The following is a 57,671-nucleotide window of genomic DNA, read 5'->3' as shown; positions in this document are numbered from 1 at the left end:
CCTTTGGTTGTACGAAATTGAAACTTCAGACAGCAATTGGATGTAATAACAATATTAGATATTAAATATCCAATATCTAAAATTTAATATCAAAAATCTAATATAAAATGAAACACTGGATTGAAGCCGCACGAGTTAGAACCTTACCATTATCGGTTTCCGGAATTTTGGTAGGTTGTTTTTATGCTATGTCACAAGGAATTTTCAATTGGAAGATTGTGATTTTGGCACTTTCTACAACTTTAGGATTGCAAGTTCTGTCCAACTTTGCCAACGATTATGGTGATGGCGTAAAAGGAACCGACAACGAAGATAGAATAGGACCAAAACGAGCCATCCAAAGCGGATTGATTACACCAGGAGAAATGCGTTACGCTATTTTCATCACAGCCTTTTTAACTTTGGTATCTGCAATGATGCTAATTTATGTTTCCTTCAAAGGCAAGTATTTCTTATATTCCATAATTTTCTTCGTGTTGGGAATTTTAGCAATCGCATCAGCAATCAGATACACCGTTGGTAAAAATCCTTACGGATATCGCGGTTTGGGCGACGTATTTGTATTCACATTCTTCGGAATTGTAAGCACATTCGGAATCTACTTTATGTTTGCCAAACAAATCGATTGGTTACTACTTTTGCCAGCATCAGCAATTGGTTTTCTTAGCGTTGGTGTTCTAAATCTAAACAACATGCGCGACGAAGAATCCGACAGAAAATCAGGTAAAAATACCATTGTAGTTAAAAATGGTGGCGCATGGGCAAAGAAATACCATTTCTTTCTAATTATTTCAGCAATGGTTTTGGTTTTAGTCTTTACATTAATTTTCGATTTCAGTTATAGAGATACTAATCCAGAACAGCTTAATTTTGATTTATATTTATTCCTAATTGCTTATTTTCCAATAATTGCCCATCTGGTAAGAGTTGCCAAAAATAAAGAACCAAAATTATTAGATCCAGAATTAAAGAAACTAGCACTTAGCACATTTTTATTGTCTATTTTACTGTCGTTATCTTTAATTTACTTTTTGTCGGATATGTTGATTTATTATACTAATTAAGAGGAGTTCAATAGTGTTATTTACTGTTTTTAATTTTAACAATAATAATCAATTTTCTATGTTAATGTTGTAAAAATAGCTTAAAAAAAATATTTAAAAACCATTAAGATATTAAGTAGTATTAAGCTTAATTACCTTAATTTCTTAATGGTTTAAATTCTATAAATACTCATAAAAAAAACAACCCATGAAAATAACATTCTACGGACACGCTTGCATAGGAATCGAAGTAAGCGGAAAACACATTCTTGTCGATCCATTTATTACGGCCAATCCAAAAGCCAGTCACATCGACATAACTACTTTAAAAGCAGATTACATCTTGCTTACACACGCACATCAAGACCATATTCTAGATGTAGAAGCCATTGCAACGCGAACTAACGCAACAATTGTTTCTACTTATGAAGTTGCATCGCATTTCGGTCAAAAAGGATTTCAACACCATCCGATGAACCACGGCGGAAGCTGGCAATTCGATTTCGGAAAAGTAAAAATCGTAAACGCAATTCATTCCAGTTCCTTTCCAGATGGTTCTTATGGCGGCAATCCTGCTGGTTTTGTCATAGAAGGCGAACACAAAAACATCTACATTTCTGGCGATACAGCACTTACTATGGACATGAAACTCATTCCAATGCGCACCAAACTCGACTTAGCCATATTGTCTATCGGAAACAATTTCACGATGGACGTAGAAGATGCCATAATCGCAGCCGAATTTGTAGATTGCGATAAAGTACTTGGAGTTCATTTTGATACCTTCGGATACATAGTAATTGACCACAACGAAGCCAAAAAGAAATTCTTCGACGCTGGAAAAGATTTAATGCTACTAGAAATCGGTCAAAGCATTACGCTTTAATTTTTGGAGCGAATGGCATGTTAATTGTTGTAAACCCTATTCCTGCTTTCCGTTCCAATCTTTTCTTCAATTGCCTTGGGTTTTAACCCAAGGCAATTGAAGAAAAGGATTTCCTCTGCACTCAGGGCTAATTAGTATTTGTATTGAATAGAATTCAGAATCAAAAACAACATCTGATTTATAACAACAAAATCAAAACTTAATGAAACTTAATACCTTAATGGTTCAAAAACTAAAAATAGTTGCTTTCTTTTTCGCGGTAGCTTTCGCATCAGCACAATCCAAAGACGGTTATTGGGACAACATTCGCACCACCAACGAAACCATCAACCTTCGTGCAGGCGAAAAAAAAGTAATTAAAACTGCCGATTTTCCAGAAGGAACCACCGAAATAGTTTACCGAATAACCATTCTCGACGACAATCAAAAAGTATCTTCCAGTTTGGTTTCAGTATTAAAAGCCATTCCAGATCCAACCGGAATTAGTCAAGGAGCAGCAGGAGCAGTTTTTCTAGCGTCAACAATTTCAGGCGATGACAAATGCAAATACGCCATTTTTAACGATGCTAAAGAAGCCGATTTGTTTCTAACAACAGCCAAAAACGAAAAAGCTTGTTTAGTTCAAGATACGCCAATAAATAAAGAAGCACGATTGTTAAAAGCCAAAGGTTCGGCTTGTTTCAATTCTAAAACTCAAAATCTATATTTTGCTTTTCAGAGTGATAATTGGGTTATGAAAGAAAAAATTATCTTAGAAATCGTGCCTTGGGTCGACAACAAAGCCAGTAGAGGTTGGGATTCAGACAATAAAAACGAAATCATAGCCTTAAGCAAAACGCTAAAAGTGTACGCAACTCTAACCAGTAAAGATGCCTTTTCGGCTTCATTTCTTGAAAAAGTAGCTCAAAAATATGCTTACAAAGAATTTGCAAACTTACTTCCAATAGAAAAAAGCGCAGCTGTAGAAGCCGCAACCGAAGACGCTTTGAAGAAAACAGGCGAAACCAAGAAGTACTACAGTCTTTTTAGAGATCGTGCCAATGCGGCCATTAATAAAGGCAATTTCGAAGATGCCATAACAATCATCCAATCGGAACTTATTGCTAAAAATAGAGCAGAAGCAATCGATTATGCCACATTAGGAAATTACTTTGTTCTTTCCAAACAATATGATAAAGCCGAGAAAACACTTAACGATGCTATTGCAAAAGACGCTACAGACATCAATTTGCAGTTGCAATTAGCACATTTGTACATGTTCACCGATAGAATTTCGGAGTCGAAAGACATTCACAAGAAATACAAAGACCAAAACGTCAATTCTAAAACCTCTTGGATTGAACAGACTAAAAAAGACTTTGAACTCTTCAAAAAATGCCGACTTTCAGAAGATGATTTCAAGAAAATCTTGCGAGTTTTGGAATAGGTTTCAGTTAGTCTATCATCTATTTTCTATTTTCTATTTTCTATTTTCTATTTTCTATTTTCTATTTTCTATTTTCTATTTTATGAAAGCCACCTACAAAAAATACATCCTAAACTTCAAACTACCTTCTGGAACTTCTAGAGGCGTAATGAACGAAAAAGAAACTTGGTTCATCATTCTAGAAGATAACGGAAAAAAAGGAATAGGCGAGTGCGGAATCCTTCGCGGACTTTCGGCAGACGACAGACCCGATTATGAAGAAAAATTACAATGGACTTGCCAGAATATTCACCTAGGTAAAGACCAGCTTTGGGAAGCACTTTTAGAATTTCCATCCATTCAATTTGGCGTTGAAATGGCATTCCAATCACTTGCTTCAGAAAAACCATTTTTGTTGTTTCCATCGGAGTTTACGGAAGGTAAAAAAAACATGGATATTAATGGTTTGGTTTGGATGGGTGACGAGTCATTTATGAAGCAACAAATTGAAGAAAAATTAGCGCAAGGTTTCCATTGCATCAAACTAAAAATTGGCGCTATAGATTTTCAAAAAGAACTCGATTTATTGCACTTTATTCGTCAAAATTTTGATGAAAATACTATCGAAATAAGAGTAGATGCCAACGGTGCTTTTAGTAAAGATTTAGCTTTAGATAAATTAAATCAATTATCTGGTTATAAATTACATAGCATAGAACAACCTATTGCTAAAAACCATACTGACACTATGGCAGAGCTGTGTAAAACCACTCCAATTTCTATTGCTTTAGACGAAGAGCTAATTGGTGTTTTTTTGTATGAAGAAAAAGAACAACTTTTACAAAAAATAAAGCCGCAATACATCATTTTGAAACCCAGTTTTGTAGGTGGGTTTCGTGGTACAAAAGAGTGGATTGATCTAGCCAATAAGTACAAAATTGATTGGTGGATAACCTCGGCTTTGGAGAGTAATATCGGATTGAATGCCATAGCGCAATGGACATTTTTGCAACAAAATCCAATGCCACAAGGACTCGGAACTGGAGGATTATATACCAATAATTTCAACTGTCCGTTAGAAGTAAAAAACGGACAATTGTGTTATAATTCTGAGTTGAATTGGAAGGTTGAAATATATTAAAATAGTAACCCTTTTGTAATTCATTTTTCGTAAATTTGAGTAAGTATTAAATTTATTACTAATGCGTTATTCCTACTTTTTCTCCTTCGTTCTTCTTTCTACTACCATATTTTCCTGTTCTAAAAAAGACAGTGAAGAAATACAACCTAAACTAGGTACTATCACCCAAAGTGTATATGCTTCTGGTGTTATAAAATCTGAAGATCAATATACATTATTTTCGACCGTAAGTGGTGTTTTGCAAAAAAAATTAGTCCTTGTAGGTCAAACCATTTCTCAAGGTCAATCTTTATTTCAGATAGAAAGTGATAAAGCTGCATTGAATACTGAAAATGCTCGTTTGGCTTACCAACTAAGTCAAGAAAGTAGTAGGTATATTCAAGATAAAATTTCTGATATGGAAACTAAAGTCCAAATGGCTAAAGATAAATTGACTTTGGACGAATCGGTTTTAAAGAGAAATAAAAATATCAAACAGTATGGCGGTATTTCCGAAGTTGATTATGAAAAAATAGAATTGGCTTATAAAAATTCTAAATCCAATTACGAATCAGCTTTGAAACAACTATCGCAATTGAAGTTACAACTCAAAAACGAACAAAGCCGAAATAACATTAACCTCAAAATTAATGAGAAATCCCAAAGTGATTTTACTGTAAAAAGTGCTTTTTCTGGAGAGTTATTTGATGTTTTGGTTAAAGAAGGTACATTGGTTACTCCGCAAACACCTTTGGCTGTTATAGGAAAAAAGAATTCTTTTTTGCTTGAACTTGACGTTGATGAAAACGACATGATACTTGTAGAACTTGGTCAAAAAATACTGGTGACTTTAGACAGTTATAAGGGAAAAGTATTTGATGCCACAGTCGATAAAATTTATCCGATTATGGATGAGCGCTCTAGAACATTTAAGATTGAAGCACATTTTGATGTTCTGCCTACTAAACTATATCCTAATCTTACTGCTGAGGCAAATATCATCATTCAAATTAAGACGAATGTATTGACAATTCCTAAGAGTTTTTTAATTGACAATCAATTTGTTTTAGTTGATAAAGATCAAAAGCGAAAAGTAAAAATAGGATTGAATGACTATCAAAATATAGAAATTCTGGAAGGATTGAAAGCCGAAGAAACTATTTACAAACCCAAAAAATGAATTTCAAACTAATTTTTAATATTGCAATTCATTTGCTTCGCGCTAGATTAAAACAGTCTATTGTGGCAGCTGTTGGCGTTACTTTTGGTATTGCAATGTTCATTTCATTGGTCAGTTTTATGAACGGATTAAATGATTTACTGGATGGTTTAATGCTCAATAGAACGCCTCATGTGCTTCTTTATAACGAAATTAAACCTTCAGAAAATCAACCTATTTCGTTGTCTGAAACCTATAAAAATGATGTCAATTTTGTCAATTCTGTTAAACCAAAAGACAGAGGAAAAGCAATCTACAACAGCAAAGCCATTATGCATTATTTGAAACAAGACCAACGAATTATTGATGTAGCACCAAAAATTTCAACGCCTGTTTTCTTTAATTCTGGCACCATTGAAATTTCGGGTGTTATTAACGGAATTGATGTTCTGGCAGAAGAAAAATTATTTGCTTTAAGCGACTACATTGTTGAAGGTAAAATAGCTGATTTAGAACAAAATAATAGCATTATCATAGGAAAAGGATTGGCAGATAAAATGCTTTTAGTGAAAGGAGATATTATTAAAATTACTTCTGCAAAAGGAAATCTAGCTTCCTTAAAGATTGTTGGGATATCTCAAATTGGAATTGCCGATATCGATAATACAGTAAGTTATACTTCATTAGACACGGCTCAAAAATTATTGGGCGAAGCAACCAATTATGTTACTGATATTCAAATTAAATTATATGATATTACAACAGCGCCAGCATTGGCAAGGGAATTTCATAGTAAATTTTATTTGGATACTATTGATTATCAAACGGCAAATTCACAATTTGAAACCGGAAGTTCGGTGCGAAGTATAATTTCGTATGCTGTTGGAATTGTTTTATTGATTGTAGCTGGATTTGGAATTTATAATATTCTAAACATGATGATTTTTGAAAAAATGGACAGCATCGCCATTCTAAAAGCCACAGGTTTCTCGGGAAATGATGTAAAATGGATTTTTATTTCGCTGTCATTAATTATTGGTTTGGTAGGAGGTGTTTTTGGGTTGCTATTCGGATTTATTTTTTCTTCAATTATTGATGTAATTCCGTTTAATACGGCTTCATTGCCTACGGTGACTACTTATCCCATAAATTTCAATCCGTTGTTTTATGTAATCGGAATCACATTTGCCTTAGTAACGACCATTATAGCAGGATTGTTTCCGGCATTAAAAGCCAGTAAAATTGATCCAGTAGAAATCATTAGAGGAAAGTAATATGAGCAACAAAGTTTTAGAAACCAAAAAGTTAACTAAATACTTCCACGATCCAGTAAAATTTGAAGTATTGAAACAAATTGACATGAGCATCAATCATGGCGAGTTTGTTTCTATTGTTGGAAAATCTGGTTGTGGAAAATCTACACTGTTGTATTTACTTTCAACAATGGATACAGATTATGAAGGACAATTGTTTATAAATGAAGAACTTATAACTGGAAAAACAGACAAAGAACTAGCCAAACTCAGAAACGAAAAAATCGGATTTGTATTTCAATTTCACTATTTGCTTTCAGAATATAATGTACTTAAAAATGTAATGCTACCCGGAATGAAGCTTGGAAAACTATCTGAAAAAGAAATTGAACACAACGCTATGGAACATCTTCGCACACTTGACATGCACGATCAAGCACTAAAAATGCCCAATCAATTGAGTGGCGGACAAAAACAGCGTGTCGCAATAGCGCGTGCTTTAATAAACAATCCTTTGATTATAATGGGTGATGAACCAACAGGTAATTTAGATAAAAAAAATAGTGATTTGGTTTTTGATATTTTTAAAAAACTTACTTTAGATTTAAAACAGACCTTGTTAATAGTTACCCACGATCCAGATTTTGCAGCAAGAACCAATCGAATAATTACGATGGAAGACGGAAGAATTATTTAATAATAGCATCTAATTTTTTACAACATAGAAACCTAGATTTTTTTAGAAGTAGGACACTTTGCTTTGAATAAAACACATAGAATTAAGAATTAACTCTGTGCAATCTCTGTGCGCTCTGTGTAAAAAAAGTATTAACATCTAATAAAAGTGACACTCTCACTCCACGCACGTCTAACTTCTAATTTCGTACTTCAAACCTCGTACTTCATACTTCATACTTCAAACCTCGTATCTCGTATCTCGTACTTCAAACCTCGTATCTCGTACTTCTAACCTCGTACCTCTATTTCACCACAATATCATACTTAGTAAGCAATCCTTTCAGTCCTTCAATAGAGAAAACTGCTTTTTTTAGTTTGTTTTTGTCGGGATCAATTACATAGTCGTAACTGGTCGAAAAATCGGCTTTGTTGGCAATAGTATCAATAAATACTGCATGTCGCAAGTTGCAATTATCAAACAATACTTCGGTTAAATCACTTCCCATAAAATCAATAGCAATCATACTGCAGTTGATAAATTGCATTTTCTTTAGTTTTAAAGCATAGAATTTGGCATAATCAAGTTGGCAATCTTTAAAGTGAAATTCAAAAATCACTTGATCTGTCATGGCGAAATTTACATTGGTAAAGTTACATTTTGTAAAGAACACACCGCGAAGTGAAACATAATTAACCTTAGTTTCTTGAAAATTACATTCGAAAAAATTACAATCTATGAACGTAACGGTTTGAAACGTACATTGTCTAAAATCGCAGTTGTAAAAGGTGCAATTTTCAAAATCTTTAAACTTTGTATTGGTATCGTCAAAGGTTTGATCTCTAAATTCTTGGTCTAAGATGTAATCGGCGCGCATAAGTATGTTTTGAATTGGTAAAACTACTAAATTAAAATGCATTTTTTCACTAACCATTGTTGATAAATTTTAAATTTTAAACTCCCAATTTTGAATGCTTATTTTGACGAAAGTCATACATTTGAATACCACCAAACTAAACTACTATGAGAATTGAAACAGAACTAAAATTAGGATTTAAAGATGTAATGATTAGACCAAAACGTTCTACGTTAAACAGTAGAGCACAAGTGTCATTAGAACGCGATTTTAAATTCAAACACAGTACAGCAACTTGGACAGGCATTCCCATTATGGCAGCCAATATGGATACTGTTGGAACTTTTGAAATGGCATTAGCTTTAGCGAAAGAAAAATTATTTACAGCCATCCACAAACATTATTCTGTGCAAGAATGGAATGATTTTATCGCAAAGGCACCAAAAGATATTTGCGATTATATTGCAGTAAGTACAGGAACTGGAAAAAATGATTTCAAGAAAATTGCTGCCATATTTGAAAACAATCCACAGCTAAAATTCTTGTGTATTGATGTTGCCAATGGCTATTCTGAACATTTTGTAAGTTTCTTAAAACAAGCACGTAAGCAATATCCAGATAAAGTAATAATTGCAGGTAATGTTGTTACTGGTGAAATGGTAGAGGAACTACTTTTGGAAGGTGCCGATATTGTAAAAGTAGGCATTGGTCCGGGTTCCGTTTGTACCACAAGAGTTAAAACTGGCGTTGGTTATCCGCAACTTTCTGCAATTATAGAATGTGCCGATGCTGCTCACGGATTGGGCGGACACATCATTAGCGATGGTGGATGTTCAACTCCTGGAGATGTTTCTAAAGCTTTTGGCGCTGGTGCTGATTTTGTTATGCTTGGCGGAATGCTTGCAGGACATACTGAAAGTGGTGGCGAATTAATCGAAATTAAAGGAGAAAAGTACAAACAATTCTACGGAATGAGTTCGGAAACCGCAATGAAAAAACATGTTGGTGGCGTTGCAGAATATAGAGCGAGTGAAGGAAAAACAGTTCAAGTGCCTTTCAAAGGTGATGTTATTGATACATTGCTCGATATTCTTGGCGGAATCAGGAGCACTTGCACTTATGTTGGAGCTTCCAAATTGAAAGAATTAACCAAACGAACCACTTTTATAAGAGTTTTAGAGCAAGAAAATAGAATTTTTACCAAATAATAACCTACAATCGTTTTCGTTACTTTAACTAAAAATTAGTATTCGTTTTGTTCGGTTCTTAACTTTATATAGTAATTTTATATGCTATGGAAAAGAACATTAAAAAAGGATTTTTCTTCAAGAATTACGAAGCGCCAAATCTTTCGCCATTTGATAAACTTTTTGAGATTTTCAAAGAGTTAATCACGCATACTTCAGGCGATTTTGACGAAGCTATCGATTGGTTACGCCAGTTGGATGTTGAATATAAACTAACAGACGAAAACTATACCGTAGATGATTTTATTGAAGATTTAAAGAAAAAAGGATACATCCGCGAAGAGTTAAAAGACGATGGAACTTCGGGAACCGGAATTACAGCCAAAACCGAAAGAGCTATTCGTCAAGCAGCTTTAGACCAGATTTTTGGTAATCTTAAAAAATCGGGAAGTGGCAATCATAAAACTAAATATTCTGGAAATGGCGATGAGCAAACTGGAGAATTCCGTGAGTATCATTTTGGTGATGGTTTAGAAAACATCTCGTTAACCGAAAGTTTACGCAACGCACAAATCAACAATGGTGTCGATGAATTTCAGTTGACGGAAAACGATTTGGTTGTGGAGGACGCACAATTCAAAGCCCAAATGAGTACCGTTTTGATGATTGACATTAGCCACAGCATGATATTGTATGGTGAAGACCGAATTACTCCAGCCAAAAAAGTTGCTATGGCTTTGGCCGAATTAATCACGACGCGTTATCCAAAAGATACGATTGATATTTTGGTTTTCGGAAACGACGCTTGGCCCATTGCGATAAAAGATTTACCCTATTTAAAAGTTGGACCTTATCACACTAATACCGTTGCCGGATTGCAATTGGCGATGGACATGTTGCGTAGAAAGCGAAATACCAACAAGCAAATTTTCATGATCACCGACGGAAAACCAAGTTGCGTTCGTGAAAAAGACGGAACATACTACATGAACAGTAATGGATTGGACGAATACATCGTAGAACAATGCTACAATCAAGCGGCACAAGCCAGAAAATTGCATATTCCAATTACAACATTCATGATTGCAAATGATCCGTATTTGCAGAAATTTGTCAATAGATTTACAGAAGCCAATCAAGGAAAAGCATTTTACACTGGACTGAAAGGTTTGGGCGAAATGATTTTTGAAGATTATGAGAGTAATAGGAAGAAGAAGATTAAATGAGAGAATAGACAATAGAGAATAGACAATAGAGAATAGAGAATAGAAAATAGAGAATAGAATAAAGAAGCAAGAAGCAAGAAAAATATAAAATTCATAAAAGACTATGACGATTTAGCGCCTTTGCGAGATTAAAAAAGTTTTAAGAATAAAGAGTAAAGAAAAATAATTTAAAAGAAACAAATACGCTGCGAACTTTGCGTTAAACCTAGCGCTCTTTGCGGTTAAATAAAAAAACATGAAAGTAGAAAACATAAAAACACTAGCAGAATTAAAACAATCAGGTTGGGTATCAAGAAGCATCAAGGATGAATTGCGTGATAATTTACGAACCAAAATAAAATTGGGCAAACCAGTTTTTGAAGGCGTTCACGGATTTGAAAATACCGTAATTCCTGAGTTGGAACGAGCAATTTTATCACGTCATAATATCAATTTACTCGGACTTCGTGGTCAGGCGAAAACACGTTTGGCAAGAAAAATGATTGAATTATTAGACGAGTACATGCCAATAGTGGATGGTTCAGAAATTAACGACGATCCATTACATCCGATTTCAAGATTTGCTAAAGATTTAATTGCAGAAAAAGGTGATGCCACTCCAATAAAATGGATTCACAAAAGCGACCGTTTTTCTGAAAAATTAGCTACTCCAGATGTAACTGTAGCCGATTTAATTGGTGATGTCGATCCGATTAAAGCAGCCAATTTAAAATTATCTTATGCTGATGACCGAGTTATTCACTTCGGAATGATTCCAAGAGCCAACCGTTGCATCTTTGTAATCAACGAATTACCCGATTTACAAGCTAGAATTCAAGTCGCTTTATTCAATATTTTGCAAGAAGGTGACATTCAAATTCGTGGTTTCAAATTAAGAATGCCGCTAGACATGCAATTTGTTTTCACTGCCAATCCAGAAGATTATACCAATCGTGGAAGCATAGTCACACCATTGAAAGACAGAATTGGATCACAAATTCTAACACATTATCCAGAAACAGTTGCTATTGCAAGAACCATTACACATCAGGAAGCCAAATTAGACCAGCAACAATCGGATGCAGTTCATGTGCCGAATTTAGCGAAAGATTTGTTAGAGCAAATAAGTTTTGAAGCGCGAGAAAGTGAATACATAGATAACAAAAGTGGTGTAAGTGCGCGTATGAGCATCACGGCGTATGAGAATTTATTAAGTACTGCCGAACGAAGAGCTTTGTTATCTGGAGAAGATAAAACATCGGTTAGATTGTCTGATTTTATGGGAATTATTCCAGCTATTACAGGTAAAGTCGAATTGGTTTATGAAGGCGAACAAGAAGGCGCAGCATTTGTTGCAGAACAATTGATTAGTGATGCCATTAAAACTTATTTCCCAGCGTTTTTTCCTAAAATAGAAAAGCTAGAACGCGATGCGGAGTCAAGTCCTTATGCTAAAATTTTAGAATGGTTTTTTGCCGAAACTGGTTTCGAATTATTAGACGATGCCACAGATGAGGAATATAAAAAACAATTGGACGAGGTAAAACCATTGGAGGATTTAATTCAGAAATACCAACCTGAAACACCTTTGGAAGACAGATATTTCTTGAAAGAATTTGTACTTTGGGGATTGGTTGAATTCGATAAACTTAGTAAAGATAGAGTAGATGTAGGCTATCAGTTTAAGGATTTGTACAGCAGTTACATCAATAAATTGTAAAATAGTTTAAACTAATAGTTAACCCTCGCAGAGTTCAAAATTCTGCGAGGGTTTTATTTAATTATGGATTCGTAGACCACAAAGAAGCCGATTTCAACATTGCTCTTCTTGGCAACTTAAGACCTAAAACAATAAGTTCTGCAAAATCTTCTGGCTGCAAAACTTTTTCGACATTTCCATCAGTAATTCCTAATTCTAATGACATATCCGATGCGATTGTGCTTGGTGTTAAGGTGCAAACTCGGATGTTGTTTTTTCTAACTTCTTTCATCAAAGCTTCCGATAGACCAATTACAGCAAATTTCGATGCCGAATACGCCGAAGTATTAGCATTACCAGTAATTCCAGCTGTTGAAGAAACGTTTATAATATCGCCTTGATTTTTAGTAATCAGATAAGGTAAAACTTCCTTAGTCACATAATACATTCCCATTACATTGGTTTGGATAATGGCGTTCCATTTTTCGGGACTCATTTCTAAGAAACTTCCAAAAGCTGCAATTCCGGCATTGTTTACCAAAATATCTACCGAACCAAATTGGTGTAAAATACGTTCAATACCAACTTTTACCTCAGCATGATTTCCAACATCAAAGGTTTCATAAATGGCAGTGACACCGTATGATTTCAATTCGGAAACGGTATCAATTAAGTTATGTTCGTTTCTTCCTGTGATGGCTACATCTATTCCTTCTTTTGCGAAAGCAATTGCTGTGGCTTTACCTAAACCTTTTCCACCACCAGTAACAATTGCTTTTTTACCTTTTAAATTTTCCATGAGTTTTCTTTTTATACAAATTTACTATTCTGAAATTGAAACACTATAAATTGAATCTTAAATTTAACGGATTATTATCGTAAATCAATTAAAAGAATTTTAAAATTTAAAAAGAAAGAGGATCTATTTTTACCAAGGACTAATTCCTATTTCATCTTCAATATCGTTACTAAAGAATTTTCCAGTTGGTCCATTTTCATCAGTAACTGTATGCTTAATTATAAAAGCTGCAGCACTTTCTACTGTTCCTGGTCCGCTATGGTGGTTAAAATCGGTAGCGGTATAACCTGGATCAATAACATTTACTTTGAACGATTCTCTTAGCTCATGAGCCAATACAATAGTGTAGGCGTTTAAAGCGGCTTTTGAAGTTCCATAACTCGCCGTTTTATAATCATAATATTTCCAACTAGGATCACTGTGCAAAGTTAAAGAACCAAGTCCTGAAGTGATGTTTGTAATTCTTGGATTGTCGGATTTTTTCAACAATTCTATAAAGGCTTGAGTTACATTTATCACTCCGAAGAAATTGGTATCAAATACATTTTGAATATCTTTAATTGAGGTATTTGTAGCTTGTTGTGGGTTTGTTCCAAGAATTCCGGCGTTATTTATTAAAATATCCAATTTGCCTTGTTCTTTTTCTATTGTATTTTTGGCTGCCAAAATAGAATCTAAATTGGTTACATCAATTTCAATTGCTTTGATGTTTTCCAATCCATTTTCTTTCAAATTTGCTACAACGGCTTCACCTTTAGCAATCGTTCTACTTCCTAAATACACAAAAAATCCTTTTTTGGAAAGTTGTTTTGCTGTTTCTAAACCAATACTTCTGTTGGCTCCGGTAATTAATACTGAATTCATTTTTTTATTTTTTAAAATTTATGAAGCAAAATTGCAACGTTTGTAAATGAAATCATTTGCCATTTGACAAAAAGCAATTTATCGGATTTTTTTTCTAATTCTACTCAAAGATGATTGTGTAACTCCCAAATAAGAAGCAACATAAGAAAGCGGTACACGATTAACAACATTGGGATATATTTCTAGAAATTTGATATAACGCTCTGTGGCATCTTCAGTAACGAGCGGACTTCTTCGAGCCACTTTTTGCATCAATGCTTTAGCAATTATTTTGTGTACAATGGTATCCCATCCCACAATGGTATTCAATAATTCCTGCCAATCGGATTTTGAAAAAACAATTAATTTGCAATCAGTAATGGCGTGCACGTAGGCAGTAGAGGGAATTTCATTGTCAAAACTCTCCAAATCCACCACTAGATTGCGCTCTTCAATAAAGTATTTGGTTATTTCTTCGCCTTTATTATTATAATAGCAAACTCTGGTAATGCCATCAATAATAAATCCTACTTGTTTGGAAATTTTACCAGCTTCCGAGAAATAGTCGTCTTTCTTGAGGTTCAACTCGGTTGCTTTGTTTGAAATTAGTTCAATTTGTTGTGGGTTTAAATTCCCAAACTGTAAAAAATAGTCTATTAATTCTTTCATAGCCTAAAGGTAATTAAAGTTTTAGTTACCAAATTTGTCATTTGGCAAAAAGAGTAAAATTAATTAAACGAATTCCGAAAAGCTAAAGGCGAAACAGAAGTCTTACTTTTGAACAATTTACTAAACGATTGCGAATGTTCAAACCCCAATTCAAAAGCTATTTCACTTATGGATAGGTTAGTGGTTGTCAGTTTTTCTTTTGCCTTATCAATCAATTTATCGTGAATGTGTTGTTGCGTATTTTTTCCTGTTGTAGTGCGTAACATATCACTTAAATAACTTGGTGAAAGATGTAGTTTTTGTGCTAAATCAGTAACTGTTGGCAAACCAAATTGCTTGTTTTCTACAAAATAAGTTTCTAAAACGGTTTCAAATTTTGAAAGTAAATCGGTATTGACTGACTTTCTAGTTACAAATTGGCGGTTGTAAAAACGATTGCAATAATTGAGCAGTAATTCCAAATTGGAAACAATCACATCCGAACTGTAATTATCTATTCTAGCTTGGTATTCTTTTTCAATATTCTTTACTAAATTTTCAATTGTAAGTTCTTCTTCTTCCGATAAATGTAGCGCTTCATTGGCATCATACGAAAAGAAAGTATAGCCTTTAATAGATTTTCCTAACGGATAAGTTCTAATTAAATCGGGATGAAACAGCAACGACCAACCGTCTTTGTTTCGGTCATTGTCTTGGTCAATGGCAATCACTTGATTGGGTGCGATAAACGACATCGAACCTTCATCAAAATCATAATAATTCTTACCGTATTTCAGTATTCCTTGAAAACTTTTTTTGATAGATATGTTGTAAAAATTAAGAACAATACTTTGATTTTCTTCTTTACTAATAAGATTTTCCTTGGAATGATCAATTAGCGTAATCAACGGATGAGAAGGCTTTGGCAAATCCAACAAACGATGTAATTCCGATACCGAATTGATTATTTTGATTTCTTTTTTATCCGTTTTCATTAGTCTAAGATACAAAAAAACACCAAAGAAAATTGTTGAAAATTCTTTAGCGTTTCCATTAATTTATTTTGTCAAAAAGTCAAAACCTTCAACACTTCGGTCGGCAGTCATAATTTCTAAAACATTGCCTGGATATTGCTTGGTTAACTGGCTTACGTTATCCAATACTTGTAATTCTTCTGATGTGAATTGTACTGCAACCGATTTCAAATTGTCTTCCAGCTGATGTAATTTGGTCGCTCCAATAATCACACTCGAAACAGCCGATTGATGTAAAAGCCATGCCAAAGCCAATTGTGCCACACTAACATTTTTTTGTTCCGCCATCGGATATAAAACATCCAAAACGTTGTATGCACGTTCTTCGTTAAACGGTTCAAACGGAAATTCGTTCAATCGTCCTTCGCCATTTTGCAATCCTCTCTTGTATTTACCAGATAACAAGCCACCAGAAAGCGGACTCCAAATCATCAATCCCACTTTTTGATCGTTCAGCATCGGAATAATTTCTCGTTCAATATCTCTGGTATCCAATGAATAATTGGCTTGTAGTGAAGCAAATCGGTTTCTGTCGGTAGCATCAGAATACGCCAATCCTTTCATTACTTGCCAAGCCGCCATATTGCTGGCTCCAAAATAACGAATTTTGCCACTTTGTACTAAATCATCCAATGTTCGAATGGTTTCTTCAATAGGTGTTAACGGATCGGCAGTGTGCATTTGATACAAATCAATGTAATCGGTTTTTAAGCGTCGCAAACTGCCTTCAACTTCTTGAATAATGTGCTTTCTAGATAGTCCACGATCGTTTTCGCCTTTGCCCATCGAACCTCGAACCTTGGTAGCCAAAACCAAATCGTCTCGATTAATAGCTAAATTCTTGATAGCTTGCCCAATCAGTTCTTCCGACAATCCTTCCGAATAAATATTGGCGGTATCAATAAAGTTTACGCCAGCTTCGGTAACGGTTTTAATTTGTTCATCAACTTCTTTTTGGTCTAAGTTGCCCATGTAGCCAAAGAAACCTTTTCCGCCATAATTCATGGTACCCAAGCAAAGTGTGGAAACTTTTAATCCGGTGTTTCCTAAAATTTTGTAGTTCATAAGTAGTATTTTTTATGAAGACAAAGTTCAGTTGTTTTTGCAATTGGAATGTTTCCAAAAAGAGGAAATTTGTAGCTATAACGAAGCGTTAATTAAACGAATTCCGAAATTCCAGCGGCGAAAAAGTCGTTTTATTTTTGAATAATTTGCTAAACGATGGTGCATGTTCAAACCCCAATTGAAAAGCAATTTCACCAACAGATAGGCTAGTGGTAGATAGTTTTTCTTTCGCCTTGCTTATCAATTTATCGTGAATGTGCTGTTGCGTACTTTGTCCGGTGAGCACTTTTAGCATGTTGCTCAAGTAATTTGGTGATATATTCAAACTTTCGGCAATGTAATTTACAGTTGGAAGTCCTTTTTTGGAATGATCATTATCATCAAAATAATTGGTCAGTAATTCTTCCAATCGATTTACTATTTGGTGGTTGCCAATTTTTCTGGTAATGAACTGTCGGTTGTAAAATCGGTCGGAATATTTAAGTAGTAATTCGAGTTGTGCAATAATTAAATCTTGACTAAAAGTATCAATATTAGAATGGTATTCTTGTTTGATATTTTCTACAATCGCAGTAAGCGTTGTTTCTTCTTTATCAGAAAGGCACAAGGCTTCGTTGATGGCATAGTTGAAATAATCGTAATTTTTAATGGTCTTCGCCAAAGTTGTATTCCATAAAAAATCAGGATGAACGAGTACCATCCATCCTGAAAGTTTTATATTGGCATTATTGGCTGCTTCTACACCAAATACTTGTCCTGGAGAAATGAAAAACAAAATACCTTCGTTAAAATCATAGTGTTGGTGACCGTATTTATACGCTACATTAGAATTTCTTTTTAGAGCAATAGAATAAAAATCGAATACAATACTTTTGGGTTCTTCTTGATAAAAACGGTGCATGTCTTCGAAGTTCACAACACTCACTAACGGATGCTGCGGCTTTGGCAAACCACGAAAATCGTGGTAGTCACTAATGGATTTAAAACGAAGTGGTGCATTAGAATTCATACTCAAAGATACTTAATTTATTGGTTGTAAACCGATGCAAATTCTTTAGCAAAATCAATCAATTTTACTTTTCCATAGATTGTTGGTTTGTTTTTATTGAAATCTTCTGCTAACAATCCTGATTGAAGACTGGCGTACATTTCGACCAAACCTGCAGCAATTTTCGGATTCATTCCTATTGCTGTTAAACTTTTTAAAACCTCATCATCAGCAACCACAATCCATTTTAAATCGGGTTTTCCAATTGCTTCACCAATGATTCTTGCCGTTTCACTTCCTGATAATTCTTCGCTTACAACATACCTAACTTTTCTACCAGCGAAAGGCGTTTGCAATTCTTGGGCAATTGTTGCAGCAATATCGTATGGAGAAACCCATGGAATGGTATTTTGTGTTCCGTAATTTGTAAAGATAGCGTTGGCATTTTTTATCATTTCTACATAACCATATAAGTTATAGAAAAACGATGTTGGACGAATGTGCGTTATGGATACATCTGATGGCAATTTATTTAGACCTTTTTCAACATTGTGCGCGCCAATTAATATTCCCGAACCTTGTTCTAAATGGGCACCAATGGTACTTAAATTTACAACACGTTTCACTCCAGAAGATTGAATTGCTTCTGCATAATTAGCGCCAATTCGTTTGTAATACGCCAATAGATCTAAGTCGTGATTAAAATAATTATTTGGCGGAACCATTATATAAACGGCATCGGCATTGGTAAAAGTTGCTGTAAGAAAGGATGCATCTTCTAGCGAACCAATGGCTGCGTTTGCGCCTAAATCTTCAATCGCTTTTTGCTTTTTTTGGTCGCTGCTTATTACAGTTACCTGATGTCCATTCTTAACTAATTCTTTCGTTAAAGGTTGGCCAATGTTTCCTAACGAACCTGATACAATAATTTTCATGATATTACTCTTTATTTGTTTCTGCAAAGTTCTGTTACAAATAAAGAGTAGGAATAGCCAAATCTACTTTTGTGATAGCCAAATTATTTATTTTAATAATTAACGCATTGTCAAGCTAATTATAATCTCAATAAAGATAAGAATTACAATTAGCCATTCTAGTTTTGAGCTTTCTCTTACGTTCAATACATCGGTAAAAAGCGTCAGGTTGTCTTCTACAATTTGCAAACGGTAATCTAGATCTTTAAACCTTGTATTGATGTCGAAATTGGCTTTTAGGTTTCGGTTTAGTAAATTCAGTTCTTCGTTGTCCCAAACTAGATTTGGATCATCTAAGATGTATAAATTATCAATAATACTATTTTTGACGTTAAGTACTTTACCAATATATTTTAGCAAATTGGTTTTGGAAATACTCAATTTTCCACGTTTTTCCAATTGTAGAATATAGATTTTGGAAGACGATATTAAATCATCGGTAAGGTTTTCATAATAATCTAAAGCAACAGATTGTCCAATGTTTAGCATTATAATACGCATCATTGAAGCTTCAATTTTGGCAACACTTACATAATTATTTTTTACGATAGGTTTTTCAATCGCGCCGTTAATTTCAATACGGTATTCTTCCGAAAGGTTTAAATCTACTAAAGAGGTAGTGTAGTTTTTAATAAAATTCACAAATTCACTTTTGCCCACAGCATCATAATTAGCAAATACAATTACACCATAATCAAACACATATAAAAAGCGATTGTTATCGGTAAAGGAATAAAATAACTCTGTTGTAGAACCCGAATGAGCTTCGGTTTTAAAATCGGCACGAAACTTTTTTATATTAAATGATTCTGCTAGTTGAATGGCTTCTATCTTGATTTCCATTACGATTTATTTTTTTGCAAATATAGAAAATTAACAAACAGATTGAAATTAATACTAGCGCATTTATAACTTTAGAGCGGCTATTTATTATCTTTTTTTTAACAGTAGATTATTATAATGAAGCTATTATTATAAGTAAATTTAACAAAAAAAATTATGACAGCAACAAAAGGATATGCAGCACAAGATGCCAAGTCTAACTTGACATCTTGGAGTTTTGAACGACGCGAAGTTGGACCGCACGATGTACAATTTGACATTCACTATTGCGGTGTGTGTCACAGTGATTTACATCAAATAAAAAACGATTGGGGTGAAGGAATTTTTCCAATGGTTCCAGGACATGAAATAGTGGGTAAAGTAGTTCAAGTAGGAAGTCACGTTAAGAAATTTAAAGTTGGTGACCTTGCAGGAACAGGTTGCTTGGTAGATTCTTGTAGAACTTGCGAGAATTGCCAAGAAGGATTGGAGCAGTTTTGTTTAAACGGAATGACAGGAACCTACAACAGTTTGGGGCAAGACGGAAAAACGCCAACCTATGGTGGTTATTCTAAAACAATTGTGGTTCATGAAGATTTTGTATTACATGTTTCTGATAAATTACCTTTGGATGCTGTTGCACCGTTGTTGTGTGCCGGCATTACAACGTATTCTCCGTTGCGTCATTGGAAAGTAGGCAAAGGACATAGACTAGCCGTTTTAGGTTTGGGCGGATTGGGTCATATGGCAGTTAAATTTGGCGTATCATTTGGTGCTGAGGTAACCGTTTTAAGTACATCACCAGAAAAAGAAGCCGATGCCAAAAAATTAGGAGCACACAAGTTTGTTGTTACCAAAGACGAAGCGCAAATGAAAGAAGTTGCCGGATATTTTGATTTTATTTTAGATACCGTTTCGGCACCACATGATATAAATGCTTACTTATCATTACTTCGAGTAAATGGTGTTCATATTTGTGTTGGAGTTCCGCCAACGCCTTATCAGTTGCATGCTTTTAGTTTAATTGGCGGAAGACGAAGTTTGGCTGGTTCATTAATAGGTGGTTTGCCAGAAACACAAGAAATGTTAGATTACTGTGCGGAACACAATATTGTTTCTGATATTGAACTGATTGATATTAAGGATATTGATTCGGCATTTGAGAGAATGGTAAAAGGTGATGTTCGTTATAGATTTGTAATTGATATTGCAACATTATAAGAAGTTATAGTTCTAAAATTTTTAAACGACCACAATGGATTTAGTATCTATTGTGGTTTTTTTTATAGGATTAATTTTGGAGTTAAGAAGTATTAAAATTGTAAGTTGATTTATTTTATGCTGTTAATTATGCAATCTTTCTCAATAATACTGTAAAAGATTATTTAGAGTTGGTGTTTAACTTTGTGAATATAGTATCACTTTAAACTAAACGTTATGAAAAAATTATTTTTAGCAATTCTATTTTTTATAGGAGCCACAGTTGCTCAAGCTCAAGAAGAACGACAAGTTGATCGTCAAGATGATCATCAGGATCAAATACAACAAGAACCTCAGGTTCCGACTCAAATAAGTATGGAGCGAAGCGCAAGAGTAGAGGCAAAACGATTGCATGATGAAAAAGTAGCCGAAAAAAGAGCTAAAAGATTAGCAAAAAAAGAAGCTAGAGCTAAATCAAAACAGCCTGCAGTTAAGGATTAACTACTAGCATGCGATGATAGAGGATAGGTTGTTAGAGTTTTTTTAAAAAATTAGGAGTATGTTTTAGTGGTTGTATTTATCTTGCGCTATGGCGAATGCTACTATGCAGGAGACTGTTTGTTAGTATTTTATAGGAAATTTTAATTTTAATTTTTGCCTTTTTGCGGTTTTGTTATTTTAAATTAATTTGTTCCTAACATGATAAGAATTGCAAACACAACTACAATTGCAAAAAGAATTATAGCAGGTAAGAAAACATTTAAAATAGCTTTCCAAATTGAAAATTTTTGAATTTCGGCAACTCCTATAACTAATAATGATAAACTCCATATAGCTAGTGCAAATTGAAAGTATTCGCAAGCATAAAAAATACTATTAGTTAAAATTCCGGTGTCTGTATAATTTTCATCACTCATGAATGGGCGGTTTCCGAAAATTGAAATTTGGATAATTAAAAATACTAAACCCAAAATAGCTGGAATTGTGGCATAAGCAAAAATTCTAAGAACATCATCAGTTTTGGCAAAACCATTAAACCATTTTCCGGTCCAGCTGATTAAAGCCGAATAAAAATAGTAGGTAATCCATCCGAACAAACCTCCAAAAATAATTGTAATAAATAGGATGAATAGTAATGATGAATCATCACCCATTCCTTTTTGGGAAGCTTTATTAAAAGCATTGCTTATACCAGATATTATTAAAAGTATGTGTAAATGTTTATCATATTTATAGGTATTTATAAACTTAAAAGCTCTTTTTGGTGCAGTTATTACTTTTTCTAATACTTTATAACCGTCAATAGTATTTTCTTTATCTACAAATTCTGGAAAGCTATTCATTTCTTTATTTATTTTAATTTACACTTTAAAATTCTCATTATCAATACAAAAGTATTGCCTATTTAATTGTTTTTTATTTAATATTAATGTTCTTGAGGCTAAGATACTTTTTTTTAAAATTGCTAGTTAGTATTTCATGAAAAATTATTGAAGTGACCTTACCTATATTACTCTATAAATGATTTAAATGCTGGATTCTTTTTTCGTACGGTTCCTTACGGTATCCTTACGGTATGTTAGCGGTATCCTTACGGTTAGCTTATTGTATTATTTTCTTAAACTTCTGATTTGTTTTATCTGTACATCTTTTATTTTCACAAACTATAACTGCAAGTTGGTTTACAATAGTTTGTTTAACTTTTCAATAAAATAATTTGATAAAATAGTATTTATCTATAATATCGGTAAGTGATACATCTGTAATCTTTTCATATCGAAGGAATGTTATACTACAATTTAACAAATCAATGTTTTTTTATCATTACCGTCATTTCGTATGTGGTTAAATACTGACTTTGTAATTACATAACCGACTTCAAATTAAGCACAAAACCCGCTATATTGCCGAATGTCTGTTAGTGGTTCGTTTTTTTTGGTCTGTAAATATGGTTTTAAACTAAATTTTCCAGTCCAAATTCAGCCAATTTATCTACAATTGGCATAGTCTTTAATCCTAATTCAGTCAGCCGATATTCCACTTTTGGAGGAATTTCGGGATAGACTTTTTTACTTACCAGTTTATTTTCAACAAGCATATTCAATTCTTGAATCAGCATTTTTTCACTGATGCCAGTAACAGCTCTTTTAAGTTCGCCATATCGCATCACATTTCCATTTATTTGAAACAGTATCATTAATGTCCATTTACCACTTAACAAAGATAACGATGCTCTTACTGGACATCTTTCATCGCAAGCTGGATGTTTTTTTAAGTTTTTTTCCATTGTTATTCAACAATTCTAACCATTAGGTATGTACCTAACTATTAGGTAAGTACTTGTGCAAAAGTAAGTGCTTTTATATCTTTGTACAAGTTTTAGTTAAAAAACAATTAAAATATATAAATAGAGGCATTTTTTAAAATTAAAAATAAAAATAAAAGAGATGAAAATTTTAGTATTTGGAGCTTCAGGCTCACAACAATTTAATGTAATAGGCGAAGCAAAGAAAAAAGGCGCAGATGTAATTGCTGCAACCAGTTCAGAAAAAAGTTTTGAAAAATTAGCTCAAGCAGGAGCGACACCAGTAATGGCGAATTTAAGTGATACAACTAAAATGCTAGAAATCACCAAAGAAATTGATGCAATTGCCTTTATGATACCTGTTTCATTACCAAACCCATTTGACGGATTAGAATATGCAAAAAATGTGATTGATGCTGCTAAAGCGAATGGGGTTAAGAAACTTGTTTGGAATACAAGTGGTTGGTTAGAATCACAAAAAATAGGTTCTCCGGTAGATGATGTGAAATTGGATGTTCTAGATTATTTGAAAAATAGCGGTTTGGATTATGTTATCATCCAACCTACTATTTACATGGAAAATATGATGGGTCCTTTTTGTGCTCCATTTATAACAAACGCGAATAAATTGGCTTACCCTACACCAGAGGCTATGCCAATTGGATGGATTGCCTCTAGAGATGTAAATGCTTTTGTGGTAGAAGCTATTTACAATAGGGAGTTAAAATCTGATGTTTTTAAAATTAGTGGTTTAGACAATTTAAAAGGAAATGATACGGCAGCAGAATTTTCAAAAGGCGTAGCAGTAGAAATTGCCTATTATCCGCAGAAACCACAAGAATTTGGAGAGATATTGAAACCGTTTGTTGGAGAAGCAGGAGCATCAAGTGTTGCGGCTTACTATGAAATGCTTCAAAACGCATCGGAATATCCATCAAAATTCAATCCTAACATGAGTGAAATTTTGAAAAAACTTCCTGTTGAAATGACATCGTTATCTGAATGGGCACGTGAGAATAAGGACTATTTTTTCAAAGCATAAAGCAACGTGAATTTAATTAGATTCGATTCAAAGTTTAATAATTAATATGTACAAAGTAACTTCTAAAATAAAAAATATGGGTAAAGCATTGATAATAATAGACATTCAAAATGATTATTTTGAAAATGGAGCAATGGAATTAGTAGGTTCTTTAGCAGCAAGTGAAAATGCCAAAATTGTCTTGACAAAATTCAGAAATGAAAAGCTGCCAATAGTTCACATACAGCATGTTTCTGTTGCACAAGGTTCTCTGTTTTTTTTACCAGAAAGTAAAGGGCAAGAAATTCATGAAAATGTGAAACCACTTTCTGGTGAAAAAGTAATTACAAAATACTATCCAAACAGTTTTAGAGCGACTGAACTTTTAGATTACTTAAAATCTAAAAATATTACAGAACTTGTATTTGTAGGTATGATGACGCATATGTGTGTTGACGCTACTGTTAGAGCGGCAAAAGATTTTGATTTTGAATGTACAGTAATTGGTGATGCTTGTGCCTCAAGAGATTTAGAAATTAAGGGTACTTCGGTAAAAGCAGCAGATGTTCACAACGCATTTTTAAGTGCTTTATCATTTTTTTACGCTGATATAAAAAACACAAAAGATTTTTCTTAATCGTTATAATTAGACAACAATTTAAAATTCAATAATATGACAACAATAGAAGTAGTTGCGGCTTACTCAAAAGCCCTTTCGCAAGGAGATATTCCTAAAGCATTTTCGCATTTTAGTCCTGAAGCAAAATGGCACCAACCTGGAAACCATCAGTTTTCTGGTACAAAAATTGGACTTGAAGCAATTGGCAAAATGCTTGGCGATATGATGGGTGCTACACAAGGTTCATTGGTAATAAATCCGACAGGTGCTTTACTGTCTAACGGAAGTTTAGTTTCTTTTCCTGTACATTTCAGTGGTAAAATTGGAGGCAAAACAGTTAGTATGAATGGTGTTGATTTGTTTGAAGTGGTTGATAATAAAATAGTACAAGTTTGGTTGTTTTCAGAAGATCAAGTTGCCGAAGACGAATTTTGGAATTAATTTTGGTACTCAGTCTAAGTTGCTTTTAGTTAATTTCATTAAAGACACATTGATTTTACAATTAAGAGAGTTGAAAAAACATTGAGTCTTTTTTATTAGTAATTGTTTATTTACGATATAGTGCTAATTGTTAGTGCTTTGTTTGCGGCATGACTGTTATCTGTTTATAAAAAATGTATCGAGAACTCGTTTAAGATAAAGATTTCGTTTTAAAAGTTCTCGATACAATTTTATGTTTCAAAAACTAGCGTTTTTAAAACATAAAATCACTCGAAGTGACGGTAGGGTAAATTTGCGTCAAGCTTTCTTAAAAAAATGTATCGAGAACTTGTCTAAGATAAAGCTTTCGTTTCAATAGTTCTCGATACAATTTTATGTTTCAAAAACTAGCGTTTTTAAAACATAAAATTACTCGAAGTGACGTTAGGGTAAATTTGCGTCAAGCTTTCTTATAAAAAATGTATCGAGAAATTGTCTAAGATATAACTAACAAAAATTAATCAATAGCTATACTATCAATAGCTTTTTCCAGAGCATGTTCCATTAATCCAGGAATTTTTAAACCTTCAGCTTTATATACAGTTATATCAGTCATTCCTAAAAATCCAAAAAAGGCTTTAAGATAAGGAGCAACAAAATCATTGTCCTTGCCATGATCGTCAGAATACACACCGCCAGAAGTCATGGCAACATATACTTTTTTACCTTTTAACAATCCAATTGTACCATTTTCACCATATCCGAAGGTAATTCCGGCTCTTGTAATATGATCAATCCATGCCTTTAATTGGGTTGGAATTGTAAAATTATATAATGGAGCTCCAATAACAATAATATCATTGGCTAATAATTGTTTTACCAGCTCATTTGACAGCTTTGCTAATTGCTTATGCTCTTCTGTTAGTTGCTCATTAGGAATAAAAAAAGATTGCAGTACTCGTGGTGTCAAGTGTGGAATTTGAGTCTCTACTAGATCCAGCACCTCTAGTTTGTGTTCTGGATTTTTTTGTTTGATTTTTTCTACGATAGCTTGACTCAATTTTATACTGTAGGATTGATTTCCCATCAAGCTCGAATTAATTTGAAGAATGTTTTTCATAGCATTATGCGTTTAATTTTATGTATAATTTGTTTGACAAAGTTATCATAAACCACTATATTAAAGTGAGTACTTACCCAAAGGAAAGCGCTTACTTTTTAGAAAGTGCTTATCTTTGTACCTATGAAAACAGAAGAAATTAATAGCATTCCAACCCAACAAGAATGTAAAGCTTCACTAAAAAACATCATTGATGCTATGTATGTACTAAGCGGAAAATGGAAACTGCCTATTGTACTTAGTTTGATGCACTCTACCAAGCGATTTAACGAAATCCAAAAAGAAGTAATTGGAATATCTCCAAAAGTGTTGGCTAATGAGTTGAGAGATTTAGAAGCCAATTTCCTTATTTCAAGGCATGTTGATACCGCAACGCCAGTTGTCATTACCTATGGAGCAACTGACTACAGCCAAACCTTAAAAAATGTATTGCCTGAGTTGAGTGCTTGGGGAAAACAACATCGTGAAAAAATTAAAGAAAGCATGAAGAAGTAGGAGGTACTGGTTTTTACTTGTGCCTTTTGCATGATTTTGACGGCAAGGGTTTTGTTAAGTGTATGCCGTTGGAGTAACTTTTAATTGACTAGTCCTAAATAATCTGTGTAGTTTATTTAGGACTAGTCCTATCATTTATTGGTTCTTTTTTATTTTTCCAAAGTGGATTTTATCAAATTTCCCCATTAATTCGAATGCATCATTTTTGTTTGTAATCCATTCTGATGTAGAATATTTAAATCCATAAACCACTCTTTTATCATAGTCATTATTGTTGAATACTATTTCCAGAAAATCACCAACTTTAAAATTTATTGGGATATCAAACGGATCTGTTTCATTAATTCTATTTTTAAGAACGGTATAGTTTTTTTTATAGTTAGGCTCAATCCATTCAGAAGGCAGCATTACTTCTCCAACAATTATTATATTTTTGGCTTTATTTCTTCTATATACAGCCCAATAGTTTTGTAAACTATCTGTTGATTTAACTTTACACGTACAGAATTTTATGGTATTGGAAATTTGGCACATGATTAAATTATTTTTACTATCATGTCATTAATTTAAGAATTTTACATTCCAATTCAATAACGCAACATCATTTTCACCACTACGTCACTTCGAGTGTTTTTTCTAAAATTGCATTTAGCTATTTTAGAAAAAATGTATCGAGAAGTTTTGAAAACGATAGTCGAAAAATCTTGTAGTTACTAGGAATCTCGATCCAAATTTCTCAAACGCTTAGTTTCTATGTGGTATTGATTTTTTAATTTTCAAAATATTGTTTCATTTTTAATACGTTATGTTTAAAATTATTACATGAAATTTCTAACCTTATGAGATACATTTCTTGTAATAGCGAAAATTTTATCGTGTAAAACTTTATAGTCTATAATTAGGTTAGAAATATCATTTGCATTAGAACATAAAAATAGTATTCTTGATGTACCATTTATTTCTTTTGAAAATTTAGCTTCGTATCTATATATTAAATCATTTAATGAAATTGAAGCTATTTTCTTTTCTAATAAATCTTGACTATATAAACCCCATTTGAATCTCAATTCAAAACCATCTCTAATCATGACGTCTGAAAAAGGAAATAATGATTCACAATAAACATAACTCGCTGTATTATTAATTGCACAATTTCTATAAGATTTTATAAAAAACTCATTTATTAATTTTATTTCCTCCTCTTTTAAAGGAAATATTGAACCTGTTTGAACATTTGACTTAACTAATTTTGAAGATTTTATTATAGAAGATGTTTCTTCAATTACATCTTTAAACATTGCTAAATCATCATTTTTTTTAATCAAAACTCCCATTTCTCTGTTGTGCTTTTCTGAAAACTCATACAAGTTCATTGAAGTTATTACCATTGTTTTTTCGTTAAAATAACATTTAGCATGTAGATTTTGATAAAAATACAATTTCAAATTTTCAATACTATTTAATTGTTCTTTTTCAAATGGTTTTAATTCGTCTTTTCCATAAATTAAAATTATTTGTACACCTTTTTCTGAGGCGTTGTGCAAGCGTTCTATAAGAACTTTACTAATTTGAACAAAAGGAGAAATTAAGACTAATTTCTTTTTTGCTTCTTTAATTATTGATTCAACTTGATAACTTACACCTGATGTTGTTAAAAATTCTGCCATATATTTATATTCTATATTTTACAAACTTACATTTTCTTTTACAAATTTGGAAACAGTTAATCTATGTACTCCTAATATTCTCCCTATAGCACTAATAGAAACGTTTTTACTTAACAAATTCGTTATTTTCTTTTCGTGTCCAGTAAGTTTCGTTTTTGCAGATTTACTGCCAATTGGTCTTCCTAGAATTACTCCTTCTGCTTTTTTTCTGGCTAATGCTTCTTTGGTTCTTTGAGAAATTAAATTTCGCTCTATTTCTGCCGATAGACCAAAAGCAAATGCTAACACTTTTGAACTAATATCATTTCCAAGACGATAATTGTCTTTGATTGTCCAAACTTGTATTTCGTTTTGCATACATTGGTTTAGTATTCCCATAATCATAAGAAGACTTCTACCTAAACGAGAAAGTTCGCTACAAATTAGCACATCTTCTTTTTTCATTTTATTGAGTAGCTTACCTAATTTTCTGTTTTCTACTTCTTTTGTTCCTGAAATGGTTTCTTCAATCCATTTGTCAACACTAATTTCTTGTTTTTTACAAAATTCGCTAATTTCATAACGCTGGTTTTCTACCGTTTGTCTGTCTGTGCTTACTCTGATGTAACCGTATATCATAATTGTATAATTTAAGTTTAAAATATACCGTTTTTATATACTAAAAAACAAAATTAAAATGCGACAATTTATGTATATTAATAATACACCTTTAATATGGTGGTTTTTTTTCGATTGTTATTGGAAATCCACCTTATGTTAAAGTTCAAAATATTCCTAAAAATCAAACAGATTATTTTAAAAAAACATTCGAATCAGCTAATGGGAAATACGATATTTATGTTTTATTTATAGAAAATTCTATTAAAAATATAATTCAAGAAGATGGTCAAGTTGTATTTATAAATCCTCACAGATTTATGATAGCTGAATATGGATTTGGATTAAGAAATTATTTAATCAATAAAAAAGCAATTAGTAAGATATTAGTTTTTGGTGTCGAACAAGTTTTTGATGCTGCAACAACCTATACAGGTATCTTTTTCTTTGCTAAAAACTCAAAAAATATTAGTTACTGTGAAGCCAGTAATTTGGAACTAAATAATTTGAATTTTGATAGTTATGAATTTTCGAAAATTGGACTAGTTTGGTCATTTAAAAATGAGAACAACACTAATTTATTAGATAAATTGACTAAACACAAACTCGTTAAAAATATTTTTAAAGGGATTTTTCAAGGATTAATTTCAATGGGAGATGATATTCAAATGTTAGAAGGAAAGATTATAGATGATAAATTTATTGGATTTTCAAAAAGACTTCAAAAAAATATAGAAATTGAAAGCTCACTAATGAAACCTATTTTAAAAGGTGAAAATATTCAGCGTTATTCAGAATTAAAAACAAATGTTTACGTATTTTATCCACACATTGAAAACGAAAAAAACAAGACAATACCAATAGATGAAGTTAGTCTAAAAAAGAAATTTCCGTTAGGTTATAATTACATTTTAAACTTTAAAGATGAACTAGAAGAAAAAAAAGTAAAATATAAAACAAATTCTAAACACTGGTATTCGCTTCATAGATCAAGAGAATTATTTTTGTTTAATTCCGATAAAATAATAACCCCACAATTACAAAATAAATCAAGTTTTACAATTGATGAAAAATCATTTTTTCCAGATGCAGGTGGTTATATGTTGATTAAAAAGGAAAATGATTTAATTGATTTGAAAGTATATTTGGCGATTTTTAATAGTAACTTGTTTTATTACTTTATCAAGCAAACTAGTACACCATACAACAATAACTATTATTATTTTAAGACAAATTATATTCAACCTTTTTCAATTCCTGAAATTGATAAAGAGTTTCAAAATTCAGCTATAACTCTTGTTGATAAAATTATAACACTTAAAAAATTAAATGAAAATGTAGAAGAACTAGAAAATGAAATTAATAAATTGGTTTGCGATTTGTATAATCTTACGGAAGATGAAATTTTAATTATTAATGAATGAAATTATTATAATCTTCTTTTGTTAATGCGAAATCATAGTCAATGATTATAACTTCATCATAAGTTAATTCATAGAGCTTATATACAATCAAGTCAATTTTGTTTTCAATTTCTATTGTTGAAATATTTTGATTTTTTAAAATATGTATTTGTTTTACTAACTCAGTAATTTGAATTTGGTCTTTTACTTCATATTTTATTATTGGAAAAATTTCGAGTTCATTTATTTTAAACTGTGGAAAAATACCTCTCTGCATTTTTCCAAATTTGTAAACAAACCAAAATGAAATTAATTTTGAATTTAAAATCCCTAATACAAATTCTTGAGAATAATTCTTAAAATCAACTATATTCATCGAGTTCCTATCATTCAACATTGTATTTTCAATTAAACAGGCATTAATGCAAAAAGGAAATTTAGATGGTATTTGCCTAACCAATATTCGCTTTGATGTATAGATAGAGAAATCTTTTCTAGGTGAGGCTAAATTATTACCATATTTCAAAAATTCTCCTGACCAATTTGTTGCATATCTACAAACATCTGAACCATTTAAATACTTAAAATAATTTTCATCGATCTTTGAAAGCGAGTGATAAATTCTATTATCTTTCATTTCAGAAGTTTGAACTGGAATTCCTTTACCTACTTCATAAGCTTGAAGTCCAGCTTTTACATTCGCAATCTCTTTTAATTGTATAGCTTTAAGTTCAATTTTATCAAGGATTTCAAAGAAAATTATATTCTTGAAACTATCAATATTAATTATAAAATCTGTTTTGTTTAGAAAATATTCAACTGACTTAGTTGTGATTAAATTAAAATGGTCAACATATTCATAGAGTGATATTATATCTGAACTACCATTTTTAGCGTAAATAATTATGCTACTATCAACACTTGCACTTTCAAAAACTTGACTTAAAAAATTTACGATTTTAACTGATTTTTTTTGAAGTATGAACCTTCTTAATTCTTTATTGGTGTTAATTGTAAGCCAGTTATTTGGAACTATATAAGACAGAACACCATTACTTTCTAAAAGACAATTAGCTTTTTCAATAAATATAGAATAAAGGTTTATTTGATACTTTGCTAATTTAAAATTCTGAATAAAATATTTTTTTTCTTTTGCACTAAAACTTTTATTCCTAGCAAAAACATAAGGTGGATTTCCAATAACAATCGAAAAAAAACCACCGTTTATTTTAGGCAGTCCAAACATCCATTCTGTGTCATAAAATGGAGAAGACGCATTTTGGTCATAAGGATCCCAATTTGAAAGTAGCCTTGCGGTATCATTTCCAAATTCGGGTACTAATAATTCACTTATTTTTTCACGAAGTATTTTGTCTTGTTCACGAAGTTCTCTTTTAATACTTGGTGTTTTTATGCTAAATAATTTATGTCGTATTTTTTTTAGTTCATTTTCTAGTCTTTGAACTTCTCGATTGTCAAACAACGAACCTGTAAATTGTCCTTTCTGCGGTTTTTCAATTCCAATTAGCGTATTGGCTGCAACAAATTTTGCTTCCAGATTTGGTAGTGGTCTAATACCAAAATTTTCTTTCGCAGCATCTACTTTTTGGTCTACTACAAGAGAAATAAAGAAACGAAGTTTCGATATTTGTGTAGCTATTGGTTGAATATCAACTCCGTATATGCAGTTTTCAATTAGATAGAGTTTTCTTCCATAATCTAATTCATTATTGGCAAAAGAGTTTTCAATATCATCAATTTGCAAATTTAATTCTTTGATACTTTTTTCTTTGAAATTAGTATCATCCATAAGTTCTAATTCTTCAATAGCGTTGTTAACACGATCTATTTGACGTTGTTTCCACTCGGTATTGTTAGGGTCAATTTTATGAAGAATATGTACCATTTTCTGTAAAATCCCCATTGGATAAGCTCCTGAACCACAGGCAGGATCTAAAATTGTGCATTTGTCTAAAGCTTGAATAATTTTCTTTTGAACTTCTGGATATTCTGCAAATGGATTTATATCACTAAATGAAACCAATTCGTGTAGTAATTCATCTAATTCATTCTCTCTATTTTTAAAAGGACTTTCGTCAATTTTAGATTCTAATGACAACTGGCTTTTCTTTGTTTCGTTTCCAAATAAAGCAATCTGTTTTTTACCTAGTTCTACAATTCCTGCCTCTTCGTGTAATAATTTATTTTTAAGGTATGCTATTAAACTTTCCTCAACCATATAATTAACTATCTCTCTTGGCGTGTAGAATGAACCTGTTTGTTTACGAGCAGTTGTTTTGGTTTCTGGATTGTAACTAGCTAAAAGATTTTCAAATACTTTTCCTAATAATTCTGGATCAAGTGCTACATCTTCATCAATTGGCGTGTTTTCGGTAATTGTGAATTTATATGATTTAAGGATTGCAATTAATCCTCTTGTTTTGGCGTTTTTATATAATTTATTTGTACTTCCATAATCGGTGCTCAAATCTACTTCTTCATCGGCATCAAAAAATAAAAAATCTGGAACAATAAGTCCATTGTCTTCTCTGTCTGAAAAGCCATCGATATAAATAATTTTATCACCACCTTTGGGACTTTTTAATTCAGGATGTGGTTTGTCTAGACATTCAAAAAGACCACCGTTCATAAATGGAACTGTACTTTCCATCAAATCTTTAAAATATTCAGGTTCTTTCAAATAAGACTTATACCTCATCAATTGAGTTGCATTTTGATGCTTCCCATCAATACGAAATGACCTATCTCCTCTTTGCTGGTTTAGTGTTGCAAAAAATAAATTTTGAAGTATGGCACGATAGTATTTGCTATTGTGTTTTCCTTGTGCAAAAACTCCGTGTGGCTTTTGTGGCGTAAAGTCGTCTATAAATCTTTTTGCAATTATTTTTTCGTCAAATAATTCTTCTGGAATAAGATTTTTTTCTTTGATAAACCAAATAAACAATATTCTAGTCAAAAGTCGAATTACATTTTTACCTTTGTGTTCCTTTACTGCTTCTTCGTAATTTTCAACATTAGAAAAATCAATTTGCAAAGGTTCATTTGGAAATTGAACTTCTTTTATAGCCCAAAAATACCAATGAGATAGTTCTTTGTAAAACTCCTTGTTAAGCAATGAAACACTTAATACTTCTTGCCAATATTTGTAAAGTGTTTCAAAATTTACAACTGCATTTTTACCACTTATTGTAATGGCTAAATTGTTTAAAATACGTTCGTGTCCAGAGTGAACGTTGTTGAAATCAATATCTCTTAACAAAGAAACTTTACCAACTTTTTCACCTTCACGCCATTGTTGTTTGAATTGTGTTCTTTCGCTGTTAGCAAATGCAATATGATTACCATATTTAAAAACAATTGTGATAGGTGTGTGTTTGAAAGTTCTACTAAAAGCACGTGTAATATCGGCTAATTGTGCTCTTGTAGGCAATAAGTTATTTTCTCTTGGATGTAATGTAATTCCGAAAAGTAGAATGCCATCATAATCGGCTTTTAGAGATTTTACCTCTGAAAGATTTTTAAACGTTTCATTTTGCTCAAAAACAGCATCATCAACGATGCCATAAACATAGACTTCGTTAATGTTTGTATTAACTGTGTTCTCGCCTATAATATCAATCGCAGTTGCTGGAGCAGTTGTAATTTCATTTACTGGTACATTCAATTTTTTAAAAAATGATTGTACTGCTTCTATAAATGGTTTGTCTTTAAAATCTTGTAGTAAGTTCATATTAGCTTATTATTAACCAAGTAATTAAATCAAAGTTATCAAAATTAAATTTCGTTGAAACGTTTCCTTCAATTTTGAGTTTTTCGAGTGTTTCTTTCGGATTGGTTTTTAATTTATTTATTAAATCTAAACCTGCATTTGATATTACTTCTATTTTTGTGCCGTCTTCTAATTCTTTTTCTGCTTTTGCCTGATTGTTTATCCAATTTTTCAACGCATTACTTAATATATTAATGGCTTCAGTATCGCCACTTTCAATTTTTGGGTCAATAGCTCTTGGTAAAGTATAGTTTTTATTGAGTTGCTCCAAAATGACCTTTTGATTGTTTGAAATTTGATTTCCTTGCAAATCAATGTAAATCAATTCATATGAAAGATAACTTGTTTCTGGATTGTATTTTTTTTGTGCGGGATAACCTAAAAGCGAAATAATACCAGGTTGCATCTCAGTATTATTCTCAATTTTAATTCCAGAGAAAACACCATTAGGCATATTTTCAAATTCCTTTTTCTTTTGGTTTAGCATATTTTGTAAAAGCTGACGGTAATTATCAAAAGAAAAATCATCAAATCCTAATGTTTGTTCGCCATCAATATCTTGCATTGTGGTTTCCATTTGACGTAACATATTGGCATTTTGTTGGTCTTCAAGTTTGTCAGCTTCTGCCAATTCATTAAATTCATCTGTAAATTCATCAATAACTTCTGAACCTGATATTTTCATTATCGCCATTCTTTTTTCTACTCTTTCTTTTAATCTGATGTAACCATCAATATCTTTTGCTGGCCAAAAATTTATGGTTTGTATTTCGCTATTTGGCGAACCAATACGATCAATACGCCCAACACGTTGTATCACACGAACTGGGTTCCAATGAATGTCATAATTGATAACCATATCAGCATCTTGCAAGTTTTGCCCTTCACTTAATACATCAGTAGCAATTAGAATGTCAATTTGATTTTCTAATTTATATAATGTTTTTGGTTCGTTATCTTGAATGTATTTTTGCCATTCTTGATAACATTCCTTATCCGATAAATGAATGCTTGATGGTTCAAAATTAGTCCAGTTTTTTTCTTTAAATAATTTAGTATAAGGTGCAAAACGTTCTAAAACATTTTCGTGTTTTTTGCTAGATTTTGTTTCGTTCCAAACTTTATTTTCATCACCAGAAACCATTGCTAAATTTGAAAAACCTCTAGCAGCTAATTGATTGAATAGATATTCAACAGTATCTTTATAAACAGAAAAAATAACAATTTTTTTGTTGCTTGTTTTCTGCTTTTCTTTAACAATAGTAAGTAGCTCGTCTAATTTAGTATCAATTGACTTTAAATCTTTTTCGGGTTTGAATTTTTCTTCAAATTCTAATAATGCTCTACGAATGTTACCTAAAATAATTTTGTCTTTGTTAATTGCTTTTTTAAAATCATCGAGGTTGTTAGCATCATCAATAGATTTTAGACTTATTGCTGTTTTTTTGCCTAAAGAAAGACTATCTAATAATTGTAATTCTTCTTCGTCTTGTTCGGTTAAAACATCATTTATAAATTCTACCTCATCAATTATAATAGTTTGCTTTTCTTTAATTTCTTGGTATTGATTAATTTTTTTAATAGCATTGTCGTGATGATTGTAAATTCTGTCAACTGTAATTTGAAATGAACACCAAGAACTTTCTAGTCGTTTGAGCATCAAAATCATCATCATTTTTACAAGGAAATGCTCTCTTTGTACATCGTTCTTTAAAACTTCATCTTTCTCGGCTTTAATTCCTTTTTTCTTCTTATCCGCCTTTTCTTTGGCTAGTCTTTTTCGTTCCTCTTTGGAAATTGTGTAATATGATGGTTGATAAGCCGATAAATTCAATTTGAAGTTATCCATAAATTCCGCAAAGTTTTCTACATCGCCAAATTGAAGAGGAGTTTTGAATATGTTTATCGGTTTTTTGTGAACAGGAAATGAAAGTGTATTATCGAAATTTGCTTTCACATTTTTACGAGTTCGTGCCACTAACAAATGATCTGTTAATCTAAAAAAAGCACTGTCTTTTATTTTGCTATGAAATTCAGATAGCTTTGCTCCAGGTTCTGCACTCCATTTATTAAATACAGTTTGAATTTCTCTAAAAGTACTTTCGATATTGTTTACATCTAAACTTTCTTTAAATCCTGTATTTTCGCCTTTAGTCATCAATTTGAATTGATTTCTAATGTCCTTGAATGAATTATTGATTGGTGTAGCCGATAGTAAAAGTATTTTTATATCTCCTTTAGATTGTTGTAATATTTCTTCGATTAAATATTTGTAACGGCCGGATTTATCGTTTCTTAAATTGTGACTTTCATCTATTACCAGTAACTTGGATTTATCATTTAATAAGTATTGCAAGAAGTTATCATTAAAACCACCTATTCTTAAATCGGTATGAAACTTTACATCGAAATCTAATTTATCCTCTTCAAAAATAGAATTGTTTTTTTTAATGTATTGCTTCCAGTTTTGTTCTAATTTTTTTGGACAAAGCAACAATACATCAGCTTTGTGCTGAAACGATTTCATAACTGCTAATGCACTCCAAGTTTTTCCCAAACCAACAGCATCTGCTAGAATAGCGCCGTTGTATTTATTCAACATTCTGATAAGACTATTTACACCACCTTTTTGAAAATCGTATAGTTTATTATATACAATTGTATCTTCTAACTTTATTAATTGTTTTTCAACTTCGGGATTGTCCTTTTCTTTGTTGAATAATTCAAATAAGATTTTATAATAAATTTGCTCTGGAGAATAAACTTCAAAAAGCTTTGAGATTTCGTCTATTAGATATTGCTTAAAATCTTTTTGAGAAAGTTTACCATTTTCATCAATTAATGTTTTTTTAGAATGTGCTTGTGGTCTATTCCATAAATCATTAAACCAATCTATTAATTCTTTGTATTGATTGTTATTTCCTGTTTCGGCAATGTTTAATTCTACATTACTTGTTGTTTTTTGACCAATTCCTGCTTCGGTTAAATTGGAACTTCCAGAAATAAAATAATGGTTTCTATCGTCATTTTTAGCTGTTTTTAAATATAATTTTGCGTGACAGAAATTAGGTTCAAGAGTTTTAGCCACTACTTTGTCTAATTCAAGAAAACTAACTGCCTCTTTAGCTAATCTGTTTAACTGAAAAGAAGTGTCAATATCAATGCTTTCATTTAATAAATCTAATGCTTTTATTTTTTTATCAAAGTTTACTATGTCTCCCAAAACAAAACGATAGTTTTCTATTTTATCATTGGTGCTTTTAGACAAATATGCTAATGCGCCAATAGTAAAATATCCAGTAACTACATCTAGTGTTCCTTCTTCATTGTATTTTGTAATCCATTCGTGGACTTTAAGTTTCTGGTTTTCGTTGTCTATAATCATATATTACTGGTTAGAATTTTAACCATTCAAACGTACCAAAAATAAATCATTTTAACAAGAATTAACTAGGTAGTTTTACGTGATTTTCACTTAATTTAAAGTAAACATTTTTTAAATATTAAATGCACTGATATATTTTAATAAAAAACCACATTTTAAAAAATGTGGTTGAATTGTTTTCTCGTTAAAACCTAATTTTAAAAGAATTGTAAAAATGAAGTTCCAAACTTAATACTAATCATACCTCCATATTCAATTTTATTGAAGTCATCATTGCCTAAAGTTCGAATACTTACAAAAGGAGTGATACCAATTTTTATATTCTTAGCATTATCCATTGAGGGATAAAAGAAAACCCAGTTTTCAAATCTTAATCTGTTAATGTTGTTAAAAGGACTGTTAGTATCCTTTTTACCATTCATATCATAATATATTGTTGGTGCGTAGCTAAAATTTCCTTTACCAGAATATATTTGAAGCGAAAATGCTGGAGAAAATGTTGATTTAGAATTAGGTGCACCAATTATTAAATTACTTGTAGTTGTTATTCCGTTACTATTTATTGGATTAACAATTCCAACCTCATTTGCCGATTTCCAATCATATGAATATCTTACTCTAAATTGAGGTGAATATTGAAATGCATTTACAGCACCTTTTGAAAAAAAACCTATATACTTAAGTTCAAAAGAATATGAATCTTTTGTTGGTTTTTCTTCATATGTTTTATTGGCCGTTGGATAATATTTATAAATAGCAGAACCATATTCAAATTGAGTATTAATAGAGTGTCTGGAGATTGAACCACTAGCAGCTGTATTGTCGAATGTATATTGTACTGCCAAAATACCTTTCCAAGTTGAAGTAAATCTATCAATTTGTAATACATTTTCTGTTTTATTAGTTAGCGGTAATCGAATACTTGGTCTCAAAGTGAAAGAATCACCTATTTTTGCAATTTTAACACCTCCAATATCTACAGAATCTATTGAATTCCATATAAATTCTGGGCCTACTTCTATATTTCCTTCTTTGATTGATGTCATACCGTTTACATAAGGTAATATTTCAAATTTTGCCTCTTGTGAATAACTCATAAACGAGTATAGGGCAAAAAAACTATAAAGTAATTTCTGTTTCATAATAACCTCCTTGTAATTTAAGTGTTAAACTTTGATCATCTGCCGTTCCTGGTAAATCTATACCTAATTTAAATGTTGCATCATTTATACCAACAACTCTTATTTTTACTCTAATTTGTGCATCAGGAATTAGTCCTGTCCATGTTCTTTTGGAAGTCCCATCTGACTGAATCACTTTTACTCCATTTATGAAAGCATAAAATAAGGTTATGGATCCTGAATTGGTTTCAAGACTCAAAGTAAATTTTCTAGTAGCTTCCATTGCAAGTTTTAAATTTTGTTTTTTTGCCATACTATTTATTGTTAGATATTAATAATAATTACTTAAATCAAAGATCACTTTAAATTATTAACCATACATCCCTACAAATGGGTATTTTAACCTAGTAATCAGCACTATAAAACAATTTACTAAAACACGCAAAAACCTCAAGCAATTTAGATTACTTGAGGTTTTTGCGTGTTTATCAATACCATTACAGGATTTAAAAACTACTTTTTTAACGTTAACTACTGCTTGTTTGTATTTGCCTTTGGTTAAAATTTATCGTTGCTTCAGATGAAAGTAGTCCACTATTGGTATTACATTAATTCCATAACAAACCTTTGAGGTTTGAATATAATTTTACAAAAGTTGGACGTTGTTTGTAGATAAAAGTGGTATTAGCGTTTGATGAACTTTTCGGTTATTGTACCTTTTTCTAGTTCTATGGTGATAAAATAGGTGCCACTTTTTAAGTCGGATACATCTATATTTTCCTGAAAATTATTGAATTTTTTTACCAATTGTCCAATAGTGTTGTGTATGGATATTGATTTAAGTTGTATGGTATCAGGATTAATAATAGTCAAATTATTTTGGGTTGGATTGGGAAACAAAATCAAATGGCTTGAAGCAAAATCAGCATTTGAAAATGTATTTTGAGGAATAACAGTCGAACAGCTTGCTCCAGTATAAACAACAACATTTCCGGTAGCATTGAAACTGAAATTATTGTAAGACAGGTTGTTTTGCTCTCCATTATCTAAACAAATAGATTGTAAATGTGGGTTGTTTTCTATGACGAATCCGAAATACAATAAATCGGGATCACTATAGGTATAGACGTTATTTTTAACATTGATAGTTTGAAGATTCGCATTGTAACGGCACGTTAATTGTTGAACAGTCGATAGCGAACAATCCAAATTGGTAATCCATGTGTTTGACACAGTTAAATGATTTAAACTGGATAAATTATCTAGGTTTAATGTGCTAATTGGGTTGTTGCTAACAATTAATTGAAAAATAATGTTAGTGCTTGGAAAATTAATGACAGGAATTTGATTGGAAGAAAAATCTAAATACGTCATTAAAGATAAATTACTAATGTTTAAGCTAGTTAGCATGTTGTTGGCACAGCTCAATTCGTTTATTTGATTTACAGTTCCTAAATTAATGGATGTTAAAAGATTAGAATCGCAAACACAATTTTTTATACTTGGAGTGTTACTAAAATTTAGTGAAGGAATCATGTTATTGCTGCACCATAAATTTTCTAAAGAGGAATTGTTATTAAAAGTCAAAGAATTTAATTGATTATCATGAATGCTTATGGTTGTTAAATTAGTTAAATTATCAATGTTTATATTGGTTAGCAGATTATTATAAATTGACAATTCTTTTAAGGCTACCAATCCAGTGATGTTACAATTTGAAATATTATTTTCACCGGCGTTAATGTATTCTAAATTTAGTAAGCCTTGTAAATTCAGCGATGTGATGCTGTTACCAAAACAATTTAAATTTTTAAGATTTAGAAAGTTTTGAATTCCGTTCAAGTTAACAATATCGTTTGTTGTATTTAAAAAAGGCGACCATAAATACAATTCAGAAACATTTAAAGCTTCGGAAACTTGAATTTCGTTATCGGCATTCGTGTCTACTACAATACCATTTCCAAAACTATTTTTTGCAATTCCGTTGCTGGTATTTGACGCAAGAAGTTTGTTTTTAAAATTCACATCAGAAAACACAATTGTCTGAGCGTTTCCAATTAAACAAAATCTAAGCATTAAAAAAAGTAAAATTTTGTTCATAACGGTATAATTTACAAACAAATATACTGATTTTTTGTACTGGTATTGTCAACGAAATTGTTTTTTGACATTGAATTTGATTTTTGATATTATAATTGAAATTGAATTCGTAAATTTGTGCAACTTTTATAAAACACACAAAAATATATAACATGAGTTCATTTGACGTAGTCATTATAGGTTCAGGTCCAGGCGGATATGTTTCGGCAATTCGTTGTGCACAATTGGGTTTTAAAACCGCAATTATAGAAAAATATTCAACGCTTGGTGGCACTTGCCTTAATGGAGGTTGTATTCCATCAAAAGCACTTTTAGCATCCTCACATCTTTACGAAGAATTACAACATTTTGCTGACCACGGAATTGAAGTTTCGGGCGAAGTAAAAGTAAATCTTGAGAAAATGATTGCACGCAAACAAGCGGTTGTAGATCAAACTTCTGGCGGTGTTAAATTTTTAATGGATAAAAATAAAGTTACTGTTTTCGAAGGATTAGGTTCGTTTGAAGATGCAACACATGTAAAAGTTTCCAAAGCTGATGGAACTTCGGAGGTTATTGAAGCTAAAAATATCATCATTGCAACAGGTTCTAAACCATCAAATCTTCCTTTCATTAAAATTGATAAAGAACGAATTATAACATCAACAGAAGCATTAAAATTGCCAGAAGTTCCTAAACATTTAGTAATTATTGGTGGTGGCGTTATCGGAATCGAATTGGGACAAGTGTATTTACGTCTTGGTGCACAAGTTTCGGTAGTAGAATATATGGACCGAATTATTCCGGGAATGGATGCTGGTTTGTCTAAAGAATTGACCAAAGTATTGAAAAAACAAGGAATGAAATTCTACGTTTCTCACAAAGTAAAATCGGTAGCAAGAAATGGCGATGTAGTAACTGTTCAAGCTGAGAATGCTAAAGGTGAAACGATTACTGTGGAAGGTGATTATTCGTTGGTTTCTGTTGGTCGTCGTCCTTATACAGACGGACTTTCGGCAGATAAAGCTGGTGTAAAAATCACAGATAGAGGAATGGTAGAAGTAAACGATCATTTACAAACTAATGTTCCAAATATTTATGCAATTGGCGATGTAGTTCGTGGCGCAATGTTGGCACACAAAGCCGAAGAAGAAGGAACTATGGTTGCTGAAATTTTGGCTGGTCAAAAACCACATATCGATTATAATTTGATTCCCGGAGTAGTTTATACTTGGCCAGAAGTTGCAGCTGTTGGTAAAACAGAAGAACAATTAAAAGCGGATGGAATTGAATATAAAACAGGTAGTTTCCCATTCAAAGCATTGGGAAGAGCAAGAGCAAGTAGCGATACTGACGGATTTGTAAAAATTTTAGCTGATGCTAAAACTGATGAAGTTTTAGGTGTTCACATGATTGGTGCTCGTTGTGCCGATTTAATTGCCGAAGCCGTAACCGCTATGGAATTTAGAGCCAGTGCCGAAGATATTTCTAGAATGTCACATGCGCATCCAACATTTGCAGAAGCAATTAAAGAAGCTGCTTTGGCTGCTACTGATAATAGAGCGTTGCACGTATAAAACGAAAATCACAATATTTTAAATCCCAAATTCCAAAAATGTTTAATTGCAATTTGGGATTTTTTTTTAAGCTGTAAACAAATGTTTATAACTGTTCCAATTAGTATAAATCAGGAACAAATTCCCTACAAATAAGGCAGCTGCAATTGGAGTTCCTTCGGGCATCATAAATGCGTTAATTAATAAAATATTCAAGGTAACTGGAACTGCAATTATAGCTCCAATCTTCATGAATTTTCCAGTAACAAAAGTTAAACCTGCAATAAGTTCGACGACTTTAGCTAGTGGCATTAAATAGCCAGAAGCGGCAATACCTTCATTAAAAGTTTTCATATTTCCAGTAAATGCTGGTTCGGGCATTAAATGAAAAAAATAAGATATCGAAGCAAATAATAGTAATGCTCCTAAAAGTAAACGAACAATAATTGTTGCGATTCGCATAGTTATATAAATTTATTGGTTAGTATTTCAAAGATACTCTATATTTAAAATAATAAAACCACTACAAATGAGTGGTTTATTAACATAGTTTTCAAATGTTATTTTTTTATAAATTTCTTGTATCCTATAAATCCTAGAAAACCGATTAAACCAAATGGCCAAAGTACGGCAAGAAACGAAAGGATTTCTTCAAGTATAAACCATCCAGTTTTTATAGAATCCCAAAGTTGCAATCCAATATTTGGTCGGTAGGCATTAACACTTTTTTCGTTTGCAATCATTTCTTGTTTAATCGTTTGATCTTGATAAATTAATAACGTTAATGTACTAAAGTTTACTTGGTCTTGAAGGGATAAATTTTCAATTGTTTTGGTATCATTAGCTTCTTTTTTAGTGCCTAAATTTTCTTCGGCATCAATAATTTGCGTAAGTTTTTTGCCTTTGGTATCAATTGCAGTGGCAATTCTTTTTTCGGTACTGGAACTTCTTTTTTGAGCCATTTTATTGGATAACATTTGTAAAGTCACATCATCAGCTTTAATCACTCGATAATTAAGAAATCCAATTTGAGATGCAATAGTTTTAATTACAGTATCCAATTGAGTGTTCGGAACTCGAATCGTCAAATTATTTTCAACAGTAAATTTTGTTGTAACCAAAGTGCTGTCGGGACTAACTTTGGTTTTATCTTCATCTGCAATGTTGCTTTGTAGGTTGGTATAGGTTACAAATCCGCCAAATTTGTTGGTTGCATCTTCAACGATTGTAGTAGATTTTGCTACATTTTTGACTTTAAATTTAATGTCGGCTGTTCTCACAAATTTCCTATTACTGTTCTTTGGTTGTGCCGCAGCCGAGGAAGAAATTACACTCGTAGTGTCTGAATTTTCAGCAACTGATTTGTCTAATGTTGCGTCACTCGCATTCTCAGATTGTGCTTGTTTGCACGAAATTGCCATGCCAATAAAAAGCAAAGCCACTACTAATTTGGTTTTTTTGATCATAAAAATTGGTTTTAAAGTTATTATTTAGATAATAGTATTCAACTGTATGTTTATAAGTAATTTTATTATCAATAATAAAGAGTTTTTAAAATGAATTTTTATGATAATTTTAAGTATCTAAAAATCGTGCCAAAAAATCATCCAACTTAAATTTAGCTTAAAATATATTTTATCGTAATTTTGAAAAATAAATTATTTCTTTTGAGAACAATCATTTCTAAGACTATTGAAAACACTTCCGAATTTAAACAGCAACTTTTGTTGTGGGCAAATCAGTTTCGAGAAGTTATTTTTTTAGATTCTAATTCCTATAATCAAAAGTATTCAAGTTACGATTGCGTACTTGCCGTTGATGCTTTAACGTCAATTAAAACCGATTACGAAAAAGCTTTTGAAGATTTACATCAATACCAAAGTCAAGCTAGAGATTGGATTTTTGGTTATTTATCGTACGATTTAAAAAATGATATTGAAGATTTAAAATCGGATAATTATGATGGATTGCACTTTCCTGATTTGTTTTTTTTTCAGCCTAAAAAGATATTTTTATTGAAAGAAAATCAATTAGAAATTCAGTATTTGACTATGTGTGATGACGAAATTGAAGAAGATTTTGAAGAAATTAATCAGTGTTCCGTTTTTAGTTTTCTGTCTTCCAAAATCAATGTTAATCAGCGAATTTCTAAAGAAAACTACATATCTAAAGTTTCTAAAATGCTCGAGCACATTCATCTTGGCGCTATTTATGAAGCTAATTTTTGTATGGAATTTTATACCGAGAATGCCCAAATAGAACCTTTAGAAATTTATAGAAAGCTAAACCAAATTTCAGAACCTCCATTTGCGGTTTATTTTAAAAACAATACGAATTATTTGCTGTCGGCATCGCCCGAACGTTATTTGAAAAAGGAACATCAGAAAGTAATTTCGCAACCTATAAAAGGAACTTCCAAGCGGTCATTAAACTTGGATGAAGATGAAGCATCAAAAAATAATTTGCAAAACAATCAAAAAGAACGTTCAGAAAACATTATGATTGTTGATTTAGTGCGTAACGATTTGTCTAAAACCGCCACAAAAGGGTCGGTTGAAGTAGCAGAGTTGTGTCAAATTTACACCTTCAAACAAGTGCATCACATGATTTCTACAATAGTTTCTAACGTAGAACATACAACTTCACCAATTGAAATTTTGAGAACGACTTTTCCAATGGGAAGTATGACTGGTGCGCCAAAGATTTCGGCCATGACTATTATTGAAAATCTTGAAGAAACCAAACGCGGATTGTACAGTGGCGCAGTGGGTTATTTTACTCCCAATGGCGATTTTGATTTTAATGTGGTCATTCGAAGTATTTTGTATAATTCTGACAATCAGTATCTTTCTTTTTCTGTTGGAAGCGCCATAACCTCTTTGTCTGAACCAGAAAATGAATATGACGAATGTTTGTTGAAAGCCAAAGCTATGTTTGAGGTTTTGAGTTAAATAAATTCCTTACTTTTGAAAATGCTTAACAAACTTCAAAAACATTTATCCTCAAATTTTGCTTTTCTAAACGAGAAGAAGTTGTTTTTGGCTGTTAGTGGTGGCATTGATAGCATTGTTTTACTAGATTTATTTCACAAATTGAATTATGAAATTGCCGTTTTACATTGTAATTTTTCTCTTAGAAATTTAGAAAGTGATGGCGATGAATATTTTGTAAAGGCGTTTTGTGACGAAAAAAATATTCCAATTTTCATTCAGAAATTTGACACCAATCAATTTGCATCCGATTATAAATTATCAACACAACTAGCTGCTAGAAAGCTACGTTATGATTGGTTTTATGAACAATTACGCGAACAGAATATCGATTATATTTTGACGGCACATCATTTGGACGACAGTTTAGAAACCTTTTTAATCAACCTAACTCGCGGAACAGGATTGGAAGGTTTAACAGGAATTCCAGCTCAAAACGATAAAATTATTCGTCCGTTGTTGCCTTTTTCAAGACTTGAAATTGAGAATTATGCTAATGAAAATAACATTTCATGGAGAGAAGATTCTAGTAATGCATCAGATAAATATTTAAGAAATAAAATTCGACATGATGTAGTACCAGTTTTGAAAGAATTGAATGTCAATTTGCTTGCTTCCTTTCAAAATACTTTAGACAACTTACAGCAATCGCAATCGTTGGTTGATGACGCGACCAATTTGGTTCATAAAATTGCTGTTGAGAATGATGGAAATCAATTGAAAATCAATTTGAATGAATTGCTAAAGTTGCCCAATTACAAAGCGTATTTGTACCAATGGCTCAAAGAATTTGAATTTACATCTTGGAATGATATTTATGATTTGGTTGTGGCACAATCGGGCAAACAAGTCTTTTCTGAAAACTATATTTTGTTGAAAGATAGGGATTTTTTAATCCTTTATGGTAAAGAAAACGTAAGTATTGAAGCGGTATTTTTTATTGATAAAAACCAAAAAGACGTTAAAATTCCCTTAAATATTGCGCTTTGTAACCTAGATGACATTTCTGTTACCGATTCAAATAGTATCTTTGTGGATGAAGATCAATTGAAGTTTCCGCTGACTATTAGAAAATGGCAAGAAGGCGATTATTTTTATCCGATAGGAATGCAAGGCAAAAAGAAATTGAGCAAGTATTTTAAAGATGAAAAAATGTCTTTACTTGATAAATCAAATCAATGGATTTTATGTTCTGATAATCAGATTGTTTGGGTTATTGGTAAACGTCAAGACGATCGATTTAAAATTACAAATAAAACAACAAACAAACTACATATAAAACTAAACTAATGAAGAAATTATTTTTTGTGCTCTTGGCTTTTTTAGCTTTTGCAACTGGAAATTCACAAATAAAAAAACCAGTAAAATGGACTTCTAAAACCGAGAAGATTTCTGATACCGAATTCAATTTGATAATGAGTGCCACAATTGAAGACGGTTGGCATGTCTATTCCCAATTTACTCCAGATGACGGACCACTTCCAATATCATTAACCTTTAAAAACCAAAAAGGAAACTTTGAATTGGTTGGAAAAGCTAAAGAAAGTCCTTATAAAAAACATTTCAATACCGATTTTGGAGTTGACGAATACTATTTTGAAAACAAATTTACCTTAACACAAAAGGTAAAAATCACCAACCCAAAAACTAGTAAAATTGTTGCTAATGTTGATTTTCAGGTGTGTTTGACACAATGTATTAATGACAATGTTGACTTTAATTTTGATATTCCAGTTTCTGCCAAAGCGGCCGCAATTGTTCCAACAACTGTAGATACTTCTAGGGTTGAAACTACCTTTCCTGTTGATACAGTAAAACCTGAAGTGAAAGAAGTTAAGAAAACCGCAGCAATTTCTGAACCCATAAAAGCAGCGAAAAAAGGACTTTGGACTATATTTTTTCTTGCCTTTCTAGGAGGATTTGCCGCATTGTTAACGCCTTGTGTTTTTCCAATGATACCAATGACGGTTAGTTTTTTTACAAAACAAAGTAAAAATCCGGCGCAAGGAAAACGCAATGCTATACTTTTCGGGATATCAATTATAGCGATCTATGTAATTTTAGGATTGGCTATCAACGCTATTTTTGGTGCCGATGCTTTGAATGCACTTTCAACAAACGTATGGTTTAACGTGATTTTCTTTTTGTTATTAGTAGTTTTTGCAGTATCCTTTTTGGGAGCTTTCGAAATTATGTTGCCTAATTCTTGGGCAAATAAAGTAGATAGACAAGCAGATAAAGGTGGTGTTATAGGAATTTTATTTATGGCTTTGGCTTTGGCAATTGTTTCGTTTTCGTGTACTGGTCCAATTGTAGGGACACTTTTAGTAGAATCGGCATCCAAAGGTGGTATTGCTCCAGTGATAGGAATGTTAGGATTTTCTACGGCTTTGGCTTTGCCATTTATGTTGTTTGCCTTGTTTCCGAGTTGGATGCAATCGTTACCAAAATCTGGTGGTTGGTTAAATACCGTTAAGGTTTCGCTAGGATTTTTAGAATTGGCGTTTGCTTTCAAATTTTTATCCAATGCCGATTTGGTATTGCAATTGCATTATTTTGAAAGAGAAACCTTTTTATCCATTTGGATTGCTATTTTTGGAACTTGGGCAATTTACTTGTTAGGAAAAATAACGTTGCCACACGATTCTCCATTAGCACATATTTCGGTAGGAAGATTAGGATTGGCATTGCTAGTTTTGGCTTTCACATTCTATATGATTCCAGGTCTTTTTGGTGCGCCACTAAAATTGATTAGTGCTTTTACGCCACCACAAACTTATAGCGAAAGTCCAAGAGGATTTATGGGTACATCCAATGGCGATCAAAAATTGCCAGATGGAGCAGAGTTTGGTCCAAACGGATTGGTGATTTTTACAGATTACGAAAAAGGTTTGGCGTATGCAAAGGAAGTTAAAAAACCAATTTTATTAGACTTTACAGGTCATGCGTGCTCCAATTGTAGAAAAATGGAAAACAACGTTTGGACAGATGAAAACGTTTCTAAAATCTTGAAAAATGATGTGGTTTTAATTTCGTTATTTGCAGATGATAAACGTCCGTTGCCAAAAGAGGAACAATTTATTTCTAAATCTACAGGATCAGAAATTGAAACTATTGGCGATAAATGGACCGATTTAATGATTACAAAATTTAAAACCAATACACAACCGTTGTATGTTGTAGAAGATTTGGAAGGCAATAATCTTAATCCAAATAAACCAACAACAAGTTACGATCCCGATGTAAAATTATACGAAAATTGGTTGAAAGAAGGCGTTGCTAATTTTAAATAATTAGACTATTTAAGATCATAAAAAAACCATTTACTTCATTTTGTAAATGGTTTTTTTTATGCAAATTAGAATTTTATTTATTCAGATAAATTGTAAAAGTAGTTCCTTTATTGATTTCGGATGCAACTTCGATGGAACCCAATTTATCGACAATTTTTTTTACGGTTGATAAACCTAAACCTGTACCATAATTTCCAAATCTATCTTTGATATTTAAGATTTTGAATGACTCATAAATTTCATTGAGATTCTCTGATTTCATTCCGATGCCATTATCAGCAACTTTAATTATGTATTGATTGGAGTCTGATTTAAAATCGATATTTATTTCAGATATCTCCTTGTCGTTGTATTTAATTCCGTTTCCTACTAAGTTTAGAAGTATTTGAATTAAACCATATTTATTGGTTTTAATTAGTTGGTAATCAGATGAAAAATTAATTTTTACATTTGAATTTACATGAAGTAATGATTTTATTTCCTCAATTAAATCGGTTATAACAATTTCGTCTTTTTCGTTTAAATCAATACTATCTGTTTTATAAAAATTTAATAAACCGTCAATATAATTCTTCAATTGAATAGAACATTCTTCAATTAGATTAAAATAGTCTTCATTTTCATTGTTGATGGCCTCCGATGCATTTTCTTTAATGATACCAATAAGTGAAATAATGTTGTTTAAAGGCGATTTCATATCATGAGAAATGACACTTGCAAATTTCTCTAACTCGGAATATCTAAGTAATAAGTACTCATTATTTTGAGCTAAACTTTTAAATTTTTTTCTAAGTTCAAATAATTTTGATGTTTGCTCTGCAAGTATTTCTAAAGATATAATTTGTCTTTCTGTCAATGTTTTATTCACAGAATCGATGACGCATAGTGTACCCAAGATAATTCCGGTGTCTTTATCTTTTATGGGTACGCCGGCATAAAATCCTTCGTTGGTTAAACCATTAATGAGTCCAACTTTTTTAAAGTCATCATCTTCCATCACTTTTTCTACAACAATTGTTTTACTAGATTTTTCAATTGCAATAGAGCAAAAGGAACTTTCTTTGGAACTTTCCTCATTAGACACACCAATTTTAGATTTAAACCATTGTCTGTCAGCATCAATCAACGTAATAGTAGAAATGGGAGTGTTACAAAGAGTTGAGGCTAAAAAAGTTATATTATCAAATTCTACTTCGGGCTTAGTATCAAGTAAATCATAACTTTTAAGGATTCTTAAACGTTGTTCTTCAATATTTTTCATTTTATTTATTAGTAGGTATTTTATATACGTAAAATTAAGGTTAATGGTTTGAATGTGGCTTTCGTTTGTATTTTATTTAACCATTTATATTTTTTTTCAATATTTTATATATATTTGCATCATTATAAGCCATTTAAAAAGTATAAGCCATGTTAGTAAAAGTATTTGGAAGCGCCGTCTTTGGCGTTGAAGCCACTACAATCACCGTAGAAGTAAATATTGATAAAGGTATTGGGTACCATCTTGTAGGTTTACCTGATAATGCCATAAAAGAAAGCAGTTACCGTATTGCTGCAGCACTGAAAAACAACGGATACCAACTTCCGGGAAAGAAAATCACTATAAATTTGGCTCCAGCCGATTTGCGAAAAGAAGGTTCAGCCTACGATTTAACTTTGGCAATTGGAATTCTTGCTGCATCGGGACAAATAAAATCAGACGAAGTTGCTCTATATGTCATTATGGGTGAATTGTCGCTTGATGGCGGATTGCAACCTATAAAAGGAGCATTATCAATTGCAATTAAAGCTCGTGAAGAAGGATTTAAAGGTTTTTTTCTGCCAAAACAGAACGTAAAAGAAGCCGCAGTTGTAGATGGATTGAACGTTTACGGAATTGAAAACGTAACCGAAGTAATTGATTTCTTTGAAGGAAAAGGAACTATTGAGCCAACAATTATTGATACACGCGAAGAATTTTATAAAGAATTGGATTTTCCCGAATTTGATTTTGCCGATGTAAAAGGTCAAGAATCTATAAAAAGATGTATGGAAATTGCTGCTGCTGGCGGACACAATATTATATTAATTGGTCCACCAGGTTCAGGAAAAACTATGCTTGCCAAGCGATTGCCAAGTATTTTACCTCCAATGACCTTGAAAGAAGCATTAGAAACTACAAAAATCCACTCTGTTGCCGGAAAAATTAAAGATGCCGGATTGATGAGTCAGCGACCTTTTAGAGCGCCACATCATACTGCGAGTTCTGTTTCACTAGTTGGTGGCGGAAGTTATCCACAACCAGGAGAGATTTCTTTGTCACACAATGGCGTTTTGTTTCTTGACGAGTTGCCAGAGTTTAAACGCGAAGTTCTTGAAGTAATGCGTCAACCGTTAGAAGATAGAGAAGTTACAATTTCTAGAGCAAAATTTACGATTACTTATCCATCATCGTTTATGTTGGTTGCTAGTATGAATCCGAGTCCTAGTGGTTATTTTAATGATCCAGATTCACCACAAAGTTCTTCACCACATGAAATGCAACGGTATTTAAGTAAAATTTCGGGACCACTTTTAGACAGAATAGACATTCATATAGAGGTTACTCCAGTGCCGTTTGACAAACTTACTGAAACGCGTAAAGCTGAAAGCAGTGTAGAAATTAGAAAGCGCGTAACTGCAGCAAGAGAAATTCAGACCAAACGATTTGAAGCTTTTGACAACATTCATTACAATGCACAAATGAGTTCTAAGCAAATTAGAGAATATTGTGCTCTTGACGCAGCATCGTTGCAATTGTTAAAAACGGCTATGGAAAAATTAAATTTATCTGCAAGAGCTTTTGACAGAATATTGAAAGTTGCCCGAACGATTGCCGATTTAGAAAATACAGCAATTGTTGTTTCCTATCATATTGCCGAAGCTATTCAATACAGAAGTTTGGATAGAGATGGTTGGTTGGGATGATTTTTTTAGAAAATTGAGTAGAAATTTTTTGTGTTGTTGGAATTTGGTTATATTAGATGCGTGTATATATCAATTAGGCAACATTTTATGACACTAATAAATTTATGAAGAATATTATATTTTCTTTAGTTGCTTTTATTGTTTTCGGTTGTGGTAAAAGTAAATCTTCCTCAGACATTTTTTCTACATCAAAAATTGTAAACTTATCTGAAAAAGAATTGAAGATTGAAGTTCAATATGACCGAACCCAAATAGAAAAAAAATATGGTAAAAACTCATATCAAATGGGTACTTTTTCAATGGAAAATTATCCTCAAATATCATTCGACAGAAAGAACTTAATATCCAAAGTAATGCTGAAACCAAAGGACTCAGTGATGATTGAATATGTTAACTCAGAAAAGCCGAATTTTGAAATTTTGAAAATGATTAAAATTTACTCAGTACCGAAAAGATTAATTCTCAGTAACAGAAAAGAAATGTATAAAGTATTTACTGAAAAAAACAACAAGATGTTTATATTGGAAATAAAATAAAAACTTCACCTTACAGCCGTTTCCCACAATTGTGAATTTTCAGGAATTCACGTTTGCGTTTCACAATATTTTTTTCTTAAACAGAAAACAAGCATTTCCGGACCACGCAACTTTGTAAAGAGTTTTAATGTTGACAGTAATAATAGAAAACTAAAATAAAAATTAACGATTGGAATTTTTACTTAGAAGAGAAAAGAAACTATGTCAAAAATATGATTCGTTGAGTAAACCAATTAACAAAGATTTGAAAGTTGGAATTTCAGCAGATTTGTATTTGGAGACGTTAAATGGTTTGCGTCATAATTCAGAAGACGGAACAACAGGTTGGTTTATTTGGTCAGGAAAATTTGAAGAAAGAGACGATTTCTTTAAACCAATTTGTGCAGAACATTTATTGAAACTCAAACCCGAAGTACTTAAATATTTAGGTTTGGACATTGGTTTTAGATTTCTAATTGGAAAAGACAATTATGAAGATGTGTGGTTTGACAAAAAAATAAGTAATGTATAATGAACGCCAACTCTGGTTTTGCGCAAACATCACTTTTCATATAAAATCCTCAAAACATAAAAGACAAACAGAAACATTTTTGAAAGTTTCAAATCCATTAAAAATTATGTAAATCAAGCAAATCGATAATATCGTGCTCCAACAAGAACTGGATTTTCTTTTTCTATATAATCTAAAACAAACTCGTTTTTGGGTTGCAAGACTGGCTGGTTTCTTTCTTTTTTGTGAAGTGAAATGTAGGTTCCAAAATCTATTTCGGTACTTTTATCTAATGTTTCAAAAAGTTGTGTTATGGCTATGACCGACTTCCAATTTTCTTCAACTTGGGCTTCAAATACTTTTGACTTAGAGCCACTTCCGTAAGCGATAAATCCGAATTTTTTGTGGGTTAAATTAGTATCGTTTTGAAAATGAAAGCACAATGTAGATAGCATTCCTAAGAAAATAGAACCTGTGTACATGTTGCCAACTTGTCCAGATGCAATTTCTGACGGAAAGATGGTTTGGTTCACAAACGCTACATATTCTGGTGATTTAGCAATAATTTTTATATCGTCGGTCAAGTTGTTTTCTTTAGCATAAATTTCTACAAATGTTCTTCTTGCTTGAAAACAATAGGGTAGGTGCATCAAGATATTTTCCCAGTTTTGGTATAAATTGTTGGATTGATTGGTAATTTCTTTATAATGATTGTATGCTTCAGTAATTCGATTTATATAACATTGATTGGAATAGTGACCGTCAAAAACGGGTTGTTCTTTATAGAATGCTACTTCGTTTTCTAAAATACCAAACCATTCGGGGTTGTTGGTGGTGTTTAGAATTTCATCTTTAGAAACATAACGTCTTGGTTTAAAGAAATCAAAAACACCTTGTGATGAAATTCCTACTTCTTGCGAGAACGATAAAACTCTTGGATTGGCAGTAATAAGCATGGCAATTGCGCCTGCACCTTGTGTGTATTCGCCAGTAGAATTTAAATCGTATTTGGCATTGTCGGTTGCTACTACAATTGCTTTTTTGGTTGGGTTTAGTCTTATAAAATCTAAATTTGTTTGTAACGCATCTACTGCGCCAATACAGGCAAAGGTCATGTCTGTTACATCACAGTAGCGAAAAGTTCTGTCGCCTAGTTGTTGTTCTAGAAGTTGAATTATGTAGGATGCAATTGGCTTGGAGGAATCAACTGCGCTTTCTGTTCCTACATAAATTCGGGCAATATCTTTGGGGTTTAAATTTTCTTGTAGGATGAGTTTATAGACTGCATTGGCTGCAAATGTGACTACGTCTTGGTTTACATCTGGAAAACTCATTTTGTGTAATCCTAAACCTTTTATTAGTTTTTCGGGTTCGATATTACGGTTTTCAGCTAGAGTTTTTATGGGTAAATGTAACTTGGGTATGTCAAATGTTATGCTGTCAATTCCTACTTTCATTGTTGTTGTTTTTAGCAAATTTAATATTTGAATGTTTATTTTGGATTGAACATTTTATAAATATTACTTATTGTATTACGATTTATGAATGTGATAAAAAAGAGGGTTTATTTTTTAGATATTGTTATTATTTTGCACGAAATAGCCCAGATAGGAGTGTAAAGCAAAAGGCTAGAAGATAACTAATTTTTCATAAAAAAAAGAGCGACCAACGGAAGCTCCTTTATTTTATAGAAAAATGTTTTCTTGTAGTGTTTTCTTGAAACGGATAGCTGGATTGGCTCTTAAAGATTAAAACCTGCTTCTTTAAAGGTGTTTCCTTGGTTAATATCGCCTGTTGCAAAGCCTTTTTTGAACCAATATTTTCTTTGTTCGGATGTTCCGTGTGTGAAGGTATCGGGTTCTACATGACCTTGCATTTTACTTTGAATGGCGTCGTCACCAACGGCTTGTGCGGCAGAAAGTGCTTCGTCTATATCGCCAACTTCAAGGTATTTATTGTTGTATTTGGCCCATACACCGGCGTAGAAATCGGCTTGAAGTTCTAGGCAAACGGATAGTTTATTGGCTTCTGCTTCTGACAATCCTTGTTGTGCTTGGCGCATTTTGGTTGATGTTCCTAGCAGTGTTTGAATGTGGTGTCCAACTTCGTGTGCAATTACGTAGGCTGTTGCAAAATCGCCACCTTGTGCGCCAAAACGTGTTTTTAGTTCTTTCATGAATTCTAGATCCATATAAACTTTTTTATCACCAGGACAATAAAATGGTCCAGATGCAGATGTTGCGCTACCGCAAGCTGTTTCTACTGCGTCCGAGAATAATACCATTTTTGGTTGTTCATATTCTAGATTGTTTTCTTGAAATATTTGTCCCCAGGTGTCTTCTGTGTAGGCAAAAATTGTTTTGGCAAAATCGCCAGTTTCTTTTTGTTCGGGAGTTAGTTCGGCTGTTTCTCCTGTTTGTTCGGTTTGTTTTCCTTGGTTCATTTGCTCCAAGACAGGTGTAAGCATTTTGGCATTTTCGCCACCAAAGAGGTTAAGTAATAGTATTACAATACCTATTATTCCACCACCAACTACTGCTTTTCCTCCGCCAGACATTCCGCGTCTGTCTTCTACATTGTCACTTTGACGATTACCAATCCATTTCATACTTTAGTTTTTTTAGTTTTTAGTTTTTTATCCATTTTGAAATAATATCTTCCAAAGCTTCTTTTATTATAGGTTTGGAAGCATAATCGTTCATGCCTGCTTCTAAGCATTTTTCCTTTTCACCAACAACCGTGCCAGCTGTTAAAGCTATAATTGGTAAGTGTTTTCCTTTTTTTGTTTTTCTAATTTCTTTAGTTGCTTCGTAGCCATTCATTATGGGCATTTGTATGTCCATTAATATTAAATCGGGTTGTAAAACGTTAAATTTATCTATGGCTTCTTTGCCGTTTTCTGCTTCGAAAATGCTTCCGTTTGGAACGATTTGTTTTATTAAAGTTTTGGCCAGCAGCATGTTTATTTTGTTGTCTTCTACAATTAGAACTTTAAAGTTTTCGTGGCCATAGTTTGCATTTATTCGTTCCTTTAAAATTTGTTCTTGATTATTAATTTCTTCGTTGATATTTTCATTAGATGTTTGTAAAATTACATCAAAATAGAAGTTGCTACCTATTCCATATTCGCTTTCTAAATCTAATTTACTACCCATTAAAGAGAGTAGTTGATTGGAAATTGTTAATCCTAGTCCTGTTCCTCCAAATTTTCTTGTAGTTGAGTTGTCTCCTTGTGAGAAGGCATTAAAAATTTGTTGTTGAAAATTAGTTTTAATTCCGATTCCTGTATCTTTTACAGAAAAATTTATTTTGTTGGTAGTTTTATCGATTGTTTGTTGGTTGGAAATGGACAAGATGACACTTCCGTTTTCTGTAAATTTAATTGCATTTCCTAGTAAATTGATAAGAATTTGTTTTAGCCTGATGTTGTCTGTATAGATATAAACAGGAACATTTTCATCAATTTTTAGATCTAGATTAAGTTTTTTAATATTTGTTTCATATTTAACTAGTTCTATTACTTGATTTACAAGATCGGTTACATTGTATTTTCTTATGTCTAGTTCTAATTTTCCTGATTCTATTTTGGAAAAATCTAGAATGTCATTAATGATTTCCATGAGTGATTGAGCCGATTCATTTATGGTATTCATGTAATTTTTTTGGATGGTTTCGAGGTTTGTATTTTTCAATAAATCTGTAAAACCAATAATGCCGTTAAGAGGTGTTCTTATTTCATGACTCATATTGGCTAAAAATTCTGATTTGGCCTTGTTAGCGGCTTCTGCATATTCTTTTTCTTTTATTGCTTCTTCGGCTTCCATTCGTTGGGTAATGTCTATAAAGATACCTACTACATTAATTATTTCGCCATTTTTTAAAATTGGTTCGCCAAATTCTTCTACCCAAATATGATGTCCTTTTTTATGAATTATTCTGTATATAAGATGTATTTTTTTCTTTTCAATAAACAATTCATTTGCTTTGTCATAAACAATATTCAAATCTTCTGGATGGACTAAATTTATATAATGAATTTTACTTTGTAGAAAATCGGATTTTGGATACCCTGTTAGTTTTTCAATTTCGTCGTTTAAATAAATTTTAGTCCATGTATCATCATATTTTGAAAGGTGAACTGATCCTGGAATATTGTTGGCTAGTAATCTAAATTTTTCATCACTTTCTTTAATAATTGACTCGTTTATGTTGCGTTCTATTGCTGACGAAATATTGTTTACTAAAGTTAAAAGTGTTGTAACTTCGTCTTCTGTCCAGATTCTTTCTTTTTCGGAATCATCAAAAACTATAAACCCATAAAAGCTTTTTTTAACTTGAATAGGTAAAAATAACACCGATTTAGACTTAAGTGCACTCAAGAAATCTCTTGTTGTGGTATCTTTTATTGCGTTTACAAAAGAGTTGAAAGTATTGTTTTGTTTTAGTACTTCAATTACTTCTGGAATTTTGCTATGGGCAACAGTTCTTAATTGCGGATTTATGGGCGTAATTGCATCTGTTTCACTTGTCCATCGTTGCTTTTGTTCTACAGTTTGATTGTTTTCATTGTTGATAAAAAACGACATTCTATCTGCTTTTGTAACTTTACCAATAGCATCTATTATTCCTTCAAATATGTCGTCGTTGTTTTTACTAATTAATACTTTGTCTGTAATTTTAGTTATTACACTCAATATTTCTGTTTTGTAAGCAAGTTTTTTTTCGGCTTCAAGCCTTTTATGGGTTTCCATTGAAATAGCAATAAAATCGCAAATTGATCTAGAGAAATTAATATCTTCTGTATCCCAATTTTTAATTTTTGTTGTAGATTCTATGCATAAAATTCCAATTAATTGTCCGTTAGAATATATTGGTGAATCTAACATTGACATAATATTATTTTTGGGAAAGTATTCTTTCCAAAATTCATTAGTTTCTAAATTTTTATAGACATCATTTGCAATAATTTGATTTTC

At 32.1% G+C, this 57,671-nt stretch carries 51 protein-coding genes (2 of these 51 cut by a window edge); 25 read left to right on the top strand and 26 right to left on the bottom strand.

Annotated features, from left to right (window positions below; genetic code table 11):
* The 8 genes from ACH2CG_RS06200 to ACH2CG_RS06165 all read left to right on the top strand — a co-directional run.
* Positions 1-46 carry part of the coding region annotated (locus ACH2CG_RS06200; RefSeq protein ID WP_395063276.1) for a PH domain-containing protein on the top strand (this coding region is incomplete at its 5' end). Its footprint begins 454 nt before the window's first position, so 46 of the 500 annotated nt are shown.
* 61 nt (positions 47-107) lie between these two features.
* Entirely contained in the window at positions 108-1,064 is a 957-nt protein-coding gene (gene menA, locus ACH2CG_RS06195; protein WP_395063274.1) for a 1,4-dihydroxy-2-naphthoate octaprenyltransferase, read from the top strand.
* A gap of 187 nt (positions 1,065-1,251) precedes the next feature.
* On the top strand, positions 1,252-1,929 hold the full coding sequence (locus ACH2CG_RS06190) for a metal-dependent hydrolase (RefSeq protein WP_395063272.1): 678 nt from the start codon (positions 1,252-1,254) through the stop codon (positions 1,927-1,929).
* 202 nt (positions 1,930-2,131) lie between these two features.
* On the top strand, positions 2,132-3,355 hold the full coding sequence (locus ACH2CG_RS06185; RefSeq protein WP_395063270.1) for a tetratricopeptide repeat protein: 1,224 nt from the start codon (positions 2,132-2,134) through the stop codon (positions 3,353-3,355).
* Between the two features lie 82 nt (positions 3,356-3,437).
* Positions 3,438-4,475, top strand: a complete 1,038-nt coding sequence (locus tag ACH2CG_RS06180) for an o-succinylbenzoate synthase (RefSeq protein WP_395063268.1) — start codon at positions 3,438-3,440, stop codon at positions 4,473-4,475.
* A 61-nt stretch (positions 4,476-4,536) separates the two neighbouring features.
* A complete protein-coding gene (locus ACH2CG_RS06175; protein WP_395063266.1) occupies positions 4,537-5,634 on the top strand; it encodes an efflux RND transporter periplasmic adaptor subunit in 1,098 nt (365 codons plus the stop codon).
* Complete coding sequence (locus tag ACH2CG_RS06170) at positions 5,631-6,887, top strand: ABC transporter permease (RefSeq protein ID WP_395063264.1); 1,257 nt, start codon at positions 5,631-5,633, stop codon at positions 6,885-6,887. The genes ACH2CG_RS06175 and ACH2CG_RS06170 overlap by 4 nt, the downstream gene beginning before the upstream one ends.
* 1 nt (position 6,888) lies before the next feature.
* Complete coding sequence (locus ACH2CG_RS06165; protein WP_395063262.1) at positions 6,889-7,563, top strand: ABC transporter ATP-binding protein; 675 nt, start codon at positions 6,889-6,891, stop codon at positions 7,561-7,563.
* Between the two features lie 283 nt (positions 7,564-7,846).
* On the opposite strand, the gene ACH2CG_RS06160 is transcribed toward ACH2CG_RS06165, so the two are convergent.
* Complete coding sequence (locus ACH2CG_RS06160; RefSeq protein WP_395063280.1) at positions 7,847-8,419, bottom strand: pentapeptide repeat-containing protein; 573 nt, start codon at positions 8,417-8,419, stop codon at positions 7,847-7,849.
* Between the two features lie 146 nt (positions 8,420-8,565).
* On the opposite strand from ACH2CG_RS06160, the gene guaC reads away from it, so the two are divergent.
* The 3 genes from guaC (at position 8,566) to ACH2CG_RS06145 (ending at position 12,510) form a co-directional block, all read left to right on the top strand.
* A complete protein-coding gene (gene guaC, locus ACH2CG_RS06155) occupies positions 8,566-9,606 on the top strand; it encodes a GMP reductase (RefSeq protein WP_395063260.1) in 1,041 nt (346 codons plus the stop codon).
* Positions 9,607-9,692: 86 nt separating this feature from the next.
* Positions 9,693-10,811 (top strand): VWA domain-containing protein, encoded by a 1,119-nt coding sequence (locus ACH2CG_RS06150; protein ID WP_395063258.1) that lies wholly within the window; start codon positions 9,693-9,695, stop codon positions 10,809-10,811.
* A gap of 235 nt (positions 10,812-11,046) precedes the next feature.
* Positions 11,047-12,510 (top strand): magnesium chelatase, encoded by a 1,464-nt coding sequence (locus tag ACH2CG_RS06145; protein WP_395063256.1) that lies wholly within the window; start codon positions 11,047-11,049, stop codon positions 12,508-12,510.
* 61 nt (positions 12,511-12,571) lie between these two features.
* Here ACH2CG_RS06145 and ACH2CG_RS06140 read toward each other — a convergent pair whose 3' ends face one another.
* The 8 genes from ACH2CG_RS06140 to ACH2CG_RS06105 form a co-directional block, all read right to left on the bottom strand.
* Positions 12,572-13,288 (bottom strand): 3-ketoacyl-ACP reductase, encoded by a 717-nt coding sequence (locus ACH2CG_RS06140; protein WP_395063254.1) that lies wholly within the window; start codon positions 13,286-13,288, stop codon positions 12,572-12,574.
* Between the two features lie 129 nt (positions 13,289-13,417).
* Positions 13,418-14,152: an SDR family NAD(P)-dependent oxidoreductase gene (locus ACH2CG_RS06135; RefSeq protein ID WP_395063252.1), complete on the bottom strand. Its 735-nt coding sequence runs from the start codon at positions 14,150-14,152 to the stop codon at positions 13,418-13,420.
* Positions 14,153-14,230: 78 nt separating this feature from the next.
* Positions 14,231-14,800 (bottom strand): Crp/Fnr family transcriptional regulator, encoded by a 570-nt coding sequence (locus ACH2CG_RS06130; RefSeq protein ID WP_395063250.1) that lies wholly within the window; start codon positions 14,798-14,800, stop codon positions 14,231-14,233.
* A gap of 59 nt (positions 14,801-14,859) precedes the next feature.
* Entirely contained in the window at positions 14,860-15,774 is a 915-nt protein-coding gene (locus ACH2CG_RS06125) for a helix-turn-helix domain-containing protein (RefSeq protein WP_395063248.1), read from the bottom strand.
* Positions 15,775-15,837: 63 nt separating this feature from the next.
* Entirely contained in the window at positions 15,838-16,878 is a 1,041-nt protein-coding gene (locus ACH2CG_RS06120) for an aldo/keto reductase (protein ID WP_395063246.1), read from the bottom strand.
* Positions 16,879-16,966: 88 nt separating this feature from the next.
* Complete coding sequence (locus ACH2CG_RS06115) at positions 16,967-17,887, bottom strand: helix-turn-helix domain-containing protein (protein WP_395063244.1); 921 nt, start codon at positions 17,885-17,887, stop codon at positions 16,967-16,969.
* 17 nt (positions 17,888-17,904) lie between these two features.
* On the bottom strand, positions 17,905-18,801 hold the full coding sequence (locus ACH2CG_RS06110) for an NAD(P)H-binding protein (RefSeq protein WP_395063242.1): 897 nt from the start codon (positions 18,799-18,801) through the stop codon (positions 17,905-17,907).
* Positions 18,802-18,900: 99 nt separating this feature from the next.
* The gene (locus ACH2CG_RS06105; protein WP_395063240.1) at positions 18,901-19,683 is read right to left on the bottom strand and encodes an RMD1 family protein; all 783 of its coding nucleotides are present in this window, start codon (positions 19,681-19,683) and stop codon (positions 18,901-18,903) included.
* 156 nt (positions 19,684-19,839) lie between these two features.
* On the opposite strand from ACH2CG_RS06105, the gene ACH2CG_RS06100 reads away from it, so the two are divergent.
* Both ACH2CG_RS06100 and ACH2CG_RS06095 read left to right on the top strand, forming a co-directional pair.
* A complete protein-coding gene (locus ACH2CG_RS06100; protein WP_395063238.1) occupies positions 19,840-20,883 on the top strand; it encodes an NAD(P)-dependent alcohol dehydrogenase in 1,044 nt (347 codons plus the stop codon).
* A gap of 216 nt (positions 20,884-21,099) precedes the next feature.
* Positions 21,100-21,363 carry a hypothetical protein gene (locus ACH2CG_RS06095; RefSeq protein WP_395063236.1) on the top strand — a complete coding sequence of 88 codons (264 nt, stop codon included), beginning with the start codon at positions 21,100-21,102 and terminating at the stop codon, positions 21,361-21,363.
* A 182-nt stretch (positions 21,364-21,545) separates the two neighbouring features.
* Here ACH2CG_RS06095 and ACH2CG_RS06090 read toward each other — a convergent pair whose 3' ends face one another.
* Together ACH2CG_RS06090 and ACH2CG_RS06085 are read right to left on the bottom strand one after the other, a co-directional pair.
* Positions 21,546-22,205 (bottom strand): YIP1 family protein, encoded by a 660-nt coding sequence (locus ACH2CG_RS06090; protein WP_395063234.1) that lies wholly within the window; start codon positions 22,203-22,205, stop codon positions 21,546-21,548.
* A gap of 611 nt (positions 22,206-22,816) precedes the next feature.
* Positions 22,817-23,149 (bottom strand): winged helix-turn-helix transcriptional regulator, encoded by a 333-nt coding sequence (locus ACH2CG_RS06085; RefSeq protein WP_395063232.1) that lies wholly within the window; start codon positions 23,147-23,149, stop codon positions 22,817-22,819.
* Positions 23,150-23,309: 160 nt separating this feature from the next.
* Here ACH2CG_RS06085 and ACH2CG_RS06080 point away from each other — a divergent pair, with 160 nt between their 5' ends.
* The 3 genes from ACH2CG_RS06080 to ACH2CG_RS06070 are packed head-to-tail and all read left to right on the top strand — an operon-like array spanning position 23,310 to position 25,248.
* Positions 23,310-24,209 (top strand): SDR family oxidoreductase, encoded by a 900-nt coding sequence (locus ACH2CG_RS06080; RefSeq protein WP_395063230.1) that lies wholly within the window; start codon positions 23,310-23,312, stop codon positions 24,207-24,209.
* Positions 24,210-24,255: 46 nt separating this feature from the next.
* Positions 24,256-24,825, top strand: a complete 570-nt coding sequence (locus ACH2CG_RS06075) for a cysteine hydrolase family protein (RefSeq protein WP_395063228.1) — start codon at positions 24,256-24,258, stop codon at positions 24,823-24,825.
* A gap of 36 nt (positions 24,826-24,861) precedes the next feature.
* Positions 24,862-25,248: a nuclear transport factor 2 family protein gene (locus ACH2CG_RS06070; RefSeq protein WP_395063226.1), complete on the top strand. Its 387-nt coding sequence runs from the start codon at positions 24,862-24,864 to the stop codon at positions 25,246-25,248.
* Positions 25,249-25,744: 496 nt separating this feature from the next.
* Here ACH2CG_RS06070 and ACH2CG_RS06065 read toward each other — a convergent pair whose 3' ends face one another.
* Complete coding sequence (locus ACH2CG_RS06065; RefSeq protein WP_395063224.1) at positions 25,745-26,347, bottom strand: FMN-dependent NADH-azoreductase; 603 nt, start codon at positions 26,345-26,347, stop codon at positions 25,745-25,747.
* 123 nt (positions 26,348-26,470) lie between these two features.
* Between ACH2CG_RS06065 and ACH2CG_RS06060 the strand changes: the two genes are divergently transcribed.
* Entirely contained in the window at positions 26,471-26,842 is a 372-nt protein-coding gene (locus ACH2CG_RS06060; protein WP_395063222.1) for a winged helix-turn-helix transcriptional regulator, read from the top strand.
* A 135-nt stretch (positions 26,843-26,977) separates the two neighbouring features.
* Here ACH2CG_RS06060 and ACH2CG_RS06055 read toward each other — a convergent pair whose 3' ends face one another.
* The 3 genes from ACH2CG_RS06055 to ACH2CG_RS06045 all read right to left on the bottom strand — a co-directional run bounded on the left by ACH2CG_RS06055 (position 26,978) and on the right by ACH2CG_RS06045 (position 29,127).
* The gene (locus ACH2CG_RS06055; protein WP_395063220.1) at positions 26,978-27,376 is read right to left on the bottom strand and encodes a hypothetical protein; all 399 of its coding nucleotides are present in this window, start codon (positions 27,374-27,376) and stop codon (positions 26,978-26,980) included.
* A gap of 284 nt (positions 27,377-27,660) precedes the next feature.
* A complete protein-coding gene (locus ACH2CG_RS06050) occupies positions 27,661-28,509 on the bottom strand; it encodes a phospholipase D family protein (protein WP_395063218.1) in 849 nt (282 codons plus the stop codon).
* 18 nt (positions 28,510-28,527) lie between these two features.
* The gene (locus ACH2CG_RS06045; protein ID WP_395063216.1) at positions 28,528-29,127 is read right to left on the bottom strand and encodes a master DNA invertase Mpi family serine-type recombinase; all 600 of its coding nucleotides are present in this window, start codon (positions 29,125-29,127) and stop codon (positions 28,528-28,530) included.
* A 113-nt stretch (positions 29,128-29,240) separates the two neighbouring features.
* On the opposite strand from ACH2CG_RS06045, the gene ACH2CG_RS06040 reads away from it, so the two are divergent.
* Positions 29,241-30,530, top strand: a complete 1,290-nt coding sequence (locus ACH2CG_RS06040; RefSeq protein ID WP_395063278.1) for an Eco57I restriction-modification methylase domain-containing protein — start codon at positions 29,241-29,243, stop codon at positions 30,528-30,530.
* On the opposite strand, the gene ACH2CG_RS06035 is transcribed toward ACH2CG_RS06040, so the two are convergent.
* The 5 genes from ACH2CG_RS06035 to ACH2CG_RS06015 form a co-directional block, all read right to left on the bottom strand.
* The gene (locus ACH2CG_RS06035; protein WP_395063214.1) at positions 30,520-34,260 is read right to left on the bottom strand and encodes an Eco57I restriction-modification methylase domain-containing protein; all 3,741 of its coding nucleotides are present in this window, start codon (positions 34,258-34,260) and stop codon (positions 30,520-30,522) included. The genes ACH2CG_RS06040 and ACH2CG_RS06035 overlap by 11 nt on opposite strands.
* A gap of 1 nt (position 34,261) precedes the next feature.
* Entirely contained in the window at positions 34,262-37,684 is a 3,423-nt protein-coding gene (locus tag ACH2CG_RS06030) for a helicase-related protein (protein WP_395063212.1), read from the bottom strand.
* A gap of 197 nt (positions 37,685-37,881) precedes the next feature.
* The gene (locus ACH2CG_RS06025; RefSeq protein ID WP_395063210.1) at positions 37,882-38,826 is read right to left on the bottom strand and encodes a hypothetical protein; all 945 of its coding nucleotides are present in this window, start codon (positions 38,824-38,826) and stop codon (positions 37,882-37,884) included.
* Positions 38,804-39,118, bottom strand: a complete 315-nt coding sequence (locus tag ACH2CG_RS06020; protein ID WP_395063208.1) for a hypothetical protein — start codon at positions 39,116-39,118, stop codon at positions 38,804-38,806. Before ACH2CG_RS06020 ends, ACH2CG_RS06025 begins: the two co-directional genes overlap by 23 nt.
* Positions 39,119-39,489: 371 nt before the next feature.
* Entirely contained in the window at positions 39,490-40,905 is a 1,416-nt protein-coding gene (locus ACH2CG_RS06015; RefSeq protein WP_395063206.1) for a T9SS type A sorting domain-containing protein, read from the bottom strand.
* 152 nt (positions 40,906-41,057) lie between these two features.
* Between ACH2CG_RS06015 and lpdA the strand changes: the two genes are divergently transcribed.
* Positions 41,058-42,461: a dihydrolipoyl dehydrogenase gene (gene lpdA / locus ACH2CG_RS06010; RefSeq protein WP_395063204.1), complete on the top strand. Its 1,404-nt coding sequence runs from the start codon at positions 41,058-41,060 to the stop codon at positions 42,459-42,461.
* 66 nt (positions 42,462-42,527) lie between these two features.
* Here lpdA and ACH2CG_RS06005 read toward each other — a convergent pair whose 3' ends face one another.
* Complete coding sequence (locus ACH2CG_RS06005; RefSeq protein ID WP_395063202.1) at positions 42,528-42,902, bottom strand: DoxX family membrane protein; 375 nt, start codon at positions 42,900-42,902, stop codon at positions 42,528-42,530.
* 98 nt (positions 42,903-43,000) lie between these two features.
* Positions 43,001-43,906, bottom strand: a complete 906-nt coding sequence (locus ACH2CG_RS06000) for a DUF4349 domain-containing protein (protein ID WP_395063200.1) — start codon at positions 43,904-43,906, stop codon at positions 43,001-43,003.
* Between the two features lie 201 nt (positions 43,907-44,107).
* Between ACH2CG_RS06000 and ACH2CG_RS05995 the strand changes: the two genes are divergently transcribed.
* From ACH2CG_RS05995 to ACH2CG_RS05985, 3 genes are read left to right on the top strand one after another with little or no spacing between them, the layout of a single operon-like run.
* Entirely contained in the window at positions 44,108-45,391 is a 1,284-nt protein-coding gene (locus ACH2CG_RS05995; RefSeq protein WP_395063198.1) for an anthranilate synthase component I family protein, read from the top strand.
* Positions 45,392-45,412: 21 nt separating this feature from the next.
* Positions 45,413-46,720, top strand: a complete 1,308-nt coding sequence (gene tilS / locus ACH2CG_RS05990) for a tRNA lysidine(34) synthetase TilS (protein ID WP_395063196.1) — start codon at positions 45,413-45,415, stop codon at positions 46,718-46,720.
* Positions 46,720-48,723, top strand: a complete 2,004-nt coding sequence (locus tag ACH2CG_RS05985; protein ID WP_395063194.1) for a cytochrome c biogenesis protein CcdA — start codon at positions 46,720-46,722, stop codon at positions 48,721-48,723. The genes tilS and ACH2CG_RS05985 overlap by 1 nt, the downstream gene beginning before the upstream one ends.
* A gap of 73 nt (positions 48,724-48,796) precedes the next feature.
* Here the strand turns inward: ACH2CG_RS05985 and ACH2CG_RS05980 are convergent, their stop codons facing one another.
* A complete protein-coding gene (locus tag ACH2CG_RS05980; protein WP_395063192.1) occupies positions 48,797-49,984 on the bottom strand; it encodes an ATP-binding protein in 1,188 nt (395 codons plus the stop codon).
* A gap of 149 nt (positions 49,985-50,133) precedes the next feature.
* On the opposite strand from ACH2CG_RS05980, the gene ACH2CG_RS05975 reads away from it, so the two are divergent.
* The 3 genes from ACH2CG_RS05975 to ACH2CG_RS05965 all read left to right on the top strand — a co-directional run bounded on the left by ACH2CG_RS05975 (position 50,134) and on the right by ACH2CG_RS05965 (position 52,716).
* Complete coding sequence (locus ACH2CG_RS05975; protein WP_395063190.1) at positions 50,134-51,669, top strand: YifB family Mg chelatase-like AAA ATPase; 1,536 nt, start codon at positions 50,134-50,136, stop codon at positions 51,667-51,669.
* 104 nt (positions 51,670-51,773) lie between these two features.
* Positions 51,774-52,205: a hypothetical protein gene (locus ACH2CG_RS05970; RefSeq protein WP_395063188.1), complete on the top strand. Its 432-nt coding sequence runs from the start codon at positions 51,774-51,776 to the stop codon at positions 52,203-52,205.
* 169 nt (positions 52,206-52,374) lie between these two features.
* Positions 52,375-52,716: a hypothetical protein gene (locus tag ACH2CG_RS05965; RefSeq protein WP_395063186.1), complete on the top strand. Its 342-nt coding sequence runs from the start codon at positions 52,375-52,377 to the stop codon at positions 52,714-52,716.
* A gap of 113 nt (positions 52,717-52,829) precedes the next feature.
* Here the strand turns inward: ACH2CG_RS05965 and ACH2CG_RS05960 are convergent, their stop codons facing one another.
* From ACH2CG_RS05960 to ACH2CG_RS05950, 3 genes are all read right to left on the bottom strand, one after another.
* Positions 52,830-54,152 (bottom strand): hydroxymethylglutaryl-CoA synthase family protein, encoded by a 1,323-nt coding sequence (locus ACH2CG_RS05960; RefSeq protein ID WP_395063184.1) that lies wholly within the window; start codon positions 54,150-54,152, stop codon positions 52,830-52,832.
* Positions 54,153-54,436: 284 nt separating this feature from the next.
* Complete coding sequence (locus tag ACH2CG_RS05955; RefSeq protein ID WP_395063182.1) at positions 54,437-55,303, bottom strand: neutral zinc metallopeptidase; 867 nt, start codon at positions 55,301-55,303, stop codon at positions 54,437-54,439.
* A 19-nt stretch (positions 55,304-55,322) separates the two neighbouring features.
* A protein-coding gene (locus tag ACH2CG_RS05950; protein ID WP_395063180.1) for a PAS domain S-box protein crosses the window boundary here: on the bottom strand, positions 55,323-57,671 show its 3' portion. It continues 1,638 nt past the right edge of the window; the window shows 2,349 of its 3,987 coding nt (coding positions 1,639-3,987); its start codon lies beyond the right edge, outside the window — the gene reads right to left on this strand; it ends in the stop codon at positions 55,323-55,325.

It is taken from the genome of Flavobacterium sp., assembly GCF_043778725.1.
Taxonomy (GTDB): Bacteria; Bacteroidota; Bacteroidia; order Flavobacteriales; family Flavobacteriaceae; genus Flavobacterium.
The sequence above is the reverse complement of the archived record's forward strand: the minus strand, read 5'-3'. Positions and strand labels throughout refer to the sequence as shown.

What these genes read in the sequence shown, in the direction of transcription:
- ACH2CG_RS06145 (WP_395063256.1), top strand. Translation starts at nt 11,047, where the DNA reads ATGAAAGTAGAAAACATAAAAACACTAGCAGAATTAAAACAATCAGGT.
- ACH2CG_RS06125 (WP_395063248.1), bottom strand. Translation starts at nt 15,774, where the DNA reads ATGAAAACGGATAAAAAAGAAATCAAAATAATCAATTCGGTATCGGAA.
- ACH2CG_RS06035 (WP_395063214.1), bottom strand. Translation starts at nt 34,260, where the DNA reads ATGAACTTACTACAAGATTTTAAAGACAAACCATTTATAGAAGCAGTA.
- guaC (WP_395063260.1), top strand. Translation starts at nt 8,566, where the DNA reads ATGAGAATTGAAACAGAACTAAAATTAGGATTTAAAGATGTAATGATT.
- ACH2CG_RS06095 (WP_395063236.1), top strand. Translation starts at nt 21,100, where the DNA reads ATGAAAAAATTATTTTTAGCAATTCTATTTTTTATAGGAGCCACAGTT.
- ACH2CG_RS06190 (WP_395063272.1), top strand. Translation starts at nt 1,252, where the DNA reads ATGAAAATAACATTCTACGGACACGCTTGCATAGGAATCGAAGTAAGC.
- ACH2CG_RS05970 (WP_395063188.1), top strand. Translation starts at nt 51,774, where the DNA reads ATGAAGAATATTATATTTTCTTTAGTTGCTTTTATTGTTTTCGGTTGT.
- ACH2CG_RS06015 (WP_395063206.1), bottom strand. Translation starts at nt 40,905, where the DNA reads ATGAACAAAATTTTACTTTTTTTAATGCTTAGATTTTGTTTAATTGGA.
- ACH2CG_RS06090 (WP_395063234.1), bottom strand. Translation starts at nt 22,205, where the DNA reads ATGAATAGCTTTCCAGAATTTGTAGATAAAGAAAATACTATTGACGGT.
- ACH2CG_RS06110 (WP_395063242.1), bottom strand. Translation starts at nt 18,801, where the DNA reads ATGAAAATTATTGTATCAGGTTCGTTAGGAAACATTGGCCAACCTTTA.
- ACH2CG_RS05975 (WP_395063190.1), top strand. Translation starts at nt 50,134, where the DNA reads ATGTTAGTAAAAGTATTTGGAAGCGCCGTCTTTGGCGTTGAAGCCACT.
- ACH2CG_RS06085 (WP_395063232.1), bottom strand. Translation starts at nt 23,149, where the DNA reads ATGGAAAAAAACTTAAAAAAACATCCAGCTTGCGATGAAAGATGTCCA.
- ACH2CG_RS06100 (WP_395063238.1), top strand. Translation starts at nt 19,840, where the DNA reads ATGACAGCAACAAAAGGATATGCAGCACAAGATGCCAAGTCTAACTTG.
- ACH2CG_RS06180 (WP_395063268.1), top strand. Translation starts at nt 3,438, where the DNA reads ATGAAAGCCACCTACAAAAAATACATCCTAAACTTCAAACTACCTTCT.
- ACH2CG_RS06150 (WP_395063258.1), top strand. Translation starts at nt 9,693, where the DNA reads ATGGAAAAGAACATTAAAAAAGGATTTTTCTTCAAGAATTACGAAGCG.
- ACH2CG_RS06135 (WP_395063252.1), bottom strand. Translation starts at nt 14,152, where the DNA reads ATGAATTCAGTATTAATTACCGGAGCCAACAGAAGTATTGGTTTAGAA.
- ACH2CG_RS06140 (WP_395063254.1), bottom strand. Translation starts at nt 13,288, where the DNA reads ATGGAAAATTTAAAAGGTAAAAAAGCAATTGTTACTGGTGGTGGAAAA.
- ACH2CG_RS06075 (WP_395063228.1), top strand. Translation starts at nt 24,256, where the DNA reads ATGTACAAAGTAACTTCTAAAATAAAAAATATGGGTAAAGCATTGATA.
- ACH2CG_RS06000 (WP_395063200.1), bottom strand. Translation starts at nt 43,906, where the DNA reads ATGATCAAAAAAACCAAATTAGTAGTGGCTTTGCTTTTTATTGGCATG.
- ACH2CG_RS06005 (WP_395063202.1), bottom strand. Translation starts at nt 42,902, where the DNA reads ATGCGAATCGCAACAATTATTGTTCGTTTACTTTTAGGAGCATTACTA.
- ACH2CG_RS06175 (WP_395063266.1), top strand. Translation starts at nt 4,537, where the DNA reads ATGCGTTATTCCTACTTTTTCTCCTTCGTTCTTCTTTCTACTACCATA.
- ACH2CG_RS06030 (WP_395063212.1), bottom strand. Translation starts at nt 37,684, where the DNA reads ATGATTATAGACAACGAAAACCAGAAACTTAAAGTCCACGAATGGATT.
- ACH2CG_RS06045 (WP_395063216.1), bottom strand. Translation starts at nt 29,127, where the DNA reads ATGATATACGGTTACATCAGAGTAAGCACAGACAGACAAACGGTAGAA.
- tilS (WP_395063196.1), top strand. Translation starts at nt 45,413, where the DNA reads ATGCTTAACAAACTTCAAAAACATTTATCCTCAAATTTTGCTTTTCTA.
- ACH2CG_RS05985 (WP_395063194.1), top strand. Translation starts at nt 46,720, where the DNA reads ATGAAGAAATTATTTTTTGTGCTCTTGGCTTTTTTAGCTTTTGCAACT.
- ACH2CG_RS06130 (WP_395063250.1), bottom strand. Translation starts at nt 14,800, where the DNA reads ATGAAAGAATTAATAGACTATTTTTTACAGTTTGGGAATTTAAACCCA.
- ACH2CG_RS05955 (WP_395063182.1), bottom strand. Translation starts at nt 55,303, where the DNA reads ATGAAATGGATTGGTAATCGTCAAAGTGACAATGTAGAAGACAGACGC.
- ACH2CG_RS06160 (WP_395063280.1), bottom strand. Translation starts at nt 8,419, where the DNA reads ATGCGCGCCGATTACATCTTAGACCAAGAATTTAGAGATCAAACCTTT.
- ACH2CG_RS05960 (WP_395063184.1), bottom strand. Translation starts at nt 54,152, where the DNA reads ATGAAAGTAGGAATTGACAGCATAACATTTGACATACCCAAGTTACAT.
- ACH2CG_RS06185 (WP_395063270.1), top strand. Translation starts at nt 2,132, where the DNA reads ATGAAACTTAATACCTTAATGGTTCAAAAACTAAAAATAGTTGCTTTC.
- ACH2CG_RS05980 (WP_395063192.1), bottom strand. Translation starts at nt 49,984, where the DNA reads ATGAAAAATATTGAAGAACAACGTTTAAGAATCCTTAAAAGTTATGAT.
- ACH2CG_RS06055 (WP_395063220.1), bottom strand. Translation starts at nt 27,376, where the DNA reads ATGTGCCAAATTTCCAATACCATAAAATTCTGTACGTGTAAAGTTAAA.
- ACH2CG_RS06170 (WP_395063264.1), top strand. Translation starts at nt 5,631, where the DNA reads ATGAATTTCAAACTAATTTTTAATATTGCAATTCATTTGCTTCGCGCT.
- ACH2CG_RS06105 (WP_395063240.1), bottom strand. Translation starts at nt 19,683, where the DNA reads ATGGAAATCAAGATAGAAGCCATTCAACTAGCAGAATCATTTAATATA.
- ACH2CG_RS06050 (WP_395063218.1), bottom strand. Translation starts at nt 28,509, where the DNA reads ATGGCAGAATTTTTAACAACATCAGGTGTAAGTTATCAAGTTGAATCA.
- ACH2CG_RS06060 (WP_395063222.1), top strand. Translation starts at nt 26,471, where the DNA reads ATGAAAACAGAAGAAATTAATAGCATTCCAACCCAACAAGAATGTAAA.
- lpdA (WP_395063204.1), top strand. Translation starts at nt 41,058, where the DNA reads ATGAGTTCATTTGACGTAGTCATTATAGGTTCAGGTCCAGGCGGATAT.
- ACH2CG_RS06070 (WP_395063226.1), top strand. Translation starts at nt 24,862, where the DNA reads ATGACAACAATAGAAGTAGTTGCGGCTTACTCAAAAGCCCTTTCGCAA.
- ACH2CG_RS06025 (WP_395063210.1), bottom strand. Translation starts at nt 38,826, where the DNA reads ATGAAACAGAAATTACTTTATAGTTTTTTTGCCCTATACTCGTTTATG.
- menA (WP_395063274.1), top strand. Translation starts at nt 108, where the DNA reads ATGAAACACTGGATTGAAGCCGCACGAGTTAGAACCTTACCATTATCG.
- ACH2CG_RS06065 (WP_395063224.1), bottom strand. Translation starts at nt 26,347, where the DNA reads ATGAAAAACATTCTTCAAATTAATTCGAGCTTGATGGGAAATCAATCC.
- ACH2CG_RS06020 (WP_395063208.1), bottom strand. Translation starts at nt 39,118, where the DNA reads ATGGCAAAAAAACAAAATTTAAAACTTGCAATGGAAGCTACTAGAAAA.
- ACH2CG_RS06120 (WP_395063246.1), bottom strand. Translation starts at nt 16,878, where the DNA reads ATGAACTACAAAATTTTAGGAAACACCGGATTAAAAGTTTCCACACTT.
- ACH2CG_RS06115 (WP_395063244.1), bottom strand. Translation starts at nt 17,887, where the DNA reads ATGAATTCTAATGCACCACTTCGTTTTAAATCCATTAGTGACTACCAC.
- ACH2CG_RS06165 (WP_395063262.1), top strand. Translation starts at nt 6,889, where the DNA reads ATGAGCAACAAAGTTTTAGAAACCAAAAAGTTAACTAAATACTTCCAC.
- ACH2CG_RS06080 (WP_395063230.1), top strand. Translation starts at nt 23,310, where the DNA reads ATGAAAATTTTAGTATTTGGAGCTTCAGGCTCACAACAATTTAATGTA.